At 40.5% G+C, this 57,671-nt stretch carries 52 protein-coding genes (2 of these 52 cut by a window edge); 30 read left to right on the top strand and 22 right to left on the bottom strand.

Annotated features, from left to right (window positions below):
* Both rplS and tyrA read left to right on the top strand, forming a co-directional pair.
* Window positions 1-304, top strand: the 3' portion of a protein-coding gene (gene rplS, locus CWB60_RS05465) for a 50S ribosomal protein L19 (protein ID WP_004587324.1). Its footprint begins 56 nt before the window's first position; 304 of the gene's 360 nt are visible here — the last part of the coding sequence; its start codon lies off the left edge, out of view; the stop codon is at window positions 302-304.
* A gap of 252 nt (window positions 305-556) precedes the next feature.
* Window positions 557-1,690: a bifunctional chorismate mutase/prephenate dehydrogenase gene (gene tyrA, locus CWB60_RS05460; protein ID WP_024031860.1), complete on the top strand. Its 1,134-nt coding sequence runs from the start codon at window positions 557-559 to the stop codon at window positions 1,688-1,690.
* Between the two features lie 104 nt (window positions 1,691-1,794).
* Here tyrA and CWB60_RS05455 read toward each other — a convergent pair whose 3' ends face one another.
* The gene (locus tag CWB60_RS05455; protein WP_054982179.1) at window positions 1,795-2,952 is read right to left on the bottom strand and encodes a chorismate mutase; all 1,158 of its coding nucleotides are present in this window, start codon (window positions 2,950-2,952) and stop codon (window positions 1,795-1,797) included.
* 358 nt (window positions 2,953-3,310) lie between these two features.
* Between CWB60_RS05455 and CWB60_RS05450 the strand changes: the two genes are divergently transcribed.
* Window positions 3,311-6,325 (top strand): bifunctional diguanylate cyclase/phosphodiesterase, encoded by a 3,015-nt coding sequence (locus tag CWB60_RS05450; protein ID WP_171036117.1) that lies wholly within the window; start codon window positions 3,311-3,313, stop codon window positions 6,323-6,325.
* A gap of 12 nt (window positions 6,326-6,337) precedes the next feature.
* On the opposite strand, the gene CWB60_RS05445 is transcribed toward CWB60_RS05450, so the two are convergent.
* A complete protein-coding gene (locus CWB60_RS05445; protein ID WP_024031864.1) occupies window positions 6,338-6,667 on the bottom strand; it encodes an SUI1 family translation initiation factor in 330 nt (109 codons plus the stop codon).
* Window positions 6,668-6,796: 129 nt separating this feature from the next.
* On the opposite strand from CWB60_RS05445, the gene CWB60_RS05440 reads away from it, so the two are divergent.
* From CWB60_RS05440 to CWB60_RS05425, 4 genes are all read left to right on the top strand, one after another.
* Window positions 6,797-7,102, top strand: coding sequence for an STAS domain-containing protein (locus CWB60_RS05440; protein WP_004587319.1), 306 nt, complete (start codon window positions 6,797-6,799; stop codon window positions 7,100-7,102).
* Window positions 7,102-8,751: a fused response regulator/phosphatase gene (locus CWB60_RS05435; protein WP_138577486.1), complete on the top strand. Its 1,650-nt coding sequence runs from the start codon at window positions 7,102-7,104 to the stop codon at window positions 8,749-8,751. The genes CWB60_RS05440 and CWB60_RS05435 overlap by 1 nt, the downstream gene beginning before the upstream one ends.
* Window positions 8,752-8,807: 56 nt before the next feature.
* Window positions 8,808-9,467 (top strand): GAF domain-containing protein, encoded by a 660-nt coding sequence (locus CWB60_RS05430; protein ID WP_138577484.1) that lies wholly within the window; start codon window positions 8,808-8,810, stop codon window positions 9,465-9,467.
* An 80-nt stretch (window positions 9,468-9,547) separates the two neighbouring features.
* A complete protein-coding gene (locus CWB60_RS05425; protein ID WP_004587316.1) occupies window positions 9,548-10,738 on the top strand; it encodes an amino acid aminotransferase in 1,191 nt (396 codons plus the stop codon).
* A 266-nt stretch (window positions 10,739-11,004) separates the two neighbouring features.
* Here the strand turns inward: CWB60_RS05425 and CWB60_RS05415 are convergent, their stop codons facing one another.
* The 9 genes from CWB60_RS05415 to CWB60_RS05375 all read right to left on the bottom strand — a co-directional run bounded on the left by CWB60_RS05415 (window position 11,005) and on the right by CWB60_RS05375 (window position 20,263).
* On the bottom strand, window positions 11,005-11,850 hold the full coding sequence (locus CWB60_RS05415; RefSeq protein WP_138577482.1) for a Tim44 domain-containing protein: 846 nt from the start codon (window positions 11,848-11,850) through the stop codon (window positions 11,005-11,007).
* 160 nt (window positions 11,851-12,010) lie between these two features.
* The gene (locus CWB60_RS05410; protein ID WP_024031868.1) at window positions 12,011-12,763 is read right to left on the bottom strand and encodes a DUF3379 family protein; all 753 of its coding nucleotides are present in this window, start codon (window positions 12,761-12,763) and stop codon (window positions 12,011-12,013) included.
* Entirely contained in the window at window positions 12,763-13,320 is a 558-nt protein-coding gene (locus CWB60_RS05405; RefSeq protein WP_039972214.1) for a sigma-70 family RNA polymerase sigma factor, read from the bottom strand. The genes CWB60_RS05410 and CWB60_RS05405 overlap by 1 nt, the downstream gene beginning before the upstream one ends.
* A 63-nt stretch (window positions 13,321-13,383) precedes the next feature.
* Window positions 13,384-15,048, bottom strand: coding sequence for a BatD family protein (locus tag CWB60_RS05400; protein WP_138577480.1), 1,665 nt, complete (start codon window positions 15,046-15,048; stop codon window positions 13,384-13,386).
* Window positions 15,042-16,943, bottom strand: coding sequence for a vWA domain-containing protein (locus CWB60_RS05395; protein ID WP_138577478.1), 1,902 nt, complete (start codon window positions 16,941-16,943; stop codon window positions 15,042-15,044). The genes CWB60_RS05400 and CWB60_RS05395 overlap by 7 nt, the downstream gene beginning before the upstream one ends.
* Window positions 16,943-17,929, bottom strand: a complete 987-nt coding sequence (locus CWB60_RS05390) for a vWA domain-containing protein (protein ID WP_138577476.1) — start codon at window positions 17,927-17,929, stop codon at window positions 16,943-16,945. Before CWB60_RS05390 ends, CWB60_RS05395 begins: the two co-directional genes overlap by 1 nt.
* Window positions 17,922-18,356, bottom strand: a complete 435-nt coding sequence (locus CWB60_RS05385; RefSeq protein WP_055253030.1) for a DUF4381 domain-containing protein — start codon at window positions 18,354-18,356, stop codon at window positions 17,922-17,924. Before CWB60_RS05385 ends, CWB60_RS05390 begins: the two co-directional genes overlap by 8 nt.
* A 2-nt stretch (window positions 18,357-18,358) precedes the next feature.
* Entirely contained in the window at window positions 18,359-19,303 is a 945-nt protein-coding gene (locus tag CWB60_RS05380; protein WP_054982187.1) for a DUF58 domain-containing protein, read from the bottom strand.
* Between the two features lie 3 nt (window positions 19,304-19,306).
* Complete coding sequence (locus tag CWB60_RS05375) at window positions 19,307-20,263, bottom strand: AAA family ATPase (RefSeq protein WP_004587307.1); 957 nt, start codon at window positions 20,261-20,263, stop codon at window positions 19,307-19,309.
* A gap of 329 nt (window positions 20,264-20,592) precedes the next feature.
* On the opposite strand from CWB60_RS05375, the gene fadI reads away from it, so the two are divergent.
* The 3 genes from fadI (at window position 20,593) to CWB60_RS05360 (ending at window position 24,923) form a co-directional block, all read left to right on the top strand.
* Window positions 20,593-21,903, top strand: a complete 1,311-nt coding sequence (gene fadI / locus CWB60_RS05370) for an acetyl-CoA C-acyltransferase FadI (protein ID WP_024031879.1) — start codon at window positions 20,593-20,595, stop codon at window positions 21,901-21,903.
* Window positions 21,903-24,125, top strand: coding sequence for a fatty acid oxidation complex subunit alpha FadJ (fadJ, locus tag CWB60_RS05365; protein ID WP_055253032.1), 2,223 nt, complete (start codon window positions 21,903-21,905; stop codon window positions 24,123-24,125). The genes fadI and fadJ overlap by 1 nt, the downstream gene beginning before the upstream one ends.
* A 288-nt stretch (window positions 24,126-24,413) precedes the next feature.
* Window positions 24,414-24,923: a GNAT family N-acetyltransferase gene (locus CWB60_RS05360; protein ID WP_138577474.1), complete on the top strand. Its 510-nt coding sequence runs from the start codon at window positions 24,414-24,416 to the stop codon at window positions 24,921-24,923.
* A 37-nt stretch (window positions 24,924-24,960) separates the two neighbouring features.
* Here CWB60_RS05360 and CWB60_RS05355 read toward each other — a convergent pair whose 3' ends face one another.
* The gene (locus CWB60_RS05355) at window positions 24,961-25,347 is read right to left on the bottom strand and encodes an MmcQ/YjbR family DNA-binding protein (protein ID WP_004587303.1); all 387 of its coding nucleotides are present in this window, start codon (window positions 25,345-25,347) and stop codon (window positions 24,961-24,963) included.
* A 194-nt stretch (window positions 25,348-25,541) separates the two neighbouring features.
* Here CWB60_RS05355 and efpL point away from each other — a divergent pair, with 194 nt between their 5' ends.
* Window positions 25,542-26,114: an elongation factor P-like protein EfpL gene (efpL, locus tag CWB60_RS05350; RefSeq protein ID WP_004587302.1), complete on the top strand. Its 573-nt coding sequence runs from the start codon at window positions 25,542-25,544 to the stop codon at window positions 26,112-26,114.
* Between the two features lie 405 nt (window positions 26,115-26,519).
* Here efpL and CWB60_RS05340 read toward each other — a convergent pair whose 3' ends face one another.
* A complete protein-coding gene (locus CWB60_RS05340; RefSeq protein ID WP_138628004.1) occupies window positions 26,520-28,778 on the bottom strand; it encodes a sensor domain-containing protein in 2,259 nt (752 codons plus the stop codon).
* A gap of 55 nt (window positions 28,779-28,833) precedes the next feature.
* The gene (locus CWB60_RS05335; RefSeq protein WP_138577470.1) at window positions 28,834-31,557 is read right to left on the bottom strand and encodes an insulinase family protein; all 2,724 of its coding nucleotides are present in this window, start codon (window positions 31,555-31,557) and stop codon (window positions 28,834-28,836) included.
* A gap of 183 nt (window positions 31,558-31,740) precedes the next feature.
* Between CWB60_RS05335 and sixA the strand changes: the two genes are divergently transcribed.
* Window positions 31,741-32,211, top strand: coding sequence for a phosphohistidine phosphatase SixA (gene sixA / locus CWB60_RS05330; RefSeq protein WP_004587298.1), 471 nt, complete (start codon window positions 31,741-31,743; stop codon window positions 32,209-32,211).
* Window positions 32,212-32,226: 15 nt separating this feature from the next.
* Window positions 32,227-32,577 carry a RidA family protein gene (locus tag CWB60_RS05325; protein ID WP_004587297.1) on the top strand — a complete coding sequence of 117 codons (351 nt, stop codon included), beginning with the start codon at window positions 32,227-32,229 and terminating at the stop codon, window positions 32,575-32,577.
* Window positions 32,578-32,582: 5 nt separating this feature from the next.
* On the opposite strand, the gene CWB60_RS05320 is transcribed toward CWB60_RS05325, so the two are convergent.
* Both CWB60_RS05320 and smrB read right to left on the bottom strand, forming a co-directional pair.
* The gene (locus CWB60_RS05320; RefSeq protein ID WP_138577468.1) at window positions 32,583-33,515 is read right to left on the bottom strand and encodes an AEC family transporter; all 933 of its coding nucleotides are present in this window, start codon (window positions 33,513-33,515) and stop codon (window positions 32,583-32,585) included.
* 15 nt (window positions 33,516-33,530) lie between these two features.
* Window positions 33,531-34,088 (bottom strand): endonuclease SmrB, encoded by a 558-nt coding sequence (gene smrB, locus CWB60_RS05315; protein WP_024031888.1) that lies wholly within the window; start codon window positions 34,086-34,088, stop codon window positions 33,531-33,533.
* A 151-nt stretch (window positions 34,089-34,239) separates the two neighbouring features.
* Here smrB and prmB point away from each other — a divergent pair, with 151 nt between their 5' ends.
* Window positions 34,240-35,175: a 50S ribosomal protein L3 N(5)-glutamine methyltransferase gene (gene prmB / locus CWB60_RS05310; protein ID WP_138577466.1), complete on the top strand. Its 936-nt coding sequence runs from the start codon at window positions 34,240-34,242 to the stop codon at window positions 35,173-35,175.
* A 58-nt stretch (window positions 35,176-35,233) separates the two neighbouring features.
* Window positions 35,234-36,331: a chorismate synthase gene (aroC, locus tag CWB60_RS05305; protein WP_024031890.1), complete on the top strand. Its 1,098-nt coding sequence runs from the start codon at window positions 35,234-35,236 to the stop codon at window positions 36,329-36,331.
* A gap of 49 nt (window positions 36,332-36,380) precedes the next feature.
* Here the strand turns inward: aroC and CWB60_RS05300 are convergent, their stop codons facing one another.
* Together CWB60_RS05300 and CWB60_RS05295 are read right to left on the bottom strand one after the other, a co-directional pair.
* Window positions 36,381-37,526, bottom strand: a complete 1,146-nt coding sequence (locus CWB60_RS05300) for a lipase family protein (protein WP_138577464.1) — start codon at window positions 37,524-37,526, stop codon at window positions 36,381-36,383.
* Window positions 37,523-38,167, bottom strand: coding sequence for a DUF6795 domain-containing protein (locus CWB60_RS05295; RefSeq protein ID WP_138577462.1), 645 nt, complete (start codon window positions 38,165-38,167; stop codon window positions 37,523-37,525). Before CWB60_RS05295 ends, CWB60_RS05300 begins: the two co-directional genes overlap by 4 nt.
* A 333-nt stretch (window positions 38,168-38,500) precedes the next feature.
* Between CWB60_RS05295 and CWB60_RS05290 the strand changes: the two genes are divergently transcribed.
* The 6 genes from CWB60_RS05290 (at window position 38,501) to CWB60_RS05265 (ending at window position 43,411) form a co-directional block, all read left to right on the top strand.
* A complete protein-coding gene (locus CWB60_RS05290) occupies window positions 38,501-38,881 on the top strand; it encodes a DUF4112 domain-containing protein (RefSeq protein ID WP_138577460.1) in 381 nt (126 codons plus the stop codon).
* Window positions 38,882-38,999: 118 nt separating this feature from the next.
* Complete coding sequence (locus tag CWB60_RS05285; RefSeq protein WP_138577458.1) at window positions 39,000-39,647, top strand: glutathione S-transferase family protein; 648 nt, start codon at window positions 39,000-39,002, stop codon at window positions 39,645-39,647.
* A 101-nt stretch (window positions 39,648-39,748) separates the two neighbouring features.
* Window positions 39,749-40,303: an elongation factor P hydroxylase gene (locus CWB60_RS05280; RefSeq protein ID WP_055253038.1), complete on the top strand. Its 555-nt coding sequence runs from the start codon at window positions 39,749-39,751 to the stop codon at window positions 40,301-40,303.
* Complete coding sequence (locus CWB60_RS05275) at window positions 40,293-41,423, top strand: ATP-NAD kinase family protein (RefSeq protein WP_138577456.1); 1,131 nt, start codon at window positions 40,293-40,295, stop codon at window positions 41,421-41,423. The genes CWB60_RS05280 and CWB60_RS05275 overlap by 11 nt, the downstream gene beginning before the upstream one ends.
* A 4-nt stretch (window positions 41,424-41,427) precedes the next feature.
* Window positions 41,428-41,703 carry a YfcL family protein gene (locus CWB60_RS05270; protein ID WP_004587288.1) on the top strand — a complete coding sequence of 92 codons (276 nt, stop codon included), beginning with the start codon at window positions 41,428-41,430 and terminating at the stop codon, window positions 41,701-41,703.
* A gap of 151 nt (window positions 41,704-41,854) precedes the next feature.
* The gene (locus CWB60_RS05265) at window positions 41,855-43,411 is read left to right on the top strand and encodes an AbgT family transporter (RefSeq protein WP_138577454.1); all 1,557 of its coding nucleotides are present in this window, start codon (window positions 41,855-41,857) and stop codon (window positions 43,409-43,411) included.
* An 80-nt stretch (window positions 43,412-43,491) separates the two neighbouring features.
* Here the strand turns inward: CWB60_RS05265 and CWB60_RS05260 are convergent, their stop codons facing one another.
* The 3 genes from CWB60_RS05260 to CWB60_RS05250 form a co-directional block, all read right to left on the bottom strand.
* Window positions 43,492-44,082 (bottom strand): hypothetical protein, encoded by a 591-nt coding sequence (locus CWB60_RS05260; protein ID WP_138577452.1) that lies wholly within the window; start codon window positions 44,080-44,082, stop codon window positions 43,492-43,494.
* Between the two features lie 132 nt (window positions 44,083-44,214).
* Window positions 44,215-46,032: a DEAD/DEAH box helicase gene (locus CWB60_RS05255; protein WP_004587284.1), complete on the bottom strand. Its 1,818-nt coding sequence runs from the start codon at window positions 46,030-46,032 to the stop codon at window positions 44,215-44,217.
* A gap of 162 nt (window positions 46,033-46,194) precedes the next feature.
* Entirely contained in the window at window positions 46,195-46,458 is a 264-nt protein-coding gene (locus tag CWB60_RS05250) for a GrxA family glutaredoxin (protein WP_004587283.1), read from the bottom strand.
* A 264-nt stretch (window positions 46,459-46,722) separates the two neighbouring features.
* On the opposite strand from CWB60_RS05250, the gene CWB60_RS05245 reads away from it, so the two are divergent.
* The 9 genes from CWB60_RS05245 to CWB60_RS05205 all read left to right on the top strand — a co-directional run bounded on the left by CWB60_RS05245 (window position 46,723) and on the right by CWB60_RS05205 (window position 56,481).
* Entirely contained in the window at window positions 46,723-47,751 is a 1,029-nt protein-coding gene (locus CWB60_RS05245; RefSeq protein WP_138577450.1) for a response regulator, read from the top strand.
* A gap of 21 nt (window positions 47,752-47,772) precedes the next feature.
* The gene (locus CWB60_RS05240; protein ID WP_138577448.1) at window positions 47,773-48,369 is read left to right on the top strand and encodes a cysteine hydrolase family protein; all 597 of its coding nucleotides are present in this window, start codon (window positions 47,773-47,775) and stop codon (window positions 48,367-48,369) included.
* A complete protein-coding gene (locus CWB60_RS05235) occupies window positions 48,362-51,181 on the top strand; it encodes a PAS domain-containing hybrid sensor histidine kinase/response regulator (protein WP_138577446.1) in 2,820 nt (939 codons plus the stop codon). Before CWB60_RS05240 ends, CWB60_RS05235 begins: the two co-directional genes overlap by 8 nt.
* A 541-nt stretch (window positions 51,182-51,722) precedes the next feature.
* Window positions 51,723-52,013 (top strand): hypothetical protein, encoded by a 291-nt coding sequence (locus tag CWB60_RS05230; protein ID WP_138577444.1) that lies wholly within the window; start codon window positions 51,723-51,725, stop codon window positions 52,011-52,013.
* A gap of 298 nt (window positions 52,014-52,311) precedes the next feature.
* Complete coding sequence (locus tag CWB60_RS05225; protein ID WP_249318341.1) at window positions 52,312-53,133, top strand: putative bifunctional diguanylate cyclase/phosphodiesterase; 822 nt, start codon at window positions 52,312-52,314, stop codon at window positions 53,131-53,133.
* An 87-nt stretch (window positions 53,134-53,220) separates the two neighbouring features.
* On the top strand, window positions 53,221-53,592 hold the full coding sequence (locus CWB60_RS05220; protein ID WP_138577442.1) for an Hpt domain-containing protein: 372 nt from the start codon (window positions 53,221-53,223) through the stop codon (window positions 53,590-53,592).
* A gap of 11 nt (window positions 53,593-53,603) precedes the next feature.
* Window positions 53,604-54,998: a sigma-54-dependent transcriptional regulator gene (locus tag CWB60_RS05215; protein ID WP_138577440.1), complete on the top strand. Its 1,395-nt coding sequence runs from the start codon at window positions 53,604-53,606 to the stop codon at window positions 54,996-54,998.
* 258 nt (window positions 54,999-55,256) lie between these two features.
* On the top strand, window positions 55,257-55,787 hold the full coding sequence (locus CWB60_RS05210; protein ID WP_054982203.1) for a peroxiredoxin-like family protein: 531 nt from the start codon (window positions 55,257-55,259) through the stop codon (window positions 55,785-55,787).
* 247 nt (window positions 55,788-56,034) lie between these two features.
* Window positions 56,035-56,481 (top strand): Hsp20 family protein, encoded by a 447-nt coding sequence (locus CWB60_RS05205; RefSeq protein ID WP_004585880.1) that lies wholly within the window; start codon window positions 56,035-56,037, stop codon window positions 56,479-56,481.
* A 58-nt stretch (window positions 56,482-56,539) separates the two neighbouring features.
* On the opposite strand, the gene CWB60_RS05200 is transcribed toward CWB60_RS05205, so the two are convergent.
* Window positions 56,540-57,671, bottom strand: partial view of a cryptochrome/photolyase family protein gene (locus tag CWB60_RS05200; RefSeq protein ID WP_138577438.1) — the 3' portion only. Its footprint extends 425 nt past the window's final position; only the last 1,132 of its 1,557 coding nucleotides appear in the window; its start codon lies off the right edge, out of view; the stop codon is at window positions 56,540-56,542.

Raw genomic sequence — 57,671 nt, 5'->3', positions numbered from 1 at the left:
AGACGTACCAGCATTCGGCGCTGGTGATACAGTAGTTGTACAGGTACGTGTAAAAGAAGGTAACAAAGAGCGTCTACAGGCCTTTGAAGGTGTTGTAATCGCTAAGCGTAATCGTGGTCTTCACTCAGCATTCACAGTTCGTAAAATTTCGAGCGGTGAAGGTGTTGAGCGTGTATTCCAAACGCACAGCCCTCTTATTGATAGCGTAACAGTTAAGCGTCGTGGTGCGGTTCGTCGTGCTAAGCTTTACTACCTACGTGAGCGTTCTGGTAAATCTGCACGTATTAGAGAAAAACTTAACTAATACGCGCTGTTTATCAACGCAAAGAAAACGGGTTGCAGCCTCACGGTTGCAACCCGTTTTGGTTTTTAAGCCATTAAATAACATACTACCTCTTCACAAAAGCACCCCTCTGTATTAAGTAATCTTCACTCGCGTTGTTACATTAACCTTTTAACCCATACTTGATCCTGTTAGTATTTAACGTATTGATTAGTTTACTTAAATGTAAATATATATTTACGAAATGAGTTGTTTATAGGTGGAATGAGAAACGTGGCTGAATTAAGTGATTTATCACAATTACGAGATGGCATAGATGAGTGCGATGCGCAATTAGTTGCTTTACTTGCAAAGCGAAATGCAATAACCCAAAAAATTGGTGCTATTAAGCAGCAAAATGGCGCCCCCCTGCATGCCCCTGAAAGAGAAGCTACTTTGCTAGCTGCTCGTCGTGATGAAGCGATTAAACAAGGAGTCAGCCCTGAACTTGTTGAAGACATATTAAGGCGCATGATGCGCGAAGCCTATCAAAACCAACAAGCTAAACTTGCCTGTGCAGCTCCTGATTTATCACCTATTGTAATTGTAGGTGGGCAAGGGGCAATGGGCCAGTTATTTGCTCAGCAGTTTATTCGTTCAGGTTATGAAGTTAAGATTTTAGATAAAGATCAGCAAAACGATGCTAAAGCCATTTTAGCTGGCGCAAAATTAGTGATGATCAGTGTGCCTATCAATGCACTTGAGGCCGTGGTTGCTAAGCTACCTAAACTTGATGATGACTGTTTGCTTGTTGATATTACCTCAGTTAAGCAATCACCCATTAAGGCATTAAAGGCGGCGCATTCTGGGCCCGTTGTTGGCCTGCACCCTATGTTTGGCCCTGATATTTCTCACTGGGTTAAACAAACTGTTGTTGTGTGTGAAGGCCGAGCGCATGATGCTGCAAAAGGCTTACTACAGCAGTTGCAAGTATGGGGTTGCCAACTTGTTGAGCTAGATGCTAAAAAGCATGATGAAGCCATGCAAATTATACAAGTAATGCGCCACTTAACGACCTTTGTTTATGGGCAGTTTTTAGCAAAGCAAAGCCATACGCTTGAGGAACTAAGGAGCTGTTCGTCTCCTATTTATCAGTTAGAGTTGATGATGGTAGGGCGCTTATTTGCACAATCTCCTGAGCTATACTCAGATATAATGTTGGCCCAGTTTGATAATGTTGAGAGTTTATTAGCGCAATACCAAGAGACCTTTGCACAAACTCTTGAAAAGCTAAAAGCGGGAGATAAAGGCGCACTCATCGATGCATTTGCTGATGCTAAAGCGTATTTTTCAGACTCGACCGCGCACTTTTTAACGCAAAGCCGTAGCCTGCTAAATAAAGCAAATGACGCCAAGGTATTAGATTAAAAGGGTTAAAAATGTGTAGTTACTTAAGCTATACGTTGAAAGCATTTTAAATCAGCGATTAAAAAAGGGCCTACTTAGGCCCTTTTTAGTATTTGCGTGTTAGGTTAGGTATTAACACTCACAGCTTGTAAAGACTCACTTTGATAACAGCCTAAAACGCGCACATATTGAGTATGCTCTTTTAGCTCCTCTAAGGCATGTTGTACTTGGCTATCGGCAAGGTTTGCTTCTAAGTCCACATAAAACACTTCTTCCCACGGGTTACCCGGTACAGGACGAGACTCTAGTTTAACTAAGTTTATTTGATGTTGTTTAAACACCATTAACGCATCAGCCAATGAACCTGCTTGTTGTTTAGTGGCCATAATAAGGCTGGTTTTAGTCGGTATTTGTTTAGATACCTGCAGAGGTTTGCGCGCCACCACGATAAAGCGGCTGTGGTTTTCACTTTGATTCGCAAGGTTTGATTTAATCACTTCAAGGCCAACGTTTTTACCTGCCTGCGCTGAGCCAATAGCCGCACTATTTGGCGTATTTAAAGCTGACTGTAGAGCACTTGAGGTTGAATCACAGGTTTCATGTTGTAAATCACCGAGGCCTTGTAAAAAGCGACTACATTGAGCAAATGGCTGAGGATGGGCATAAATTTTAGTTAATTGGCTTAATTCAGTATCTGGGGTGGCAAGTAAGCAGTGCTCTACACTGTGTGTAACTTCACCTACAATTGATACTTGAGCATGTTGTAATAAATCAAATACTTCGTTAATACTGCCCGAGCTGGTGTTTTCTATAGGCAGCAAACCAAAATCTGCTTGGCCATTTTCTACTTTGCCCGTAATTTCATCAAACGAGGTACAGCCAATTTCGACTAACTTGCCAGGGCGGCGGCTAAAGTATTTATGACATGCTAGCTGACTGTACGAGCCTTGCCCGCCTAAGTAAGTAACGCGATGTGTTTCGCTTAATGCATCGGGGTTTAAGTTTTTTTGCAGCATGGCCTGTTGATGCAGCACAGAGTCTTCCAAAATGGTTTGAAAAACGTTATTTACATAATACGCATCTAGACCAAGCGACTTGCCATAACCAATCAGCTTTTCGAGTAAGGCTAGTTCGCGCGCTTCATCACGAATCGGTTTGTTATTCGCAATTTTATACTCAACAACACCGTGGCTAATACGGCGGCGCTTAGCTAATAACACCAATAGATCGGAGTCTATTTCGTTAATGTCGTGTCTGAGCGCGTTTAAAACATCGTTGGTCATTTTGGTTTCCTCATTCCAAAAATAAGTTGCTTAGTGCAACTAAAACAAAAAAGCCTCCCAAGTGGGAGGCTTTGCTATTCGATTGATTTTATCTCACAAACAGTTCAGCCTCTTTTATATAAAGAAGCTAAAAAAAGAAAAAAAAGTGCAAGATAAGATAATTTTCATGCTGTTAATGTATGAGGTGTTACTAGCAAAGTCAACAAGCAAGCCAGTTTAAATAGACATAATGAATAATTATCAGCTCCTAGCTAACATTTAGATAAAATTTACAAATAGTTTATAAATATGAATAGGGATCTGGTATATTTCAGGTATTAGCTAAAAATAACAACAACTAAAATAGTAAGGTTGGCCTGTGGTGTATAGACGCCCTCCATCGCGTTTTGGACTAAATTCTTTAAGTGTAAAGCTGTCGTTGCTTATATCTGCAATTTGTTTAATTGCCGGTGTGTGCGCTGCCGCGCTGATGCTTAAATCTGAAGAGAAACAATTAGTTTTCGAAGAGCATGAAGTACTTAAAAGCTCCACCGAATTACTTATCAGGCAATTTGACGCACTAATCAAAACAAAATCAGCCGTTGCCAAACAGGCTAATAATGTTGTGTCAGAGCAGCTATTTAGTGATAGTTCAGCAATCAATTTATCTAACAAAACCCAGTTACAATTTAATAGCGACGGCACTATACGCAGTGCATCGAGCGACGGCCTTTCAGCCGCATTTCTTCCTCAGCAGCATTATTCTCCTTTTTATAAGCGTTTATTTAATAACTCAGAGTCGTTATGGAAAGTCATTTCACCAACCTTAATTCACGACTTTTTTAATTTTTATATGATCACCAAAGACGATTTCATCCGTGTCTCGCCTCCCAATTGGGCGTTAAACGCACCGGCTGAACTCAGAGGCTCTAATGGTGCAACATTTAAGTATGTACAAAGTGATTTAAACCCCAGCAGAGAACCTGTGTGGTCTAAGGTTTATTACGATAAAGTATGGCATAAATGGGTTATTAGTTTGCTTGTCCCTTTGTATGTTGATAATGAATTTTTAGGGGTGACCGGCAGCGATATAGATTTAAACACGCTGATTTCATTTTTACCTGTGGGCGATAAAGAAAAACATTTACTGGTTTTTGATAAAAAAGGCCAACTGCTTGCTCACCCGAGTCTTAACCCAGCGCTACAAGCAAGTTATGGCAGCAAAGATAAAACAATAACAACAAACGAATTCGTTAATCCGCAATTGCAAGCCATTATAAATGAAGCAATTACCATGAAATTACCAGAGTATGCTAATTCGTTTGTACAAAATGATGAAGCACACATTATTAATATTCGTAAAATTGATAAATTAGACTGGTATATTGGGGTTTATAAAAAACGCTCATCAACGCTCTCTGCTCTGCAAGATTTAAAACTGAAGTTCTTTGGCTTGTTTGTGCTTTATGCGGTCTTGGTTGCCTTATTGTTACACCAAGCGCTGTATCAGCTAGTGCTTCGCAGAATTCACACATTAGTACATGCAGTTACTGGCTTTGGTAAAGGGCAATTACTAACCGAATTCCCGCCAGAGAACAAAGACGAAATAGGCACGCTAAACGGCTCATTTAGAGATATGACCGTAGAAATTCGTAAGCTTATAGATGGGTTAAACCAGCGAATTACAGAAAAAGAAATTGCCGAGAAAGCCGCTAATAGGCTCTCTAAAGCCGTTGCCTTCTCAGGAACCGGTGTGGTGATCACCGATGAAAACTTTGTTATAGAATACGTTAATCCCAAAATGCTTGAGATGACAGGCTACCCAGAGAGCCACTTTAACCGCGCGCCGCTGTTGAATATTATCGCATCTGAGATGGCCATTTTGGTTGAAGATATCAATATCGACCTTCGCAGTAGAAACTACTGGCGTGGTGATACCTTGATTCAGGGCAATGATAAACAGCCTATTTGGGTATCGCTAAGTGTTTCTCCTATTCGCGAAGATGGCGGTGAGATCACCAGTTATGTAGCCTCCGCACAAGATATTTCGTTTGTTAAAGAAAGCCAGCGCAAAATGGAGCAGCTTGCGTACTTTGACACGTTAACGGGCTTAGCAAACCGAACATTTTTTAGAATGCAGCTGCGTAAATCAATGGCTTTGGCTGAGCGCGGCCATTATGCGTTTGCACTTTTTTACTTTGATTTAGATGAATTTAAACGCATTAACGATACGTTAGGCCACGATGCAGGCGATCAGTTACTAATTGAAGTTGCTAACCGCCTTAAAGCACGCTTACGCGCCGAAGATACAATTGCCCGCCTAGGGGGCGACGAATTTGCTGTATTACTCAGTGGTATTGAAAGCCAAGAGCATGCCAGTGATGTCGCAAATACTATTCAAAAAACACTTAATGTGCCTATAAAGCTTGGCAATAACGAAGTAATAGTCAGCGCTAGTATTGGTATTACAATGGCCCCTTACGATAGCCTAGAAGAAGATCAGCTTTTAAAACATGCTGATTTAGCAATGTATGAGGCAAAAGCCAAAGGGCGTAATACTTACCACTTTTATAGCCAAGAGCTGAACGCGGCTGCCAATGAAAGGCTGTTCATTGAAAACGAATTACGCCATGCGATTAAAGAAAAACAGTTTGAGGTTTATTATCAGCCGCAAATAAACTCATTAACTCAGCACGTTGTAGGCTATGAAGCGCTACTACGCTGGTTCCACCCAGTAGAAGGGCTTATATCGCCGACCAAGTTTATTCCTATTGCTGAGGCAACAGGGCTCATTGTAGAACTCGGTGAGTGGGTATTGCAGCAATCGTGCGAGTTTGCCGTGCGTTTAGCGCAAGATGGACGAGATAACAACGTATCTATTAATTTATCGGCACGTCAGTTTAAAGACGCTAATTTAGTGCCCATGCTAAGCAGTATTATTAAACAAACAGGGGTAAGTGCTAAGCGGTTACACTTGGAGCTTACCGAAAGTATGCTAATGGGCAATGTTGAAGCTGCTATTACGCAGTTACACGAACTAAAAGCACTGGGCATTTCAATATCGATTGATGATTTTGGTACTGGCTATTCGTCGCTAAGTTACTTAAAACGATTCCCGGTCGACATATTAAAAATTGACCGCTCGTTTGTAAAAGATATCCCTGCTGATTCTAATGACATGGAAATTACCGCCGCTATTATAGCCATGGCGCAAAAGCTTAAATTAGACGTAGTTGCAGAAGGGGTTGAAACGATTGAACAAGTAGAGTTTTTGCAAAATAATAATTGTTATATTGTGCAAGGGTTTTATTACAGTAAACCGATTGCTGAGAGCGAACTGCTAGCGTTATACAAAAAATTAAACGATGCGCCTAACATTGCTAGTAGCAAATAAAAAGTTGCGGGTTTAGCCACCCGCAATTTTTACTTTAAATTTAAGGGTTTCTAAAATCCCTTTTAGTTTTTCGCGATCATCGCCTTGAACTTCAATAATGCCTTCTTTTACCGCGCCACCTTGGCCCATTTTACTTTTTATGGTTTTAGCTAGCTTTTTTAGATCGTGCGCTTTTGGATCTATACCCACAACCAACATCACACCTTTACCTTTTCGGCCCTTAGTTTGGCGCTCTATGCGGATAAAGCCATCTTTAAATAGTTTTGCAGTGGGTTCTTGCTCAACCTTTGGCTGGCTAATTCGGCCCATATCGGTTGAATATACTAAGCGGTTATCACTCATAATTTACCTAAATAAACGTTTTTATTGATGTATTAAATAATAACAAATTTGCTGGCGAGTGTTTTTATTTTTGCTAAATACTTTTAACAGGTTATATTTAGGTCAAAGGAAATATTATTGGAGTTTATAATGAGTTTAACAAAGAGTTTATCGGTTGATGAAAGTACTTTAACGATACAAATTAAAGGCAAATTTGACTTTAATTTAGTGCAATCATTTCGCCAAGCCTATGCCCAAATTGAGCCTAAAACAAATAAAGTGATTATCGATTTAAGAGAGACCGACTACATGGATAGCTCTGCTCTTGGTATGTTGCTTAACATGAAAAAAACCATTGAAAGCCAGGTACAAACAATAGAGATCAGCAATTGTCAGCCTCAGCTTAAAAAAATACTGCAAATATCACGTTTTGATAAGAAGTTTGATATTAACTAATGACCCACGTACTTATTGTTGACGATCAGGCGCTTAATCGCATCCTGCTCGAAAAAATGCTGCTCGAAGAAAACTATAAAATATCAATTGCGTTTAACGGCCTAGAAGCACTCGAGGTGTTAGAAAAAGAAGCGATTGATATTGTTCTACTCGATGTACTTATGCCGGTAATGGATGGCTTTGAAGCTGCAAAGCTGATAAAGCAGCGATACAACGACGTTTATCTACCCATTATTTTTATTACTTCGCTTGAAGATCAAAGCAGCTTTGAGCGTTGTTTAGAAGTAGGCGGGGATGACTTTATTCAAAAGCCGTTTGAAAAAGTAATTTTAAACGCAAAAATTAAAGCGCACAGCCGTACGCGCGAATTAAGTAAAAAAGCCCATCAACAAAACACCTTACTTGAGTATCATCGCAATCAAATAGAGCGCGAGCACGAAATAATTGAGCACATTTTTAATAATTCGCTCGAAAACCAAGATAAGTTTAAAGACCATTTAGACTTTAGCCTTTCTCCTGCTTCTATGTTTAACGGTGACATGTTTTTAGTCGCGCAAAGCCCAATAGGCAATTTATATTGCATGTTGGGTGATTTTACCGGGCATGGGTTAGCGGCCGCGATTGGAGCATTACCTGCATCACGGGTGTTTTACACTATGGTGCAAAAAGGCATGGCTGTTAACGATATCGCCTCTGAGATCAATATATTACTGCATAATTTACTGCCAGAGCACATGTTCTGCGCGGCGACTATTATTGAGCTCAGTGCCTCGGGCAAAAGTATTTCAGCATGGCTTGGTGGCTTACCAGATGCGTACTTAATAAATACCGATGGTGAAGTAAAGCAAACGCTTGAGTCGCAACATATGGCGCTGGGGATTTTAGACAGCGATGAATTTGAATATGAACTAATTAATTTAGAAGTTGATAAAAACACCCGCTTGGTGCTTTCAACCGATGGCATAATAGAAACTAACAACGACGCCGATATTTTTTATGGTGAGCAGCGCTTTTTAGCAGCACTTAAAAGCAAGCCGATGATCAGCAGTCAGCGTGTTATAGATAATGTAAATACCTTTGCCAATGGCAGTGAGCAATTAGACGACTTAAGCTTAGTGCTGCTTAATTGTTTGCCGCTAACCCCAGAGCCTGAGGCCAAAGAGGCGTATTCTAATTTGGCATTTAACTTTTCACTTAGCTTAAACGCACAGCAAATTAAATGCACAGACCCTGTGTATGATGTTGTTAATGTATTAAGCAGTGTTGAGGGGCTTAGGTCGCATCGCTCAAATATATTTTTATTGCTCTCTGAGGCGTATAACAATGCACTTGATCACGGCGTGTTAGGCCTTGATTCAGACATAAAAAAACAAGACGATGGCTTTTTTAAATACTATGAATTAAGAGAGCAAGCACTGAGTAAAATGAAAGAGGCGATGATTATTATTGATATGCGTTATTGCCCAGATACTTTGTGTTTGTACTTTATTATTTGTGACTCGGGTAGGGGGTTCTCAAGTGACTCCTCTACACGTACCGAACTCAACGCAGAGTTTGGCCGTGGCTTATCGTTACTCGAAGAAGTGGCAGAAAAAGTCACGTATAACGCAAGTGGTAACCAAGTCGAAATGTGTTACAAGTTGCTATAGCTCAGAAAAAATTTCCATGTTATTATCTAAAAAATTTTAGATGTATGGATGGCCAAATGATTTCTTCTTACCTTGATATTGCGCAATTAAATATAGACCCACAATTAATTGCCAAAGAGCTAGAGCAGCTAGAACAGTATATTGCTGCAAGCGCGCTGCCGTCTGTACGTTGGGAATATCAAATTCCTGAACTCGGTGAAGGCGGTGCGTGTAGTTTGTTTGGTTATTTACAAGATGAGCCATTTAAACTTATTGATCACGTGAGCGCGACTTCACAAAACGAGCAAAAACTAGCAAACCTACAAAATATAGTTAATTACATAGAGCAGCAAACACAGGTCGATTGGTATGGTATTTATCAAGCGGTTGACACTGCTCAGGGTCCGCAATTATTAAAGCTGGCGTATCAAGGTGCGCCAAGCCGTCCACTGTTTCCTCTTACTGAAGCATTCGCAGCAGGCAGCAATAATGTACAAGTTGCATTGTCTAAGCGCGGGCGTGTAATTAACAACGTAGAAAACTATTTAGCACAAGGTGGTGAGTACTATACGTGTGACCCTAAAGTGAAAGCTGAAACCTGTTTACCCTTATTTAACGAGCAACATGAATGCGTCGGTATTATAGATGCAGAGGCATTTAGTAACGACTTTTTTGATAGCCGTACACTGGCTGTATTAGTTGCGTGCTGCATTAAAATTCCTCACTTTCTAGTGTAAATATCACTAGCCAAGAAGGTAAGCTTTTATGTTAAGCTTACTACAACAGCCAACCCCTAATTAATGATAAGAGATAGCTAATGTTCTCAGAATTAAAACCATTACCAACAGATCCTATTCTTGGCCTTATGGCAGCCTATAAACAAGATACAAACCCTAACAAGATTGATTTAGGTGTAGGTGTCTATAAAGATGAGCAAGGCAACACACCGGTATTAAAAGCGGTAAAAAAAGCTGAAGCATTTCGTTTAGAAAACGAAACAAGCAAATCTTACATTGGTTTAGCGGGTAACTTAGACTACTGTCAAAAAATGGAAAACCTATTACTAGGTGAGCACCAAGCACTTTTAGCAAACCGCGTACGTACTGCACAAGCACCAGGTGGTACAGGTGCACTTCGCGTTGCCGCTGAATTTGTTAAGCGTTGCAATAAAGACGCAACAGTGTGGGTAACTACGCCAACATGGGCAAACCACATTAGCTTGTTTGAAGCTGCGGGCTTAAACGTTAAAGAATACCCGTACTACGATTACGAAAACAAAGATTTATTGTTCGACGACATGATAAACACCCTTAAGCAAGTACCAAAAGGGGATATTGTGCTACTTCATGCTTGTTGTCATAACCCAAGTGGTATGGACTTAAACGAGACACAGTGGAACACAGTTGCTCAGCTTGCAAAAGAAGTTGGCTTTACACCACTTATTGATATTGCTTACCAAGGCTTTGGCTCGTCACTTGAAGAAGATGCACGTGGACTGCGCATTTTAGCTGATGCAGTAGAAGAGCTAATTATTTGTTCATCATGTTCTAAAAACTTTGGCTTATACCGTGAGCGTATTGGTGCGTGTTCAATTATTGCAAAAGACACTGCAACCGCTGATATTTCAAATTCAGTGCTATTAAGCGTTGTTCGTAGTATTTATTCAATGCCTCCAGCGCACGGTGCTGACATTGTAAACACTATTTTAAGCAGCACAGAGCTTACACAAATGTGGCACAGTGAGCTTGATGAAATGCGTAATCGTATTAATGGTTTACGTAGCTTAATTAAAGAAAGCTTAGCAGCAAAAGAGATAGAGCAAGACTTTTCGTTTATTGAACGTCAACACGGTATGTTTTCTTTCTTAGGCATTAATAAAGAGCAAATTGCGCGCCTACAAAAAGAATACGGTATTTACATTGTTGGTTCTAGCCGCGTAAATGTTGCGGGTATTAGTGATACTAATATTGAGTATTTCGCAAACGCCGTTGCTGACGTTTGTAAATAATACTACTACATAACAGTAATAAAAAACCGCCCAGCCTAAACTTTAGGCTGGGCGGTTTTTTTTAGCTGTTATTTATACCAATTAGCTAATACCAATCCGCAATGATACTTAATTATTTTGCGGGGCTAAACGTGTCGCTACCTGCGTTAAAAAGCTCTCATTTAGAACACCTAAATAGCGATTTTTTTGCCGAGCTATCAACACGTTTATCCTCCCTCAAAGTAGATCACTTAATTAAGCGAATTGGTATAACTATAATTACAGCACTATTCGCTTTCGATTAAGTCTTCTACGCCTACAATCAGCCACGGTGCATCGGAGGTGGTAGCACGCTGAAGGTGCCAAATCTCTAAAATAGGCTCTTCTTTTTTGTCGTCTAAGTCGCGGTATTTGCCTTTAAATTGCACACTTACTTGCCACGAATTTGCTGTTGTTTCAGCGCGCACAAGCTCGGCATCAATAAACATCACCTCAGTCGCTACCCGTTCAATCGCTTCGCGCTCAGCTTTAAACTCTTGAGCTAACGATGGGCTTAAATACTCAGCCATCGTGGCGTAATCTGCATTATTCCACGCAGTTTGCATAGTGTGATAGTGGCTACGCGCGCCTTGTAAAAAGCCATTTACGTCAAAATTAGGGGGTAAATTGAAAGGTACTTGCTCAGTGTGTGCGCTTTGCTGGGTAAAACCACTGCTGGCAGGTTGCTCTGCGGCAGTTTGCTTAAAAGCAGAGTGCCCCGTAGCGTGTGTACCGGCTAATTGCGGGGAGTGGCGAGCGCGCATAAACCCCGTAATAAGTTTAAACAAAATAAAGACAACGCCTGCTAATAAAATAATTTCTAATAGCTGCATGCCCTCAAAGTTATCTCCTAGCATAGCGGCAATTAAACCGCCGGCTAACAATCCGCCTAATACGCCGGCCATAATGCCTTTTTTACTGCTTTTTGTCTTGGCTGCAGGTGCTGTGGTATCGGCTTTTTGCTTTTGTGTGGTTTGTTGTGTTGCTGGGGTTGTACCGCGTTTACTACTACCAAACTTTTTGCGTGCGTGTGCATCAAAACTTGCTGTACACAGTAGTGCAAGTAATGAAAATATAACGATGATGTTCTTCATGTAATTCCCTAAGTTAAACTGAGCGGTGAGTATAATTAACTTTTCAGTAAAAATTAATAATTACATTTAAAATCAATTGTTTTGGATGAAAAATGAGCGCTGAATAGGCACAAAAAAACCGCTCAGTGTTACTCAGCGGTTTTTAGTCGTTAAGCGCTAGTTACAGCCAGCGAATGGCATTGGTAACCCGTTCGTTGTACACATTAATTGGCGCGCCGGTATTAGCCACTAAAATAGTATCGGCTTTGTCGCCTCGATTAATATGACCTGCAAAGCGCGCATCATGAAAATCATCTTCGCCAAACCCAAACGACTTATTCTCAGAAGGAACAATAAAGACCGTCATTGGGCCAAAGTCCGACTCAAAAATTAAGTGCAGACCTTTTTCACCTTTAAAGTCGCAAAACATCGCATAAGTAATTTTACCTGGCAGCTCTTCTATATGAGCGCCTAGCAGTGCAAGCTTATCGTTAACGCTTTGTAGGCTAATAGCATTGGTTTTTTCAAGGGCGGTAATTTCATGGTAAACATGGGTTAAAGCATGTTCGCCTGCTTCATGAGCAATGTGTTGCTCTGTGCTAAAAAAGAATGCGCCAATAGCTACAAAAAAAGACGCGGCTAGGGCTAAGTGAACACGGTCAAACTTAAAACGTGAGCGTGCATCTACAACGTTATCCCCAGTTGCTTGCTCTTCTTGCATTGCTTTTTCTTTTAACGAGGTGTTTAAAAGAATACGCTCAGCAAGATTGTCAGGCACAGGCACATCTAACGCATCTTGAATTTGTTTATCAAAGTCTTTCATATCGCTTATAAAGTTTTGTCGCTCAGAGCTCTCTTTAGCAAACTCTAAAAGCTCCTTATCTAAATCGTTTGGCTGCGCAATAGTGCGTCGACGAAACTCAAGTTCATCCATTATTTTGATGCCCCTTTAAGTTGTTCATCATCACGGCTTAAAGCCTCTTTAAGTTGGTTTCTGGCACGGTATAAACGAGTCATAACCGTGTTTTTATTTAAATCGAGAATCTCTGCTATTTCTTCACCAGAGCACCCCATAACAACTTGCAGAAGTAAGGGTTCTCTGTATTCATCAGATAGCAGCGCAATTTGGCGTTGGATAACCGTTTGCTCCATTTCATCATCTAACGAATGGCTGGTTTCATCGACAAGTGTATCGTTTTCTACATCGCTGTAGTCAAACTGCTTGCGCTCAAAGCGACGTGCATTTTCTCTACGCAAAATAGTCAGCAGCCAAGGCTTGGCGGCTTTTTGATCCAATAATGAGTCAAGCGAGCGCCAAGCACGTAAAAACGTTTCTTGTACTAGGTCATCTGCAATATGTGGGTCACGGCATAACCAATAAGCAAAGCGATAAAGCTCCTTATTATATACATGGACCAAGGCTTCATAGCGCTTTTGTTTCTCTGCCATATCAACTAAGACCTGATTATTTGATTTTTTCTTTCCAAGCATAAGTACTTTTTTAATTAAAATTTATTATTTAATGCATGAAAAGACCTAAATTTATCAAACTAGTTAATAAAGGTCTTTTAATACAGCTTGTTGCGACTTTGTACGTTGAACTTGGTGCTGCTCAATTATGTTAATAATAGCATTAAGATCGACATCTGCACTGCTATTTGCATAAAGAGCTGACTGTAAACGGTTAACCTGCGTCGCCAGTTCATCATTTTTGATGTTGTGTATTAACGTATCTATCGCAGCCACTTTTTTGCCCGTAAGCTTAATCGCTACCGCATTTAGTTCGCTATAAAATGCATTGAGATTATTTGATTTAGCTGCATTTTTAAGCGCGTTTAATGAAAGCGGTGGGGCTTTATTTACAGATACACTGTTATTTTTTGGCTCATTATTAGTTGAACGGCTTAACCAATAAAAAATTGCAGTGATTATCCAAAAAATATACCCAAGCACGGCAATAATAATTAACCAAAGCGGAATAACACTTTGCGGCGCGGCTATTGTTGTATTGGGCTGCTGTGTATTACTTACTTTGTTAGCAGGCAAAGTTGGCTCACCTGTATTAAGGTTGTCGTTTGCAATAGCACCTGGGTTTATAGCATTGGCGCTAGGAGTTACCGTTATAGTGCGCTCAGGCAATGTAGCGTAACTAATGCGGTTTATTTTGGTGTTATACCAAGGCAGTGTTATTTCTGGGAGGGTGTAGGTGCCCGCTTTTTGTGGTAATAACGCAAATGACGCTGTTTGCTGAGATACAACCCGTCCGTTTCTTACGGCATTGTTTGTTTCTACATCATCGGGGTAACTGCGAATCCCCGCAATGGTTTTCATATCAATTTCGGGCAGTTGCTCTTTAGTAACCCCTAACGCGGTTAAGGTAATAGTGCGTGTAATAGGCGTGCCAACTTCTACTGTATTTTCATCAGGCTGCCACTGCTCATCAATATTAACTAACTCACTTGGTAGCCATGCGCCTTTATAGTTTGCCGGAATAGGTTTTATCTCAAGTTGCTGATCATCTCCTAAAGCCGACACTTCTAATTGGCGGTAATTTTGCTGTACACGGCCTTGAAACGTAGGACCAACAATGGTGTATACACCACTTTTTTGCGGTTGTAGTAAGTATTCTCGGGTGATCACTAAATAACGTTTACCATCTACAAGCTCATAGCTTTCGGTTTGTTTACCTAATTGAGTAAGCTGTGCATCTTGCATACTGGGCGTACTTAGGCTGCCATCAAGCAGCTCTTTTGCTAGGTAGAGTTTAATCGTATATACGCCAGCTTCTTGAACAAACAACGAGTCACTTGAGAGCGATGTTTTTAAAAAAATATCGTTATTTTTATCAGCATCGGCAGCGCGCTTTGCCACTTTTAATTTTATTGGCTGCGAGCTTAAACCGGCCACGTTAAATGCCGGAATGGTGTATTCACCTTCATTACGGGTCATTAACTTAACAGACCAGGTTGTTTGCTTATTAATGCTGCCATTTATAATGTTGGTGCGCGTACTTAAACTTGTTGGCCCAACTACAAAGTCTTTAAGTAACACCGAGGTGTCGGGTTGCTCGCTTTTTATTGTGTCGTCAACTGAAATGTTAAGCATAAAAAATTCGCCAGCAAGGACTGGGTTTTTATCTACACTTGCCTCTAATTTGGTGGCGGCCCATGATGGCATCGCACTTAATAGCAATAAACAGCAAAATAATCGCATTACCATGATTTTTCTACTCCTGTAGGGCGACGTTGATATTGTCTTTTTTGGGCTTCTAATTGCATTTTATTCCGTAATAAAATTGCCGGATCGTCCGGTACTTTTCTTAATAACTGGTTAAGCTGCTGGGCTTTTTCTTTCTCTTCGTTGGTGAGCTCACGCGTTTGTGCTTGCGCGGCTTGTTGTTGAGCATTTTGCTTTTGCTCATCTGTTAACGTTTGCTGCTGCGCTGTTTGCGGCTGAGTATTTTCAGCCTGTTCTTCGTTTGTTTGCTCAGGCTGTTTTTGCTCTTGATTAGCTTGTGGCTGAGTTTGTAGTTCTGGCTCATTTTGTTTATCTGATTGTGAACCCGACTCAGCACTTTGTTGGTCTTGCTCAGTGTCAGACTCATCACCTGGCTCACCTTGCTGCTCTTGTGATTGCTCGCCTTGACTTTGCTCTGATTGAGAATCGCTATTTTCACCTTGTTGGTTTTGATCTGATTGCTGATTGTTTTGTTGCTCACTTTGATCAGATTGTTGCTGGTTATCTTGCGAATCACCCTCTTGCTGTTGCTGCTGTTGCTCGAGCAACTGCTCAACCAAAGCTTGGTTATCAGCGGCTTCGCTAAAGTTAGGTTGTAGCGTTTGTGCTTGTCTGTAAGCATCTATGGCTTGTTCTAGCTGTCCTGATTTGGCAAGCGCGTTGGCATAGTTATAAAAACCAGTGGCTGATTTATCTTTACTAAAGGCCTCTAGTGCGGCATTAAAATTACCTTGTTGGTACAATGCAGCCCCTTTTAAGCTGCTTGAGTCGGCATTGGCGGCCCGTTCAAAATCTTTATTTTTATAAGCATCTAGCGCTTGCTGATCAGTGTTTTTTAAAAAAGAGGGGAGCTCTAATGCACTTGCCTGTTGGGTTGGCAAAACGCTGAGTACTAAAAAGGCCCCTACAAATGCTGCACTTCTAAATAAATAAAGGCCTAAGGGCAGTAAAATAAGTAACCCATATATACCTGCGTCTATGCGCCACAGGGCATGGCTTTGTTTTTCATCTTTTAATAACTCACTATTGGCACTTGGTGCAAAAGTGGCTATGTCACTGCTGCTTGGTTGGTAAAGGGCAAACTTTCCTCCACTGCGGGTCGCTAGGCTTTTTAAGCGGCTTATGTTAATGGTGGGGATGACTATTTGACCGTAGCTGTCTTTTAAAAAACCGCCTTCAGGTAATTTAATTGGTGCGCCTTGCTCTGTGCCTACGCCATAAATATTTAGCCGATAAGAAGAATTACTGGTAAAGCTAGTAATATCGCTTTGCTCTTCTTGGTCTATGCCATCGGTGACTAATATTATATCGCCATCAATATAGCCTGCTTGTGTTAAAAGCTCTTTTGCCATATCAAGGCCAGCTAAAACATTAGAGCCTTTGTCGGGCATAATGTCGGGGCTTAAACTCGGAATTAAATTAGTAAGCGTAGTGGCATCGTTTGTAAGTGGCGAAATAGTAAATGCACTGCCGGCATAGGCAACTAAAGCGGTGTCGCCTTCTTTAAATAGCTCAATCATATCGAGTGCTTTAAAGCGTGATTGCATTAAACGATTTGGTGCTATATCGGTACTGTACATTGAGTACGACATATCCATTACAATCACACGGGCACTTTTACTTTGAAATACAGGAACCTGTTTTTCTTCAAAGCTAGGGCCTGCACTAAAAATAATAGCTAAACAGCAAAATACAGCGACCAGCCAAAGTGGTTGGCTGGCTTTAGTGTTTGACTCGTTCATAATAAACGGCGCCAAATGAGGGGCAATTAGGTTATCTGCGCTTTGTTTTTTATGTTTAATAAAGGCTATAAAAAACAACGCAAGTGCAGGTATTAAAAGCCACAAAACAGCGGGACGAATAAATGTAAAGTCCATTAGTTAGGCTCCTTTAATGCACGTAAGGTGCTTAACATTACTTTTAAACTAATGAGTAAAATAGCAATAAGTAGTGGGTAGTAAAACAATGAGCTTTGCGGGCGAAATGTTTGCTCATCTGCGCTAATTGGCTCTAACTTATCAAGCTCCGCGTAAATTTGCTGAAGGCCAGCTACATCTTTGGCTCTAAAATATAACCCACCGGTTTGTTCGGCAATGCCTTTTAACAAGCTTTCATCTAAGCTGCCCCCACTCATACCACCCATATTAAATAGGCTAAATCCACGGGGGTTATCTGAGCCAACACCTATGGTATATACTTTTATGCCTTCCTCGCGGGCAAGGAGTAGGGCATCTTCAGGTTTTAAATTACCTGCGGTGTTTTGGCCATCGGTTAATAGCACCACAATACGGTTACTTTTATCTTTGTTGGCAAAACGCTTTACCGATAAACCTAGCGCATCGCCAATAGCAGTGGCACGCCCAACTAAGCCTATTTGAGACTCGCTGAGCATTTTACTTACGGTTTTAACATCGCGAGTCAGTGGCGTTTGTAAAAATGCGGTGTCGCCAAATAATATCAGGCCTAACCTGTCACCTTGGCGCTGCTCTATAAAGTCACTCAATACCGCTTTTACCATAGTGAGGCGATCAACATATTGGCCGTTGTAAGCCATGTCTTGTTCGGTCATTGAGCCAGATAAATCGACCGCAAGCATTATATCGCGCCCTTCGTTTGGTAATGAAATGGGGTCGTCTAACCATGTCGGGTTGGCTGCAGCAGTGACCAGTAATAGCCAAAGTAGCCATTCAAAAATAGTTAGTTTACGTGCGCTTTTTTCAAGGCTTTGGCTGGCTAAGTTATGTTTGGCAAAGCTTGGAATACGTAACCGGGTATGTGCGTTACTGGCAGCAGGTTTTAATAATAAAAGTAATAAGGGCAGAGGTAGTAATAAAAACAACCATGGCCAGCTAAATTCAAACATGTACTGGCTCCTTTAGTTTAAATTGCTTTATGCCTTGGCGTAATTTTTCGTTAAGCGCGTCATTGGTTTGCTGCGCATTATACAGGCTTAAAAGCTCATGCTCGGTAAAGCTTAAACCGGTTAAGGTATTAAGTGTGTTACACCAGTTAGCAGTTGATTGCGTTGCTAGGCGTTTATCGTAATACTCTATTACTAAGCGCTTTAAAATAATATGAAGTGTTTGCGCGCTTTGCTCGTTGTGGCTTAAATCGATTGCGTAGCGCTTAGGCTTTTTAAATTTATAATTTTTGTAAAACCAAAAAGCAGCTGCACAGATTGCTATGAACAGCAGGGTAATAATAACCCACCAAGCAGGGGCGAGTGGCCACCAACTAACTTGGCTTGGCGCTATTATATCGTGCAGGCCATCGAGTGGATTGGTTTGCATGGTTATTTTCTCACTAATTGCAGCTCAAGCGGGCTCGCTGCATTGAATGATATTAAGTTAAGACCCGATTTAGTTAAGCGATTTAGGCGTGTGCTAAATGCTTGCTCGGCGTTTTTTGCAAAGCGTTCTCTAAAGCTTTTATCCATAAGCGGTAGCGCAAAATCTTGGCCGTTGGCATTAACCGTGACAGTGTTTTTAAACGCGGGGAGCGTATGTTCAAACGGATCACTTATATGACAGCCTATCAGCTCACAGTGGCGGCTTAATATTTCTAATTGTTTAAAGCTTGCATCATCTAAGGCATTAAAGTCAGAGACTAAATACACTAAGCTGCCAGGTTTAGCTAAGTGGTTAAGGCGTTTTAAATTATCGCTAAAGTTATTGGTTGCTTGTTTATCTATATTGTTAAGTGCTTGCTGGTGGCTGTCGCATAGGTTATGACACAGCTTTAATACCGCTTTTTCGCGGGCGCTGGGCTTTAGTTCTAAATGCGAGTGTTGATTAAACACAATACCGCCAATTCTATCTCCGCGTTGACACGCCGACCACGCCACTAGCGCGCTAATGTGCGCAGCCTGTACCGACTTAAGCAGCAGCTTTGAGCCAAATAGCATAGAGTTTGAAAAATCAGTAAATACAAAAACTGGGCGCTCTTTTTCTTCTTGAAAAAGCTTTGTATGGGTTTCGCCGGTACGCGCTGTTACTCGCCAGTCAATAGAGCGAATGTCATCACCTTGCTGGTAATGACGCACTTCGGCAAACTCCATGCCTCGGCCTTTATGGGGCGCAAGGTATTGCCCAGTTAAACTGTTTTTAATTTTAACTTTAGGTGCCAGCTCTAATAACTGTGCTTTAGCTTTGTAATACAGCAGTTCTTTTAGCGCTAAATTTACACCGTGGCTGTGGCTTTCTTTTAGCCACGCTTTTGAGTCTAATTGTGTTTGCATAACTTAGGGTACGGCTACAAGTTCAACAATGCGGCTTATAACCTGATCTTTAGTAATGCCATCAGCCTGTGCTTCGTAGCTTAAAATAATACGATGGCGCAGTACATTATGTACAACGGCTTGAATGTCATCGGGTGCTACAAAATCGCGGCCATGTAACCAAGCGTGGGCACGGGCACATTTATCAAGTGCAATGGTAGCACGCGGGCTTGCGCCAAACTCAATCCAACGGCCAAGTTGCTCATCAAACTTAGCCCCTTCACGAGTGGCAATAATAAGCTGTACTAAATATTGCTCAAGCGGCTCGGCTAAATACAAGCCTAAAATAGCTTGGCGAGCGGCAAATAAATCGCTTTGGGTAATTTGTTGCATAACCGCTTGTTGTTCATTAAGTGCTTCACCACGGGTTAATCGCAGTATGTCTAGCTCGTGCTCTGCACCTGGGTAATCAATGCTTAAATGTAATAAAAAGCGGTCTAATTGTGCCTCTGGCAGCGGGTAAGTCCCTTCTTGCTCCAGCGGGTTTTGGGTAGCCATTACCATAAACAAATCGCTTAGCGGGTAGGTGTTTTTGCCTACCGTTACTTGGCGTTCTGCCATGGCTTCTAGTAGTGCTGATTGTACTTTTGCTGGGGCACGGTTTATTTCATCGGCTAAAATAAGATTATGAAATAAAGGGCCTTTCTCAAACACAAACTCGCTGGTTTGTTGGCGGTAAATATCGGTGCCGGTTACATCGGCAGGTAATAAGTCGGGCGTAAACTGCACGCGCTGGAACGAGCCTTCAATACCTTTAGCAAGGGCGTTAACAGCTCGGGTTTTTGCAAGCCCTGGCGGGCCTTCTACTAATAGATGGCCATCAGCTAAAATGGCAATAAGGAGTGCTTGAGTAAGCTCTGGCTGGCCAATAATTTGTGTATCTAAGTACGTTTTTAATTGTTTGAATGCGTTAGCTGCCATAATAAATAGACTTCCTCGTCAGCTGGGTTTGTACCTAATTTATTTTAGGTGATTAATACTGACCTAGTTATAAGGTTTATAAGTGAGTAACTCAAGAGTTAGACTGTATTTTTAAAAATAGTTCGTTATTTTTTAACGGTTTTTAGCGTACCACAAAACTTTGTAAAAACGCGTAAAAAAGCCTATTGTGGTAGTCAATATTAAGCACTATGTATATATCTACCTTTAGTGCTTTTGTATAAATTTGTGTTTATCTATTGGCTTTAGCACACGGGTTGTTTAGAATCGAGGAAAACAAACAGGTCAGACCTGTCAGCGGGAGAGCATAAATGTCTGAGCAAAACATACTAAAAACACCAAAAGGCGACCGTATTGCCATCGTTAGCGGCTTACGTACTCCTTTTGCAAAACAAGCAACAGCGTTTCACCATGTACCAGCCCTTGATATGGGTAAGTTGGTGGTTAACGAAATGCTTGAACGATTAAATTTCGACAAGTCAGAAATCGATCAACTTGTATTTGGTCAAGTAGTACAAATGCCAGAAGCGCCAAATATTGCACGTGAAATTGTTTTAGGTACGGGTATGCCAGTAGGCGTAGACGCGTATTCAGTATCGCGTGCGTGTGCTACCAGCTTTCAGGCCATTGCTAATGTAGCTGAATCTATTATGGCAGGCTCTGTAAATGTAGGTATTGCCGGTGGCGCCGATTCATCTTCAGTATTACCTATTGGCGTAAGTAAAAAATTGGCAGGTAGCTTAGTTGATTTAAACAAAGCACGTACCTTAGGCCAGCGTTTACAAATATTCTCAAAACTGCGTTTAAAAGATTTATTACCAGTACCGCCTGCGGTTGCTGAGTACTCAACAGGGCTTTCAATGGGCCAAACTGCTGAGCAAATGGCTAAAACACATAACATAAGCCGTGAAGATCAAGATGCACTAGCGCATCGCTCGCATTCACTTGCAACCCAAGCATGGGCCGATGGCAAGTTAAAAGATGAAGTAATGACGGCACACTTACCGCCATATAAAAGCTTTATTGAAGAAGATAATAACATTCGTAAAAATTCTACAGTTGAAGGCTACGCTAAGCTTAAACCGGTATTTGATCGCCAACATGGCTCGGTTACCGCTGCTAATGCAACACCATTAACCGATGGTGCAGCTGCCGTACTGATGATGAGCGAAAGCAAAGCAAAAGCACTAGGCTACGAAATTTTAGGTTATGTACGTAGCTTTGCGTTTTCGGCAATTGGTGTAGAAAAAGACATGCTAATGGGCCCAGCGCATTCAACGCCTATCGCACTTGATAGAGCAGGAATTACACTTGCTGATTTAGATTTAATTGAAATGCACGAAGCCTTTGCATCGCAAACACTTGCCAATATGAAAATGTTTGCATCTGATAAGTTTGCGCAAGAGCAACTTGGTCGGAGCAAAGCAATTGGCGAAATTAACATGGATAAGTTTAACGTTAACGGCGGCTCACTGGCATATGGTCACCCATTTGCTGCAACCGGTGCTCGCTTAATTACGCAAAGCTTACACGAGCTTAAACGTCGTGGTGGCGGTTTAGCATTAACAACAGCGTGTGCTGCTGGTGGTTTAGGTGCAGCCTTTGTATTGGAGAGCGCGTAATGACAGATTCAGTATTTAATTTAACGGTAGATGAAAACAAAATTGCCGTAGTAACCATTGATGTGCCGGGTGAGAAAATGAACACCCTGCGCGATTCATTCGCTGATGACTTAAAAGCTTTACTTGAACAAGCGAAACAAGAGTCAGTAAAGGGGATGGTATTTATTAGTGGTAAAAGCGATAACTTTATCGCGGGCGCTGATGTAAAAATGCTTGATAGCGTGCAAAAGCGTGAAGATGCGTTAGCAATTAGTGAACTTTGTCATCAAGCCTTTTTTGATATGACAAAACTACCTTATACAACAGTAAGTGCAATACATGGTGCTGCGCTTGGTGGTGGTTTAGAGTTTGCTTTAGCGTGTGATTACCGCGTAGGCACAGATAGCGATATGACTAAAGTAGGCCTGCCAGAAGTACAACTTGGTTTATTACCAGGTGGCGGCGGTACGCAGCGTTTAACTAAAATTGTAGGCATTCAAAAAGCACTTGAATGGATGCTAACTGGCAAGCAAATTCGCCCTAAGCAGGCTAAAAAAGCAGGCGTATTAGATGATGTAGTACCACAAAGTGTATTGCTAAAAGTAGCTAAAGAATTTGCAGCTAAGAAAAAGCCAGCAGATAAAGAGCCAAAGCTTGATAAAGTAAGTAAATTATTAGAGTCAAACCCGTTTGGCCGCAACTTTATCTTTAAAAAAGCCAAAGAAAACGTCCTTAAAAAAACCGGCGGACATTACCCTGCGCCACTTGCGATTATTAAAGCTGTACGTGCAAGTGTAGAGCTTGATAAATTAAAAGCATACAAAACAGAAGCTGAAAGCTTTGCAACACTTGTAATGAGTGATGAATCTAAAGCGCTTCGCGGTATTTTCTTTGCAACCACTGAAATGAAAAAAGAGTGGCGCAACGACGATGCGCCAGCAATCAGTAAAACAGCTGTTTTAGGTGGCGGCCTAATGGGGGCTGGTATTGCGCATGTAAGCGCAGTAAAAGCCAAAGTACCTGTACGTATTAAAGATGTAGCAGAGCAGGGCATTAGTAATGCCATGAACTACACCTACAAAATTTTAGATAAGCGCCTTAAACGCCGCATTATGTCTAAAGCTGATATGCAGTTAACAATGAACCGTATTACCGGTACTACCGACTACAGTGGCTTTAAACACATTGATTTAGTAGTAGAAGCTGTTTTTGAAGATTTAGCCTTAAAGCAAGGTATGGTTGCCGATATAGAGCAGCAATGCCAAAGCAATACTATTTTTGCAAGTAACACGTCATCACTGCCTATTTCACAAATTGCAGCACAGGCACAGCGCCCTGAAAACGTGATTGGCCTGCATTACTTCTCGCCAGTTGAAAAAATGCCATTAGTGGAGATTATTCCGCACGAAGGAACTTCACAAGAGACTATAGCGCGCGTAGTTAACTTTGCACGTAAGCAAGGTAAAACGCCCATTGTGGTAAAAGACATGGCAGGTTTTTACGTAAACCGTATTTTAGCGCCTTATGTAAATGAAGCAGCTAATTTAATGCTTGCCGGTGAGCCAATTGAAAAAATTGATGCAGCCCTTGTAGAGTTTGGTTTCCCAGTTGGGCCGCTTGCTTTACTTGATGAAGTAGGGATTGATATAGGCTCTAAAATAGCCCCAATTCTTGAAAAAGAATTAGGCGAGCGTTTTAAAGCGCCTGATGCATTTTCTCGTATGATTGATTCAAAACGCCTAGGCCGTAAAACGGGTCGTGGTTTTTATGAGTACGATAAAAAGAGCAAAAAAGTTGACGAGTCAGTGTATGAGCTATTAGGTGTAACCCCTGCACCGCGTTTAAATAAAAGCGAAATTGCTAAGCGTTGTGTATCACAAATGCTTAACGAAGCCGTGCGTTGTTTAGACGATGGCATTATTGCCAGCCCACGTGATGGCGACATTGGCGCTATATTTGGTATTGGCTTCCCACCGTTTTTAGGTGGACCGTTTAGCTATATGGATAAATTGGGCGCCAGCAAGGTTAGCTCTGAAATGTCTACATTAGCTAATAGCAATGCAAATTTTGCCCCATGCGACACGTTAGTAAGTATGGCTGAATCAGGCGCTAAGTTTTATCAAACGCAGCCTGTTGCAGATGAGCCAAGCCCAGCACCTGTTGCTGAACAAGCTATAGAAGCAGAACCTGCTGATGAGCAACCTCAAGAAGAGAGCGTTGACTCACCAAAGCAAGACTCGTAAAACAGCTTGATTAAAAAAAACCGCATTATATGCGGTTTTTTTATATCTGCTATTTGTAAATATAGAATTCTAGGGCGCAATAATAGCAACCCGCAATAATACTTAATCATTCTGCGGGGCTAAACGTATCGCTACCTGTGTTAAAAACGTGCATTTATAAAACCTAAATTGCCAGTTTTTATTTAGTTATCGACAGGTTTTTACCCTCAAATAAGACTTATAATTAAGTGGCTTGCTATAAAGTATGTTAGCTTAATTTGCAGCTAAGCAGATAAGAGGTAAACCATCATGCAGTTGTTTACAGCACGATTGGCAATGCGCCCACTTCAAAGCAGTGATTGGCCATTATTTTTGCAGTTACATCAAAATCCTACCGTGATCCGTTATTGCTACGATATGCCCAGCGAAGCGTTTGTACGCAGCCGCTTTGAACAACGTTTAAAAAGTTGGGATAGCACTTCTACTCATCCACTTTGCCTTGTGGTATTTGATAAGCGTTCAAATGAGCCCATGGGTGTAACGGGGTTTACATACGAACTTGAGCAAGCTGAGCTAGGCTATTTGTTTTTACCCGCGTATTTTAATCAAGGCTTTGCCAGTGAGTCATTGCGTGCCGTGATTGAGTGGGCATGGCAACAATGCGGTATTACACAGTTTAAAGCCGTGGTTACAAAGGGGAATGTAGGGTCTGAAAAGGTATTACAAAAGTGTGGATTAACGTTAACTGGTATTAATACGCAAGCGCACACTATTAATAATACACGTTATGACGATTTGATATACACATTAAAATTGTAGCAAATAGGGCTAGCAAGCTAGCCCGTGATGGTGGTTTCTATAGATGTGCTTCAATTGCTTTACGGTCTTTTTCTGGCATATTCTCAACAACTAATTTGAACGAATTATCGATCATTCTTTCAATTTCGCCTTGTGGAATAGAGCCATCTAATATCACCGTATTCCAAAGCCGCTTGTTCATATGATAGCCAGGGATCACCGCAGGAAAAATATCACGCAATTTAAGTGCTTCATCGGGATCGCACTTTAAATTAAGCCACCAAATAGGATCTCCATCATCATTTACGTCTCCATCATTACCTAAGGCAAGGGTGGCAAACATTTTATGATTTACTTTATAAACATCAACCTCTTGAGCAAATGGTTTTGTCACTTGCACCAAGGGCTTCTTTACTAAATACTCATGTACTGTGTTTTGGTCCATGATCCAATCCTTGAAGTCATACTCGGTAGAGATACCATAGCAGTTTTTTTCGCTTTTGATTATAGGTATTTAGTTTTAAATTAAAAATTTGCAAGTCTATATCAGATGCAGCCCCAAATTAATGTATTTTTAGTTGAACAATACCCAGTTCGTGGTATGTTTCTGGCAATCAAAAAAATAATAGGAAAACCCCCATGCCAAAGGCGAGTGAAGTTAAAAAAGGAACCGCGATTGAGTTTAATAATCGCGTGTTGGTAGTTAAAGATATTGTACGTTCAGTTCCACAAGGCCGTGCAGGCGGTAGTTTGTACCGTATGCGTTTATACGATGTAGTAACAGGTGCAAAAGTAGACGAAACCTTCAAAGACAGCGACATGCTAACCCTAGCAGATTTAACTCGCCGCGAAGCAATGCTTTCGTACATTGATGGCGATGAATACGTGTTTATGGATAATGAAGACTACACGCCGTATAACTTAAATAAAGAGGCGATAGCAGAAGAAATTCAATTCGTTAACGAAGAAACGCAAGGCGTACACGTTATTGTAATTGATGGCTCGCCTGTAGGTTTAGATTTGCCATCAAGCGTAGAGCTGGTTGTTGAAGAAACAGACCCTTCAATCAAAGGTGCTTCTGCCAGTGCACGCTCTAAGCCTGCACGCCTGAGCACGGGTTTAACCATTTCGGTGCCTGAGCATATATCTACGGGCGACCGTATCCGTATTAATACGGTTGAGCACAAATTTATGGGCCGCGCTGAAAAGTAACCCAAGCTATACAATAAAGCTGGCGCTATGCCGGCTTTTTTTATGGCTAAATTTCTAAACTAGGTAATAGTAATCTGCATCAATACTTAATTTATATGCGCTGATAGCTAAAATGGCGACTCATTGACTTATCAAGCCTGCTGCTTTAAAAGTGTGTTATTTGCCGTTAAAATGCGCAGCGTTGTTTTGAGCTCAGTTGGGGTGATGTTTGCTTTTCGTTTTTATTAACGCTCTATGTGCTTTGGCCATTTACATTCAAGCGCTTAAAAAAGGTATGCCAATTAAACGGTGGATTTTATTAGGGGCGCTAATAGGCCCTGGCGCATGGTGCTTATTTGGTTTGCATTACAGGCGTGCTTTTATACGCAACGTAGGCGCTGGTGCGTGTATATGGCGCCCGTAACATTACCTTATTTGCGCTAAATGTTTATTAGCACTAATAAGGCTTGGCGTAGAGTTGCTTTGTTGCTGTTTCAAAAAGGCCGTAAACTCATCTTTTGAAAGCGGTTTTGAATAGAAGTAGCCTTGTACGGTTTCACAATTTAGCGTTTTGAGTATGTCAATTTGGCTTGCTTGCTCCACACCTTCAGCAACCATATGTAAATCGAGGTTTTGCGCAATCGTCACGATAGAGTCAACCATGTTGCGGCCTCGTTCGGTTTTCATGTCATCAATAAATGCTTTGTCTACTTTTAAGGTATTCAGCGGAAATTGTTTTAAGTACGCTAAAGATGAATAACCTGTACCAAAATCGTCCATGGCTAAATGAATACCACGCGCACTTAGCGAGCGCATAATTGCAATGGCTTCTTGTGGGTCGTCCATTACCGTGCCCTCGGTAATTTCCAGCTCTAAAAAGTAAGAAGGTAGCTCGTTTTTTTGCAATATCACGTCAATACGGGTCGTTAAATCTGGCAAGCTAAACTGCTTAGCCGATAAGTTAACTGCAACGCGGCCGCTAAATAGCCCATCGTCTAGCCATTGTTTTACATCGCGACACGCTTTGTTTAAAACCACTTCACCAATTTCTATTATTTGCCCGGTTTCCTCAGCAATAGGAATAAATACACCGGGGCTAATAACGCCTTTTTTAGGGGTTATAAAGCGCACTAATGCTTCCATTCCGGTAAGTTTACCTGTGCGAATATTCATTTTTGGTTGGTAATACACTTCAAAATGGTTTTCTTTTAGACCAAAGCGCATTAGGTTTTCTATTTGTAAACGTTTAACCGCTTGGCGGTTCATGGTGTCGTTAAAAAACAGGTAACTATTGCCTTTCTTTTTAGCATGATACATGGCGGTATCAGCGTTTTTTAACAGCAGCTCTGGAGTACTGCCATCTTCAGGGAATAACACTATGCCTACGCTTGAGGTAATAGCGAGCTCGTGGCCTGCCATTTTAAATGGGGTCGCAATTGCAGCTAAAAATTGCTTTGCCATGCGAGTAATAACATGGATATCATTAGTATCTGCCATAACTAAGGCAAATTCATCACCCCCTAAGCGGTAAAAAACATCATTCTCACGGGTTAATTTATTTAATCGCATAGCCAGTTTTGCTAACAGGCTGTCGCCTAGCTGGTGGCCTAATGAATCATTAATCTTTTTAAAATTATCTAAATCAAATACCAAAAGGGCATGGTGGGTATTTTGTTTTACTAGCTTTTGTAGGTCGGTAAAAAATAAATTTCTGTTAGGTAAACTGGTCGTACGGTCTCTATTTGATAAATTATGCAGTTGCGATTGTGCATTTTTACGTTCGGTTAAATCTGAATAAACCACTACATAGTTTGTTATTTGGTGTTGATCGTTTTTTATCTCATCAATAGAAATCTCTATGGGCAGTAACACTCGCTCACTATTGCGCAGTTTTACCTCTTGTTGAATTCGCTCCCGCTCTCGTACTATATTTTTAACGTTTTCTGTGTAGCTTTTATCGTAACCAGGTAAATTAAAAGGCTTTTTGAGATATTGCTCTCTAACGCCACCAAAAAGCGTTAAAAAGCTGGGGTTAATATCAACTAAGTTAAAGTTTTTATCATATATAGCAAGTGCATCAGTGAGTGATTCTACACACTTAGCAAATAAATTGAGGCGCTCTTGTGTTGATTTTAACACTGAAATATCGCGCACTGTGCCGGTCATTCTCAGTGGCGCTAAGTTGGCATCTTTTTCTATTATTTTTCCGCGGTCTAATACCCAGTGCCAGTGGCCAAAGGTGTCTTTAATGCGGTAAGTGGCTTCAAAAAAAGCAGACTTTTGAGCAAAGTGTTTTTTTAATAAATGCTCTACTGAGGCAATATCGTGTGGGTGGATCAAGCTTTTATTTGGCGGAAACCCCATTAACGTTGTTGAATCCATCATGTATTTATCGTTAATACGAATAACTTCGCCAGTTTTTATATTCCAATCCCAAAGCGTATCGCCACTGCCTTCAACCGTGCTTTTTAAGCGCTTTTCCGAGAGGCTGTGCTGTAACCGAGAGCGCTTTAATTTATAAATTACAAATAATAGGTATGGCAAAGCCAGCGCAAGTAGGGCACTGGCAATAATTAAAACGGTGTTGGTATTTATATTAAAGGCGTGTTCAAAGGCAACCGCTGCGGGTGCTAGGCTTAGCAGCAACCAGTAAAAACCACATTTTATTGTTGTTATTTTTATCATTTGTTTTATTACTACTAATTAACAAATGATAATTTAAATCATGCCACTTGCAGAGTCAAAGAGATTGCGAGCAAAGCGGCATTTTTTGCGATTTATTTACTTTTGCGCTACTTAATAACTCATACCTTGGCCTATCTTTAGAAAAAGTAGCTATGGCATAACTTTTCATTTCTTCTAGGCTGAGGGCGTGCAGTGCCTCTAGCAGGCGTTTTTGCATATGAAAGTCATGATCTTTATTGCCTATTGCAAGCCAAAAGCGCTGTGAGCGTAACCGTAAGTTTTTATCTTTTTCAGCAATATGAGTTGTCAAACCTTGTTTATGCTGCTGCCATGTTGTTTCATCCAGGGAGTCTAGGTTAGCAATAAACTGGCTTACAAAATGATTATGCCTGTGCAGTAGAGTCTGAGCTTCAAATTTTGGTGATTGAATATAAAAAGCAATACCGGCGCGGGTGTTAAATGGTGCATAGCCAGAGCCAACTAAGTAACCTAGCTGTTGTGTGGTTCTCAGCTCGTTAAAATAGTCTTGGTTAATTATATGATTAAGTGCCATTAATTTAACTTTTTCATCCACTTCTGCAGTTTGTGCTTGGTAGTAAATGACCATGGCGTTATCACTGCATGGCAGTTCAAGTTCGCAGCGAGTCACTTGGTCTATCTCGTGCAGCGGGCGTGTTAAATCTTCAATAGCCGTGGCGTTTTTTAAATGCTCTGCCACTTTTTTATGAAATACCTTCGCGTCTGTTTGTTGCCAATTACCGTGTAAAAACGACTCAACATGTAAGGCTTTAAAAAAATCGGCTCTAAATTCGTTAAATTGCTGAAAACATGTATTTTTAAGTGCAGTGGCTAACTCGTCGGGTTGTGGGTTCCATGGCATTATTTTGGCACCTAACACGCTAAATAATTCACTCACGGGCTTATTTTGGTTGCTGTTGCGCCAGTGCCTTACCAATTGCTTTTTGTATTCGGCAAAGCGGCGTGCGCAAATATCAACATTAAACAGCGCATCAAGTAATTGTTCCACCAACTCTAGCTGACTAGTCGATAGCCCAGCGGTGTGCAACGTAAGCCCGCCTTGGTGAGAGGTTAAATGATAACTTAAACCTGCCAATTCTGCGGGGTAAAACTGCTCGCCAACACTGTCCATAAATAAATCACTAAAAAGGCGCGTTAATGCCATGTGCTTTACATCTTTTACTGCAAAGTGCGAGTCCATTGCTAAATAAAAATGACCTTTGGCCACTCTAAAGGTGTTGTCTTGTTTAAACCAAAAGTCAAACCCTGGCTCTTTAACTAACAGTAAAGGCTTGGTTTGGGGTTTTTCGACTTCGTATAACACCACTTCTTTTGTTAAATAGGGGTTTGCTGTGGGCAACAGCATAGTGCTCAGCGGTTTATTTATATGCGCAAGCGACTCCAGCCAATGCGGCGAAATTGGCTCAACTTTGTAAGGGGTGTTGTACCACGCGGTGGTGTGCTCAGCCTCTACGCCTGGATGAATAAGTACCAAGCGCATATTATGCGGGGTAAGCCATTGCATCGCCATTTCGTGAGTGGCTTTATTAAAGCCCTCCATTAAGTAATCGCCTTGCACATAGTTAGCTTCGTCGTAGTGCTGCATATTAATGCTTAGGTTACTTACCCAATCTATTAAGCGCGATTTTTCTTGGTTATCAAACGCAATTTGTAACAGGTTTTTTTTATCTTGATACAGGCGCGGTAGTTTGTCGGTGTTATCGTTGATTAGGCAAATATACTCAAACACAATTTCTATTATGTCTTCAAAGTATTCAATGCCTTCATCGGTAAGCGCCATGCTAATGTTAAAATCTTTAAAGTTACTGCCATTTATACCGCCGCCGGCAGAAAGTGCGTTAATCCACCCTTGCTCTTTTAAAATTGAGTACAACGAGCCTGCGCCTTCGTAGCCGAGTAAATGGGCTATAAAGCTGACGGTTTTGTGGCGATAAAAGTCATCGATATTTGGCATAGCAAAACTAATAATGAGTTTTTGCATGTGCTTGTGTGGTTCAATGTGCAGTACTTTGCCAATATCTTGCGCGCGATATAATGGCTCCTCAATAGGGGCTTTAAGCGCACCTTTATGGCCATTAATGCCACTAAAATAACGATGCGTCCACTGCGCAAGTGTATCAAGCGGTTCGTTGGCACAAATTACCAGTGTCATCCACTGCGCTTGATAGTGCTTATTAAAAAAATCTCTTAACTCGTCACTTATGCAGCGCTCTCTATCGGCGAGGGTATGTAAATTACCCACCGAAAATTTAGCAAAGGGGTGGGCTGGGTTTACGGTTTCTTTATGAGCCTGATAAATACGACGCCCATCATCTTTTATTTTTAATTTAAACTCAGCCTCTATGGCATTACGTTCTTTTTCGGTTTCCGCTGGGTTTAATAATGGGGCAATAAAAAAACGGCTAAATTGCGCAAGTGCTTTTTCAATGGCTTGGTTATTAATATCAAAGTAATAGCAGGTGTGCTCAGTGCCGGTCCAGGCGTTGGTGTTACCGCCCGATTGAGACACAAAATTATTAAAGCTTCCAGAATCAGGGTATTGGTCGGTACCTAAAAAAAGCATATGCTCTAAAAAGTGTGCAAGGCCTTGCCTGTCAAGGGGGTCATCAAAATGGCCAGCGTTAACCGCCATAGAAGCAGCGGCTTTAGTTGAATCTTTATCTTGCACTAATAATACTTTTAGCCCATTGTCGAGTGTAATGGCGCGGTATGCTCTGTTATCATTGCGGCTGATATTCAAATGATGCTCCTGAAACTAGACGTTTACTTGTTAACAACAGATGATAGCTTCAGGACAGCGAAAAAATAGCGAAAAGATTTACCTGAATATCATGAGAGAATTATTCTTTGGAATAATAGTTAATATAGCGGACAAATGGGCAAACTGGCTACTGTTTTATATTCATTAATCGGTTGATTTTTTATGAAAACAATCTTAATTATGCGCCACGGCGAAGCGACACCGATGCAAGCTAACGACGCAGCAAGAAACCTAACTCCGAAAGGCCATGCAGAAGCAGAAAAAATGGGCTTATGGCTACACAAACACTTTTCTGTTGATGCGTTATTGGTAAGTCCTTACTCGCGCGCGCAGCAAACGGCTAAAGAAGTTGAAAAAAACAATGTATTTAAATTTAGTGAAACCTGTAGCGACATAATCCCCGAGGGAAAGCCACAAATAGCAGCTGATTATTTAGAAACACTTATTGCCATGCATCCTCAGTGTAATACCTGGTTAGTGGTCGCCCATATGCCTATTGTGAGCTATATAGTTGATCAGCTCAGCCCGGGTAATATGCCTATTTTTAACACCGCAGCAGTTGCTGTAATTCAGTATGACGAAACATCACAGCGCAGTGAATATGTAAATATTAACGCGCCTGCCAACATATAGAGAAAAGAGATAACAATGAGTATAGAACGCCTTGAAACGGGTGCGCGCATGAGCCGTATAGTTAAACATAATGGAACCGTTTATTTATGCGGACAAGTATGCAGCGATGCAGAGCAAAACATTACAGAGCAAACGCAAACTATGCTCGACAAAGTAGAGGCCTTACTTGAGCAGGCGGGGAGTTCTAAAAAACATATGCTAAGCGCAACTATTTACGTTAAGAGCATGGAATATTTTGCCGATATGAATGCTGTATGGGATGCGTGGGTGCCAGAAGGTTATGCACCAGCACGCGCCTGTGTTGAAGCTAAAATGGCGCGCGATGCGCTATTGGTCGAAATTTCGGTAGTGGCCGCACTTAAATAAGCGTTTTATAAAAGCACAGCAAGCCAAAACGAAAAGCTTACTACACTAAGCACCGTTGAAAGCACCACTGCACCGGCGAGCGTAACTTGATGCGTATTTAATTGGCTTGCAATTAAATACGCATTAACGCCAACAGGCGAGGCGCTTAGCAATACCAGTACGTTACGAATTTGCGTATCTAGTACAAACACCCACGTAGCTGCTACGCACACAGCAGCAGGCAAAATCAGTATTTTTAACAGTGAAGAAATAAGGGCCGGCTGCCAATTTGCTGCCACTTTATAAAACACCAAATTAGCGCCTAACACAAATAAAGCACATGCAATAGCAGGGCTGGCGATTAGCTTTAAGGCATTGGCTAAATTAGCAAATAATGTAATTCCCGACACATTTAAAAGTAATCCACAGCCAATACTTAACACTATAGGGTTAAGGACCATGTTTTTAGCAAATTTTGCCCACGAGAAGTCAGCTGTGTTTCCTTTCGCGCCTATTAAATAAGTTAACGCAAAAAGCAGCGTGCTATGAAATGTGATGATCATAAAGGCGATAGCAATCATGTCTTTGCCAAGTGAAGCAATAACAATGGGTATACCCACTAACACCATATTTGAATAACTACCGGCAAGACCAAACACACTATGCTGTTGATAATTTCCAGCATTGGCTTGTTTAATTAAATAGTACCTATCAATAAGTATGCCCAAAGCAAATACCGCTAATACAGGAATATAAAAGCTTAAAAATGCTTCGAGGCTAATACTTTGATGCAAATTTATTTGCGACATATTGAGCATTAAAAAGGCGGGTAAGCTCACATAAAAAGTAAATTTACTTAAGCCGGCAATATGCTGCTGATTAAAAAACTTAAAATAACAACAGGTGTAGCCCAGTGCGACAATAAAAATTAAGGGAAAAATAATCGAAAAAATTTGCACGTATTCTTCCTTTAATTAGCGTCTAAACTCATCGCTTTGCGGTAAATCAATTAAAATCAGCACGGCACCGCGCCCGCCATATTCTAGCGGTGCTTGGTGCATGGCAATTACATCGGGGTGCTGTACCAAATACTGCGGTACTTTGTGTTTTAAAACACGCTCGCCAATGCCATGCACTATGCACGCGCAGTAATAATGCTGTTTTTTGCACTCGTGAATAAGTCCCGCGAGTTCATCTTTTGCACGTTCTTTATTAAGCCCGTGCAGATCGAGTGTTAAATCGGGTGCAAAGTCGCCGCGTCGTAACTGTTTTGCTAAAAAAGAGTCGTGGCCATTTTGCACGTAATTAATGGTGCTATTTGTGTCTATATCGGGAATATATTCGTCAGAGAAGAAAAATTCAGACTCAACCTGCTTTTTTTGCTGGGCAAATTGCTTCGCTTGTGACACCTTAGGTTTTGTATCAAACCTATGGGTATCTTGTTTAAACACCTTAGCGCCTGTAATTGTTTGGCGAAAAAGGTCAATGTCGTCATTGCTTAGGGACGATTGTGATGAGATGTCTTTTTTCATAAATTTTACCTAAACAAAAAAACGTAAAAACGCAGCGCAAAAGGCGGTACAATATAAAGGTGAGGGGCAATTGTAATTTGCTCAGCACAGTTAGGCAATGCAATCGTCGCAAAGACTCAAAACAGTCAGTTAGCTAAAACAGGTAAAAAATATGAGTGATTTACAAATAGAAGAAGCAACACTTGATGAAGCTGTTGCAGAACTGTCAACGTTACATGACTGGTTACGCTGGACTACAAGCCAATTTGCAAGTAGTGGAATATTTTTTGGACATGGCACAGATAACGCGTGGGATGAAGCTGTTAGCTTATTACTGCCTGCACTAAGTTTACCTATTGATGCCCCCAAAGAGTTAATGCATGCGCGGTTAACAAGCACAGAAAAAAACCGCCTAGCAGGGTTAATCGCAGAGCGTATAAATGACTGCACGCCGGTTCCTTATTTAACAAACATTGCTTGGTTTGCGGGCATGCCATTTTATGTTGATGAGCGTGTGCTTATTCCGCGCTCGCCGTTTGCTGAACTTATTGCTAATAAGTTTTCACCGTGGCTTGAGCAGCCGCAAAGCGTTAACCGTATTTTAGATTTATGCACAGGCTCTGCTTGTATTGCTATTGCGCTTGCTCAAGCGTTTGAAGCGGCACAAGTCGATGCGGTTGATATTTCGTATGAAGCGCTTGAAGTAGCAGATATAAACATAAACGACTATATGCTAAGTGACCGCGTACTGCCTATTCAGTCAGATGTATTTAGTGGAGTGCCAGGGCAAAAGTATGACCTAATAGTAGCCAACCCTCCGTATGTTGATGCTGAGGACATGGCTGATTTACCACGAGAATTTCATCATGAGCCTGAGCTTGGTTTAGCATCTGGGCATGATGGCTTAGACGTTACACGTACTATTTTAGAGCATGCTAGCAATCATCTAACTGATAACGGTTTGTTATTTGTAGAAGTTGGTAACTCTATGGTACATATGGATGCTTTATATCCGGGCGCACCATTTGAGTGGGTTGAGTTTGAGCAAGGCGGCTTAGGTGTATTTGTAATAAGCAAAGCGCAGCTTGATACGTATTTTGCAAAATAAATTTTAGGCCGAGCGTATGCTCGGCAACTTTTGTAGTCATTAGGAATGAGGAAAGTTAATGGCAGGTAATAGCATAGGGCAGTTGTTTAAAGTGTCCACCTTTGGTGAGAGCCACGGCGTTGCCCTAGGCGGTGTTGTAGATGGTACTCCCGCAGGCCTTGAGATCACAGAGGCTGACTTACAAATTGATTTAGACCGTCGTAAACCTGGGCAAAGCCGCTATACAACGCAGCGCCGAGAAGACGATCAAATAAAAATTCTTTCAGGCGTTTTTGAAGGTAAAACCACAGGCACAAGTATTGGTTTACTTATCGAAAATACCGATCAACGCTCAAAAGACTACGGTAAAATTAAAGATGTGTTTCGCCCAGGTCATGGCGATTACACTTACTGGCACAAATACGGCCTGCGCGATTATCGCGGCGGTGGTCGCTCTTCTGCGCGTGAAACCGCAATTCGTGTAGCGGCAGGCGCAATTGCTAAAAAATACTTAAAGCAGTTTCACGGTATTGAAGTAAAAGCATGTTTAAGCCAACTTGGGCCAATAAAAGCCGAAAGTTACGACTGGGATGAAGTTGAAAACAACTTATTCTTTTTCCCTGATGCAAGTAAGCTAGAAGCGCTTGATGAGTACATGCGAGACCTTAAAAAGCAAGGTGACTCAGTGGGCGCTAAAGTAAAAGTAGTGGCTAGCAACGTACCGGTAGGATTAGGCGAGCCTGTATTTGATAGGCTAGATGCTGAAATTGCGCATTCACTAATGAGCATTAATGCCGTTAAAGGTGTAGAAATTGGCGATGGCTTTGATGTGGTAGAGCAAAAAGGCTCAGAGCATCGTGATGAGTTAACCCCAGAAGGCTTTACCTCAAACCACGCGGGTGGCGTACTTGCTGGTATTTCTACAGGGCAAGATATTATTGCCTCTATTGCGCTTAAGCCTACATCAAGTATCACTATTCCAGGTAAAAGCATTAATACTGAAAACGAAGCAGTAGAGATGATAACCAAAGGGCGTCATGATCCGTGCGTTGGTATTCGTGCAATCCCTATTGCTGAGGCAATGATGGCCATTACCTTAATGGACCATTTACTGCGCCAGCGCGGGCAAAACCCACATGTTAACCACGAACATGGACCAATTAACGGCTCTGTTTAAGTCATTTCTGGGAGCGCGGTTAGGTTTTACGAACCGCGCTCATTTTAATTTAAATAAGATCAATTGCCTGTTTTGCTACCATATAAAGCTTTTTGATCATCAAACCGAGCACCCACCTGATGAACTGTTTGCTTAGTTCTTTAACCTCGTAAGTTTTTTTTCCTACAAATGCAAGCATATGACCAATTAAGCCTTTTAACTCTTCAGTTAATTCTACAAATTTGACTACAGAATCAAATAAACATCGAGCAAGCGTATCATAGAAAGTTAGGCCGAGGCCTAAACCCGCTTGGACGGAAATAAAAGCGTATTGTCCTGTTTTCTTTAAAAAAGTTATTAAGCCGTCTGTAATTATTCGTTGCCATTTAAGTGAAAAGGTTACGTTATAACGCGATGAATACTTTAGAACAGTATGATTATGATGTAGGGTCTTCAAAGAATTTTCCATACTTGCATAATCACTGTATGCAGCGACGGTATTGACGTAACCAGGTTCACTTTTTTCCATAGAGTGTGCGGCAAGACTAAAAAAAGATCCTTCATTCATAGCAGTTTGGTATTCATTAGAGGTATGGCTGAATGGCCAGGCAGGTACACAAGGAACAGGGTCGGCGCCATGAGTAACTCGATATTGACCGATATTATTTGCTGCTGAATGTATTGAATTACTTAATACCACCCTAGGCGCACCAAACGTATATAAATTAGTAGGTATACCTTTTTTGCTAGCCCAAATAGCAGTAAGCTGAGCAATTGCACCACCTAAACTGTGCCCTACAATATGCAAAAATTCTGGTTTATGCTTTTTTATATAAGAATTAAACATGGGTTCCATACTAGTGAAGGCTTTCTCGAAGCCTGAATGTACTTCCAAATTTTTAGGACCAAGGGTAGTTGCAACATTTAAGTTAGTTAGCCAATCTGCACAAGATGAGAAAACGGTTCCACGAATGCCAATAATATGGTGGTTTTTGAATTGTGATGAAACACCTTCAGCAGTTAAAGCGAAGCCTGTCGTACGGTTCAAAAGCTGATTTATTAGCCCACCACTAACCCCCTGAATTTGATTGTTAGTCACTTTAAAGTTTCTCACAAAGTCATTATGAAACTCTCCGCTGAAGTCATAACTTTTTCTTATATCATAAACTCTATTCGCGACAGAAGCAGCTGTGCTTGGTGATATTGTTTTATTCATAGTTCAACCTTCTTCCCTGTAAAACGTTCTGTTAAATCATTTAAATCGCCATTATGGATTTCGTACTTTTCTTCACCGTTTTCCATAACCCATGTAGGATTGTAATCTTCATCCCATCTGCAAATGCTTGTTGCAGTTCTATTGAGGTATTTATTGGTGTTATTTTTAAATTCAAATCTGACCAATTGATTAGTTATTTCACACTTTAAAAAATCAAGCTTTTTGGTGAATTCAGGTAACTCTGAAATGCCTGGTTGTGTGGCCCCCCACAAACCAATAACTAAGTTGTTATCTTTACGAATAAAAATCTTCTGATGGACACGGTCTTCGGAAATTAATTTATTCGGGATAGAAGAAAGTATAGTTTTCTTTGATAAATGAAATCGTCCGTCATCTCCTGTCATTACAGAATCAAGTCGTTCAACGCCATCAATATATGTTAATGAACGTATTATTTCTAAATCAGCAATTGGTATGCCATTTTCAGTGACGACGCCGTTGACTTCAGGGCTTAAAAATACTTCTTTCTTTTTTCTGAACCAGCTAAACATATCTTCTCCTTGACTAAGGGCCGGAAAAACAATAGCACAAAAAAGAATCAATAGGATGGCTAATCGAGGTAAATAAATAGATTTATTCATAGGCAATCCTTGCATAATTTTCTTAGATTTTAACTAAGAAAAAAATGTATGTAAAGTGAACTGTACCTGTTTTTATAAGGTGCCTTAATTGCTAATAAAAGTACGCAATTCTTCCTCTAGCACTTTTCTTTTATATAAGTAGTCTTTATAGATTATTAACTCCCGAGGGTACTTTATATTTTGGGCAGATGTTTCCGTATTTATTCTGTAGGCGTACTAATATTTTTTATATTAAATTCATCGTTGAAAGTATTCCATTAGTTTTTAATAATTCATTAAGTATTAATATCCTTAGTGTTTATATATGACAACCTCACATAAAAAGTAGCTATTATGAGTAAAAATATTCAAACTAACCTCTCGCATGCTGAATATGAATCAACATTAAAACGTTTGGAAAAGTTTAGTCATTATACCGATAGCAGCATTGCCATCCCTTTTACTAAATTTAACATAGGGCTAGAGGCGGTGATTGGCTTAATACCCGTAATAGGGGATGCTGCAGGACTTATTTTATCAAGCTATGTGCTAATAGAAGCGCAGCGCTTAGGCGTGAGTAAACGTATAAAGAGTAAAATGATTATTAATATGCTGATTGATTTTGTAGGCGGCTTAGTTCCATTTTTTGGCGATATATTTGATGCTTTTTTTAAAGCCAACACCCGCAATACCCGTTTATTAAAAAAACATTTAAATGCGCAGTTAGATAATTGATAGTAATACTGTTTTTTTAGAGGCTTTAAATTTAGCATTAAGAATAAAAAACAAAGTGTTGTTGGTTGTTTAATCACCTAGTAAGGTAGGGAAGCCTATTCACTTTGGTATATACAAAATGCAATTATTTATCGGTAATAAAAACTATTCTAGCTGGTCATTACGCGCATGGTATTTAATGAGTAAATTTGATGTCCCGTTTGACGAAACCCAGCTTGTGCTCGACACCAGTGACTTTTACGACGAACTAAAACAACACTTCCACGTTCAAAAAGTGCCGGCGTTAATTGATGGTGATTTGCAAGTGTGGGACTCGCTCGCAATTTGTGAATATATTAACGATGCCTATTTATCGGGAGCAGGGTGGCCTAAATATATTACTCAGCGAGCTACAGCGCGCGCATTAAGCGCTGAAATGCATGCCGGCTTTATGGCACTGAGAAACGAAATGCCGATGAATATAAGAGCCACACGTAAAGTAACGCTATCAAGTGCTGCACTAAAAGATATTCAACGTATTGATGAGATATTTTCCCAGCAGCAAGATATGTTTCCTAATGAATGGTTTTTTGGCGACTTTAGTATTGCCGATGCGATGTACGCCCCCATTGTACTTCGTTTAAAAACGTATCAGATTACCTTATCCCCAGCGGCGCAGCAGTATTGTGATTTTGTGATGCGTTGCCCTGTTTTGCAAAAGTGGATAACCCAAGCACTTACAGAAACCGATATAGTGCAGTGCGATGAGGCGGGAGTAGAGGTATAACTCGCTCATCACTTTTACTTTAAAGGTAAAAGCCCGTACAATTCGTCTCGTTTTTAGTGCGCTAATTTTGCGCTGTAACCGAGACGAATTAATCAGTTTTTATGCATCATATAGCCGATCTTATATCTATTTTCGATAGTGTTTTTTATCAAAGCCATAACACTCGCTTAGTAAAAGGCGATGATGAGCCTGTTTATCTACCTGCCAATAATACCCATGGTTTTAATCAAATTGTATTTGCACACGGCTTTTACGCCAGTGCCCTACATGAAATAGCGCATTGGTTAGTGGCTGGCAATAAACGCAGAGAGCTTGAAGATTATGGGTATTGGTACTGCCCAGATGGGCGAGATAAACACCAGCAGGCTGAATTTGAAAACGTAGAAATAAAACCACAAGCCATAGAGTGGCTGCTCAGCACCGCTGCTGGCTTTGATTTTAATGTGTCGGTAGATAACTTGAACGGTGAGCAAACTTGTCGGTTTGACTTTCAGGCGCGAGTACACCAGCAAGTATTAATGTTATTAGAGCAGGGAGTTAACGCACGTACCCATGCATTATTAAAAGCGTTAAGTGATTTTTATAAAACACCGTGGCCGTTAACCGCTCAACAATTTAATTGGCACCACCCTCAGGAGTTACAAAATGCAGTTTAAGTTAGGCTTAATTATTAACCCTGTTGCAGGACTTGGTGGCAGCGTTGCTTTAAAAGGCAGTGATGGCGAAAACACTGCTGCAAAGGCAATTGAGCTGGGTGCGCAAGCCAAAGCTAACAGCCGCACACAGGCTGCCCTAGAAGTACTTGTACCCTATAAAGAGCAGTTAACAATTTATACTGTAAATGGCGATATGGGCGAAAAAGCAGCACGCGCACTAGGCTTTAATGTTGAAGTAATTTATACCGCCAATACCGTAACAAGCGCCGATGATACAGAGGCTAGCGCTAAACTACTTAAAAATTTAGGCGTAGATTTAGTCCTGTTTGCTGGTGGCGATGGTACTGCGCGCAATATTTGTCATGCCATAGAAGATACCGTGCCAGTGCTGGGTATACCTGCTGGCTGTAAAATTCACTCTGGCGTATATGCAATTACACCTAAAGCAGCAGGGCGCGTAGTAGAAATGCTAGTAAAAGGCGAGCTAGTTACACTTGCAGATGCCGATGTAATGGATATTGACGAAGAGGCGTTTAGGCAAGGCACCGTAAAAGCTAAGTGCTACGGTGAAATGCAAATACCAAGCGAAGTACGTTATGTACAAGCGGTTAAAAATGGTGGTAAAGAAACAGATGAATTAGTACTTGCCGACATTGCCGCGCATGTGGTGAGCGAAATGGATGAAGACACCTATTACATTATGGGTAGTGGCTCAACTGTTGAAGCAATAATGCAAGAAATGGGGCTGGATAATACTTTATTAGGCGTAGATTTAATTAAAGATCAAACCCTAGTTGCGCAAGACTTAACTGCTAAACAGCTACTTGAGTACACGCACGGGCAAGCTACTCAATTAGTTATTACATTAATAGGCGGGCAAGGCCATATTTTTGGCCGAGGGAATCAGCAGCTAAGCCCTGAGCTTATTCGCACTATTGGCAAAGAAAACATTATTGTGGTGGCAACTAAAACCAAATTACACGCGTTGAACGGGCGTCCACTTATTTGTGACACCGGCGACAGCGCTTTAGATGATGAATTAACAGGTTACATTAAAGTAACCACCGGCTATAACGACCATATTATGTATGCTGTCGGTTATGAAAACCAGGAGAAGTAACCCAATGAGTTTAGTGAATTATATTGATGCTGCGCAGCAATACTTTGATGATTTAGTAATTAAAGCAACAGATGATGAGCTGTTCGCTGGTGGTTACTTGCGCGGACATTACGACCTTGCAGTAGGTTATGCAGAAGTAGAAGAGCTGACAATTTCTATTGATGAGCTCAACGAAACCGTAGAGCAGAGCTTAGTTAAAGCATACCGCAATGGCGAGCTAAACGAAGAAGATAAAACCTTGGTTGTTAGGCTTTGGGAAGAAGTGAAAGCCCTCGCTTAACCGATGTTTAGTTCACAATTATAAAAACGCGGCGACGATAATGAAGCCGCGTTTTTTTATGCTCTATTTGTGCCCATAATAGATTTATTAGTTAATTTACTGTTACACATTAATGGTATATTGTTACTTAAACCTATTTTGGGAGCTTTAAATGAACAATAATAATCAAGCTGCGGTACCTACAGGGTTAATCGCGCGTTTTTTAAACTTTGTGGAGCGAGTTGGTAATAAACTTCCCGATCCGGCGATTATTTTCTTATTCGCTATGTTACTTATTTGGTTGTGCTCGTGGTTACTGTCGGGGATTAGCTTTGACGCGTTAGACCCACGGACAGGCCAAGCCATTGTTGTAAATAACCTATTAGAGGGCGACTCACTCGCCTCATTTTTATCTTCTATGGTAAAAACCTTTACAGGCTTTGCACCGCTAGGGGTGGTACTGGTTGCCATGTTAGGCGTGGGAGTGGCTGAGCACTCAGGTTATATCAATACAGGCCTTAAGCTAATGCTTAAAGTTACCCCAAGGCAACTGCTAACCCCTTCAGTCATTTTGGTAGCTATTGTAAGCCATACAGCAACCGATGCTGGCTACGTATTAGTGATCCCATTAGCGGGTGTTATTTTCTTTGCCGCAGGGCGACACCCATTAGCGGGTATTGCAGCCGCATTTGCTGGTGTGAGTGGTGGATTTGGCGCTAACTTTATTCCATCAGGAATAGACCCATTACTGCAAAGCTTTACCCAAAGTGCAGCGCAAATTATTAACCCCGATATGTCGATTAACCCGCTTAATAACTGGGCGTTCACTTCTGCCTCGAGTTTATTTATTGTGTTATTAGGCTGGTATATCACTGATAAAATAATAGAGCCTCGGTTAAAAAACACAGCACTTAATGAAGACACCCAAAACTTACCCGCGTTTGATGAAGCTAAAAGTGATGAAAAACGTGCTTTTTTTATAGCCAGTAGCGTAATGATTGCAGGACTTGCTTTACTTGCGTTTGTATCCGCTCCTGCCGATTCAGCAATGCGCAGTGCCGATGGCTCACTAACTAATTTTAGATCGCCCCTGATGCAATCTATCGTGCCTTTAATCTTTTTATTATTTTGGATACCCGGTGCCGTGTATGGTTTTACCGTTGGTACCTTTAAAAACTCAAAAAATATGATAGATGCGATGAGTACCGCGATGAGTGGCATGGCTTATTACATTGTAATGGCGTTCTTTTGTGCGTTGTTTATTGCTGCGTTTTCTAAGTCTAACTTAGGGGCATTAATGGCCATTGAAGGGGCGCAGCTTTTAAAAGCAATGGAGTTGCCCAGCGCCGTAACGGTTGTAGGTATTATATTTTTAACCGGCTTTGTAAACTTGTTCGTAGGCTCAAGCTCTGCAAAATGGGCATTACTGGGGCCTATTTTTGTACCAATGTTAATGCAACTAGGTATATCACCCGATTTAACCCAAGCGGCTTACAGAATCGGAGACTCTAGCTCAAACATTATTACCCCACTTATGCCGTATTTCCCATTGGTTGTGGTGTACTGCCAAAAGTACGTAAAAGATACCGGTATAGGCACGCTCATCGCGCTTATGATCCCTTACTCAATCGCGTTTATGATTGGCTGGAGTATTTTCTTGCTAGGGTATTGGGCACTCGGTATTCCGTTAGGGTTAGATGCGAGTTACGTTTATCCGGCGTTACCTTAACTTAAACCTTAATTTATGAACCTCACTCACTTGAGTGAGGTTTTTATATAAAATTGCTGCAATGTAAAAAGTAGTGTTAATTACCTTTCTAATTCTCTCACTATATAGCCAAACAAACTGGCCTCACCAACAATATACACATAATCGTTTTTGTTATTCATTATTGTAGATTTATCGTCGTACCATCTAAAATCGTGCGTTTTGTTAGTTGTAGGGTCTTTAAAGTATAAACGAGTACAACTATCTTCATAATCAGACCCACATTCTTGTACATCAGTGAGGATATATTCCTTATACCAATAATCGCCTTGCGTGTAGTAAGCCCATAACTCAATGGGGGCAGAGAGTAAAAAATAGAGAGTTGCATAGATTAACAAAGGGAGTAATGGGTAGATGAAGATTAATGATAACTTCATTTTTGTATCTGAAAAGCTATCTTTAAGGTGCTCTCTATAGTCACTGCAACGTCTATATTTTTTGATTACAAGTACATGGAGATAGATAAATGATGCCCCGCAAAAAATAGGAAGCGCTATATAAAAAATAGCCTCATAAATTTTATTTTCGATAAATGGCGGGTCGGTAAAATCCATTAACATAAGCATGCCAATGCTCAGTATTGGAAAGCTTATTATTGCTGCAAAGAGCAAGTTGTCATAATATTTTTTCAATTTTAATTCATCCGTGAATTATAGTTTTTTCTTAGTTTACAGAATTTTTATTTTTTACAAAAGCAGTGGCTTTAAAACAAAAAAACCTTGGCACTTTCGTGGCAAGGTTTTTTATAACGTAAGCTATAAAGCTTAGTTAGATGTGAAGCTCACAGGGCGACGTTCTTTACGAGGACCGCCACGTTTATCACCGCGTTGGTTGTCTTTGTTAAAGCTACGCTTTTTATCACCACTTGGGCGCTCAGCGCGTTCACCACGTGGCTCAGCTGGGCCTTGATCTTGTGTTAGTGTCATACCCATTGGGCGTTTACAAATAAACACTTTTTGGAAGTGATCAAGTACATCTTTAGGCATGTTTTGCGGTAATTGTACCGTACTGTGACTGTCGTGTAGACGAATGTCACCAATAAACTTGCTTGAGATATCAGCTTCGTTAGCAATCGCGCCAACAATGTTTTTAACCTGTACACCGTGCTCACGACCCACTTCGATACGGTAAGTATCCATAGGGCCTGCATCGCGGCTGTTACGCTCGCGAGGTTTACGCTCAGGGCGGTCACCACGTTCGTTACGACGACGGTCATTACGATCGCCACGCTCGTTACGTGTATTACGCTCGTTGCGAGGTTGAATCTTAACTTCTTCAACTTTAATTGGCGATTGTTGCTGTGCTAAACACAGTAATGCACCCGCTAGGTCTTCTAAAGATAAGTCTAGTTTTTGTGCCATGCTAGCAGCAACTTCATTGAAGAACGTAATGTCTTTGTTTTCAAGAGCAAGCGTAAGCTTTTCTTTTAACGCATTAATTCGTTTTTCTTCAACTACTTTAGCTGTAGGTAGCTCAACTTGTGCAATTTCAGACTTAGTATGACGAATGATATTTTTAAGTAAATAACGTTCGTTATGCTTAACAAATAAAATTGCTTTACCAGTACGTCCAGCACGACCTGTACGGCCAATACGGTGAACGTAGGCTTCTGAGTCTTGTGGAATATCGTAGTTGATAACTAAGCTTAAACGGTCTACATCAAGACCACGTGCTGCTACGTCTGTTGCAATAACAACGTTTAGCATACCGCTTTTTAAGCGATCTACCGTGCGCTCACGTGCTTGCTGGTTCATGTCACCATTAAGTGGCGCAGCAGAGAAACCTTCGCGCTCTAGTAACTCAGCAAGTTGCACTGTATCGTTACGTGTACGTACGAAAACAATAGCACCTTCGTATTGCTCTGCTTCTAAGAAACGAACAATGGCTTTGTTTTTATGTACGTGTGCATTCCAAAACACTTGCTCAACAGATGATACAGTTGAGTTACGCGCAGATATATGAACCTGTTCAGGGTTATTCATATATTTGCTGCTGATGTTTTGAATTTGCTTAGGCATGGTCGCAGAGAAAAGACATGTTTGCTTTTCGCGCGGTGTTTTTTCCATGATGTTTTCAACATCATCGATAAAGCCCATACGTAACATTTCATCGGCTTCATCAAGTACAAGTGCTTGTAAAGCATCAAACTTGATAGTGCCACGGTTTATGTGATCGATTAATCGACCCGGAGTAGCAACAATAATTTGTGCGCCACGACGAAGTGCGCTTAATTGAATGCTGTAGCTTTGGCCACCGTACAGTGCTAATACTTCAACACCACGAGTACCTTTTGCATATTGTTCAAATGCCTCAGCAACTTGGATCGCAAGCTCACGTGTTGGTGTGAGTACAAGGATCTGTGGCTGTTTCACAGACGGGTCAATATTGTTTAGTAACGGCAGTGCAAATGCTGCAGTTTTACCTGTACCCGTTTGTGCTAGTCCCAGTACGTCCTTTCTTTCTAGCAATAACGGTATACATTGAGCTTGGATTTCAGATGGTGTCTTGTAACCCAACTCTTCAACTGCCTTTAAAATTGCAGGAGAAAGATTTAGAGATTCAAACGTGACTGGTTCTGACATTAATACGCCTCAACGAATTTAAAGAGGCGCGCATTGTATAGGAAATACGAGGCAATTGCTTGTATAAATTACAACTAATTTGTATGTGGTTGATGTTGGTTGAAATTTAACCAGTTTAAGTTTTTGATTTTTTAAACTGGTTAACAAGCTATATACAAAGCGTTATTTATATAGGCCTAGATTTTCTTTTGCGTAGGCTTCAAATTCAGTAAATCCACCAATGTGGGTTTGATCTACAAAAATTTGTGGCACAGTTGGGCATGGTTTTCCTGCAGACTTTTCTAAATCCGCTTTGCTAATGCCTTCTTTGATAATATCGATGTAACGAAACTTAAAATCATCACGCTCATTTGATAGTTGCTCGGCAACATCTTTAGCACGTACACAAAATGGGCAGCCTTCGCGGCCAAAAATTACTGTAAGCATAATACTCTCCTCAATTTAGTTGGGTTCATATTAAACGATTAATTAATAATTTAAAGCGCAAAAAATCGATTGGTTAATTCTGTTTTACTGTTAACTCGCTTAATTACTCATTTGCCATGCATTTTGAATTGCAATTTGCAAAAGCGCATTTATGTAAAGGATGTGTAATTTTTAAATCTAATGAATTCATCGTATTAGTAAAGGCGCTGCAAGTGGCATGTAAATTGATATTTAACTACAGAGCCATTCTTATTAGGAGCGATGATGAGTAATAACAGCCATGTTTTAGAAATTATTCAAGGGGTAATTGCCCGCTTTTGCAAAGCAGACAACACAAATGTGGCAATTACACTCATCAACAAATTACAGTGTAATTATATTTGTTTACAGGTGTCTCCTGAGCAAATGATTATCCAGTGTGAAGCGTTTATTTTACCTTCGCTAAAAGCCGCTAAAAGCCATTTTTTGCTAACAGTAGAGGCCAATTTACAGGGCATTAATTTAAATTACTGGGTAGATTCGAATCCTGAAATGCACACCATTGATATACACGGTTTACTTGCAACCCGTGAGCCAATTTCATCGGTAGATACAAACAAAGAGTTTATTAGCGCAGCCAATAATAAAGACGACTTAGAGCAAAGCATTCATTATCTAGTTAATTTTAGTGCGCAAAACTATGGTTTAAAACTCGCCGACAGCAACCACACCAACGCTTTAAAAATTGAAGATGCGCGTCACCTATCTGCAGAGCAACTTGCGAGTGATTTTTTAAATAATGGGGCGTCTCAGAGTATAAAAATTTGCGCATTTGATGCGCTCAGTGAGCTGCAAAGCCATCACGCTATTTCTCAACCTGTATTGGCGTGGCCGTTTTTTGATACTGACTTAGTTAATGCGGTTAATAATTTAAATACCCACAGCAAATTATCTGTATTGGTTGCTGATGACAGCTTGCCAAGCCAAGTTGCGACCAAAGTCATGCTTGAAATGCTTGGCTGCGCAGTAACCTGTGCAGAAAATGGCTCAAGTGCCTTACTTATTGCCCAGCAAGAACCTTTCGATTTACTGCTGTTAGATGAGCGTATGCCAGGTATGTTTGGCAGTGATGTAGCTCAGCAGCTCATTAAACAAAACACCCCAAACGATAACACGCCAAAAGTTATTTTAACGGGCATTACTGAGGAGCAACAAATTGCTCAGTTGTTCGAAAAAGGGGTGACGCACTATCTTCAAAAACCGGTAACAAAAGCTGTATTAGAAGAGTTTATTAAGCCTTGGCAAGCTGCCTAAAGGCCCGTTTAGGAGGACGTTATGAACGATTTATCAAAAACAGCTTTGCTGCTCATTGGTTTTCAAAATGATTACTTTTCGCCTGATGGCATTTTATACCAAGTGGTTGAAGAGTCATCAAGAGTAACCGGCGTGGTAAATAACACGTTAGCGCTGCTCGACAAATACATAGATAAATTTGCATTAGTGCTCAGTACGCCTATTCACTTTACACAAGATTATAGCGAGCTTAAAAACCCAATTGGTATTTTAAAAGTGATTGCCGAAGTAGGGGCTTTTAAAGCCGACTCTTATGGTGCTCAAGGCATTAAAGAGTTTAATAAATATGGCAAACGTATTATGCAAATACCCGGTAAACGCGGGTTAAATGCGTTTACTCATACAGAGCTTGCAAATGTGCTTAATAAAAATGGCATCACTAACATTGTTTTAGCAGGCACGGTGACCTCTATTTGCATTGACTCTACGGCGCGTTCTGCGGTAGAGCTTGGCTTTAATGTGACGGTACTTAATGACTGTACATCAAGCAGAACGCCGTTTGAGCAATCATTTTACTGTGAAGAGGTTTTTCCGCTTTATGCCAAGGTGTGCAGCCATACAGAACTAGTAAATGAATGAGGCGCATATGGAAGAAAAAGACGAGCTACAAGTACAAGTTCATTACGCGCTAATAGAGCAGCTTTCTGCAAACACCCGCAGGCAAACTAAGTTACTTGCCTTACTTGATGAGTGTGTATTTGAATGTGATAAACATTTAGTGTTTAGCTACGTGAACGAAGCATGGCTTAATAAGTTGGGTTTTACGCCGGCCATGCTCATAGGTAAAAAAATCACATCGCTGTTAGAGACCAAAGACTCGTTAAAGCTGTCAGCGTATATTGAGTCTATTTTTGAAGGCGTTTTTAGTGCCAGTATAGAGCTGCAAGTAAAAAATAATGACGGCCTTACTAACTGGTTTGAAATGCGCTTGGCCTGCGACGATAGCGGCGGGTTTATTGGCTCGTTACACGACATTCAACGACATAAAGACTACCAATACTTACTCACCCAGCAACAAGAGTACGCTAAGCGACTTTCTTTAGTGGCAAGCCACACCAATAATTTAGTTATAATTACCGACCGATTTGGCAAAATAGAATGGGTTAATAAAAGCTTTGAAACGCTTACTAGTTATAAATGTGAAGAAGTCATCGGGCTTAGCCCTGGCAAACTGTTGCAAGGGCCTAAAACAAGCCTAGAGTCGCGCCAGTTAATGGCTAAAGCGATTAAAAATGCCGAGCCTTTTCAAATAGAAACCGTTAATTATGATAAAAATAAAAACGAATACTGGGTTGCTATTGATGCCACCCCCGTAAAAGATGATTACGGTAATGTTAAGCATTTTATAGCCATAGAAACCAACATTACCCAGCGTGTAAAAGCTGAACAAGCCATGGCTGAAATAGAATATAACTACCACTCTGTGGTCGATAACATCCCTGATATTGTATTGAGGTTAGATGCGCAGGGCGGTTTATTGTTTATGAACAAAGCATGGCAAAATTTTTTCCAAACAGACATAAATAAACACCTTGGCTTACCCATTGCTAATTTTGTAATGGGTGAGGATGTGGAAAAGCTAAACACAGCTCTTACAGGCTACAGTAGTGGCAACCGAGAAGTTAAACGTTTGGATATTAGGTTAACCAACGCGCTTAATGAGCCAAATTGGGTTGAAATGACCCTCACACCAATTACCTCATTTAATGGCACACACTTAACGTCTATAGCGGCGACCGTGGTTGATATTCAAGAACGTGTGATAGCGGAACAAATACTCTTAGATGCTAAGCACCAGGCTGAATCGTTGGCTGAGTCTAAAAGTCGCTTTATGGCTAATATAAGCCATGAAATACGCACACCTTTAAATGCAGTGATTGGCTGTGCAGATATCTTACACGACACTGGGCTTACAACAGATCAAAAACGTTACACCCAAATGATTAAAACAAGTTCAGATGCATTATTGAGTATTTTAGATGACGTGCTGACCTACTCACGCTTTGAAGCGCAAGCAATCTCAATAGATAATCAGCCATTTAGCCTCGATATTTGCTTAGAAGAGGCTATCGATATTGTAAGTGAAAGCGCCGTGCAAAAAGGCCTCGAACTTATTTTTGATCTGCACCCTGATGTTCCTGCGCAGGTGGTGGGCGATCATGGTCGTATAAGGCAAATTGCAATAAATTTACTCTCAAATGCCATTAAGTTTACTCAAAAAGGTTCACTTATAGTGACAGCACAGTGTGTTGAGTTTGAAAATAATAAATTTACGTTGCAGCTTAGTTTTAAAGATACAGGAATAGGCATTGCGCAAAACAAGCTCGAGAGTATGTTTAAGCCGTTTATACAATCGGATAACTCTATCACTCGGGAATATGGCGGCAGTGGCTTAGGTTTAGCCATATGTAAGCAAATATGTGATGCTGCAGGGGGCAGCATTACTGTTAACTCGCAGTTTGGTAAAGGGAGTGAGTTTATTGTGAATTACCCTTTATTAATAGATACAAGCGAGCAGGTGCAAAGAGAAGGCTTTTCTGCCAGAGCCAAAAAGCCCTATGTGTGTGTGATAAGTAAAAACTTGCCATTAAACACGGCGATAGAGCATATGCTTACTCGCCATTCGATAGATTTTTCACGCCTTGAGGACATCGAAAAGCTAGACAGTATCAATACGCCCGACGCTATTGTTACCACTAATAAAGCCGATTTAGACGCAGCGCAACAATTTTTAAAAAGTTATAAGAGCCTAAATAAACCGTGTTTATTACTCATAGACCTACTGGGTAAAAACCAAAAAACAGAGGCGCCGAGCTCTGGTATGTTGATGTTTAATGGGCCTTTTAAGCCTTCGCATTTGCCCAGAGCGATTGCTGCGCTTGAGGAAGAGCTTTTTCATCTTGATATTATTTTTACTAATAAAAAAGAAACCACACTAAACACAGCCACTATTAATGCTCAGCCATTTAAAGGTACGCACGTACTCGTGGTTGAAGACAATAAAAATAACCAAATTGTGATTCAGCAATTTTTAGAGCAGCAAGGGTGCTTAGTTAAAATAGCCAGTAATGGGCAAGAGGCGATTGAAAAAGTTAAAACGCAAACAATAGATTTAATATTTATGGATATTCAAATGCCAATTTTAGACGGTATTTCTGCCACTAAAAAAATCAGAGAGTTAGCTATTGTCACCCCTATTATAGCGTTAACAGCGAATGCGATTCATGGAGATAAAGAGCGTTTTATTAAAGCAGGAATGAATGACTATTTAGCTAAACCAATTATTAGCGAAAAACTCAATTTGCTCTTAAATCAATACTTACCAAAACTTAATGACGCTAAACACTCTAAGTTAGAGCGCATTAACGAAATTTGGTCGTTATTAAAGTAACAAGCAATGCAACCGTGCTTTTAGGTTAATAGTTATAGATGGCCTTAAGGTATTTATGATTAAAGTTTTTAGTTGTTAAGTAAACAAACATAAATAGTGAGTTTAGCAAAAATTTAACCTCAAAAGGTTAAAATTGACTGTTTTCTCAAAAAAAGCGATGGCGATTGAGTAATGCGTAGTCAATTACTTTTACTGCCTAAAAAGCCTTAATATATTAAGCAAAACTGTAAATAATGCTGAAATACTAATCCTTTTTAATTGATTGGGTTGTGTAGGTTGGTTCTTAATGGTTATTTTTAAATTGGTTTGCATTTTGCAAATCAAAATGAAATTGAAATCTCATAATGCAAATATCCGCTCAGCTATTTTTTATTATCCCTATCAAAGTAATTAATTTACCCATTGATTTATAAAGACTTAAATTTTTTATCATCATTAAATTTATTTTGGCATGGCTTTCGCAATATAAACACCAAGTAGAGCGAAGTTATCATTGATATAAATTTGCTAAGTAGTTAAATAAATTTTAAGGGTGTCCATTATGCAAACTAATACTAAAGTTAAACAGCAACCAAAAAAAATGTCTTTTGTTCTTACTCCAGAGTTAATGGTGCTGTCTATTATTATTGTTGCAGCTGTTATTGTTGGTGCAACAGCACTGCGAGGCACCGTTACTATTGAACCTGTTAATAAAGGTAATACCGAGATGTTCACCAATAAATTTAACAATAGTGATTTAGATAATGCCACTATTGAAAGCAACACATTAAACTACGCTCAAAACATAGATGAGCAATCTGCCCAATCAGGCACACAAGGTTTAAACAACTAAACAATACTTCTCCTTTAGTATTTATTTCGGCTGACTCTAAGCAATTAGGTCAGCCTTTTTATTTTTAAAGCCACTTTATACCCAAACCATCGCTTACTCCCGCTCCCACTCTAAATCAGCTTGCGTGTCAGTGTGATTTGCAAAATGCAAATATATATATCAATAACTTTAGACTAACAACCCGACTTTAACTAATTGAATTTTATGCATTTATTTTTGTTTTTGACGGCTCGTTTTGGTCTGTAATTTGCAATTTATGTAACAAGCTTACGGTGAGCCCTTATTTGTGGAGAAATTTATGAATGCTTTTAAAAGTTTAGAGCCTATCAATACGGTCAACATTGCACGCTGGCATGAACTTGAGCAAATTATGGCTCATGCAATGAAAAACCATTGTTTTAATATGGTGTACCAGCCGCTTGTATCTTTAACAAGTGGGCAATTAGTTGGCTTTGAATCATTAGTGCGCTGCGAATCTTCACGCTATGGTGTTGTTGGCCCAGATGAATTTATTCCGCATGTAGAACAGTCAGGTATGATTTTAGATTTAGGTGATTGGATTTTTAAGCAAACCCTAAGCGATTTAAGCCAAATGAGAAAAATAGGTATGAATGATATAACTATTTCATTGAATATTTCGCCGGTACAAATTATTGAAGGGGATGTGTTTTCCAAAGTAATGAGCTTACTTGATAAGTATCAAATAGACCCCGCAGCCATAAAAGTAGAATTAACAGAAACAGCATTAATAAAAAGTCCGCAGCGTATTGCTAAAACATTTGAGCATTTTCATAAAGAAGGGGTAAAAATTTGGCTAGACGATTTTGGAACGGGCTATGCCTCTTTAGGCCTTTTAAGGCAGTTTAGTATTGATGGGCTAAAAATAGATCGCAGCTTTATAAGTGGCATTACAACGAACAATGAAGACTTTACCCTGTGTAGCGCAATTATTGCTATGGCGCAAAGACTCGGGTTAGAAACCATTGCTGAGGGGATTGAACAGCGCGAACAATTACAAATATTAGAGCAGCTAGGGTGTGATGTAGCACAAGGTTACTTACTCGGAAGACCAAGTAGTTTAGCTAATAATACGGCGACATGGGTAAAAATGTACACTTAACTTAATGTTTAGATTTGCAAAATGCGAAAAACGACTTACTCTAAAAGTATAAAAGCTTTGTATCACAATAATAAATAAAGGCCTAATATGCCAATACCTGAAGAATATATTGATAACACCATCACTCAAGCTCATGTGCTAGCGCAATTAGAGCAAGATGTTGGCTCACTCACTTTAGTAAGGCTGGTAAACTTATTTATTAATGAATTAGAAGAAATGCGAGTTCGTCTTAAAAATGCAATTGATGAGCAAGATGAAGATAATATTAAAGATATAATGCACGTACTTAAAAATTCTGCGGCGCTATATGGCGCATTAACTTTGGCAGCCCTTGCCAGTCAATTACATGATTACCCCCCTGTTACCATTGAAGAAAATATTCACGCTGCTCAGATCGTTCAACATAATCTAGAAAAAACCCACGCTGCATACCAAGTTATTGCTAATAATATTACCTAAAAGGCTCTGCCATGAACGATTCTCAAAAAAAATCACTGGTTTATATAGTAGAAGACAGCATTGCAAGCGGGGCTCTTTATGCGAGCCAATTAGAGCAAGCAGGGCACGAATGTAAACACTTTACCGATGGCTACTCTGCCTTGGTAGGTATAAAAGAGATGATGCCTGATGTCATTGTCCAAGATGTTTGTTTGCCCGATATTAGTGGCTTAGAAGTGCTGCAGTTTGTTAAAAAGCAAGAAAAGCCCGCTAACGTAGTCATGATCACCTCAAATAGCTCTATTGATGTTGCAGTAGAGGCAATGCGTTTAGGTGGTTTTGATTTTTTAGAAAAACCGTTTTCAGGCCAGCGCTTAGTGAGCGCCGTAGATAGCGCGCTTTCGCAAAAAGCACCTCCTGCAGTTAAAATTCAAGAACAGAAAGCGCAAAACACTTCCGGGTTTATTGGTGAATCGTTAGCAATGCAAACGGTGTTTAGGCTTTTAGATAGTGCAGCGCGAAGCAAAGCATGTGTTTTTATTACCGGTGAGAGTGGCACAGGTAAAGAGGTGTGCGCGCAAACTTTGCACGACACTAGCCCACGAAGTGAAGGGCCATTTATTGCAATTAACTGTGCTGCTATTCCAGGAGAGTTATTTGAGTCAGAGTTTTTTGGCCATGTAAAAGGGGCCTTTAGCGGAGCGCTAAGTGACAGGAAAGGGGCTGTAGAAGTTGCAAACGGTGGTACTTTATTTTTAGATGAACTGTGTGAAATGGAGCTCAACCTACAAGCTAAGTTATTACGTTTTTTACAAACGGGTGCGTTTAATCGGGTAGGCAGTAGCGAGGTTTTACACAGTAATGTAAGGCTAGTGTGTGCAACAAATAGAAGCCCTGTAGTTGAAGTTGCCGAAGGGCGTTTTAGAGAAGATTTATACTATAGGCTTAATGTTATTCCTGTAAAGTTACCTCCGCTACGCGAACGAGCTGGCGATATAATGTTGCTTGCAATGCATATTTTAAAGCAAAAAAGTGAAAGTAACGCTAAATTATTCCATCGCTTTTCAAAAGAAGTTGAAAACCTTTTTTGCAACTACGATTGGCCCGGTAATATCCGTGAGCTGCAAAATGTTATCGAAAATATCGTTGTTATCAACGAGGGTGACGTAGTTGAGTTAGATATGTTGCCAAGCTCATTTGGTGTTAATTCTGCTATTCCAATCAAAAATACCAGCTCGTCTCAATCTGCAGAGCAAATACAAACTAACTCGCTTATGGGCGTACACGACATAGAGCCCCTGTGGCAAGTTGAAAAAAGGGCAATAGAGTCGGCAATAGCCGTATGCGATGATAACATTCCACTTGCTGCGGCCTATTTAGGCGTAAGCGCCTCGACTATTTACAGAAAAATAAAAGGCTGGAGTTAGCTTTACGCTTCTTGCTCACATCTTCTTGGTGTTTATACTGTGCTAATGCTACTTAAAAAGAGCAAGATGCCTGTTTTATCTAACATTTCATTATTCTGCTTACAGCTTATAATTCTCCTAATCATATTAAACAAGGCTACTTAATAAAAGCGAGTCGCCTGCCATTTCGTTCTCAGTTACATTTTCATGGTTGAAATAAACAAAGATACCCTAAGCTCTATTACTACACCCTAAGTTTAATAGTAAAAGGAGATCATAATGAGTAACGTTAATTTACAGCCAGCGAGTGTAATGCAGCCTTTAGTGGTAAGCGATTTAGATAACAATGACGTGAATTTAGTTGACCGCGTAAGCGACAAACCTTGGAAAATGATAGTGGTGTACAGAGGCCAGCATTGCCCTAAATGTACCGAGCAACTCAATGAGCTTGCAACAATGCATGACGATTTTGCCAGCGCAGGTGTAGAAGTTGTAGCAGTAAGTGGCGATAGCGAAGAGCAGCTTAAAAAGCATCTTGAAAAAATAGACGTAAATTTCCCTCTTTATTACAATTTAACCATTGAGCAAATGACTGATTTAGGCTTATACATTAGTGAACCGCGCAGTGATGCTGAAACAGATCACCCATTTGCTGAGCCTTGTATTATTGTCTTAAACGAAGATAACCAAGTACAGATGCTTGATAAATCAAATAGCCCATTTGTTCGCCCAAGCCTTAAGCAGGTGCTAGGCGGTATTAAATTTTCACGCGAAAACGACTACCCAATTCGCGGTACTTTTATTAAGTAACGTGTATTGAGTAATTTGATGAATATACGAAGAGGGCACTTTTTTGTGCCCTTTTTTATTTTTTTTCACTTTTTTTAATTTAATTACTTGAAAACTATTTTACTGCCCATAAATAGTTTAGTGAGGACGCCTGATGGGTCCCAAAAAATACAGAAGTTATTGAAATTTATATTATTAATTTAATTATGTTGTACTTGTTCAAACGAAAAGTAACAACATTATATCGCTTAAATATGAGGATATTATTATGCGTACAGTAGACTTATCACCACTTTATCGTTCATTCATCGGCTTTGATCATTTAGCATCTTTAATGGATGCGGCAGCTCGTACAGACAAGCAGCCTAGCTTTCCTCCTTATAATATCGAAGCACTAGATAAAGACAAATACAGAATCACTATGGCCGTTGCTGGTTTTAGTGAAAATGAACTCACCATTGAGTCAGAGAACAACACTTTAAAAGTTGCAGGTACTAAACCAAACAAAGATGAAAATGAAGAGCGCAAGTTTATTCATCAAGGTATTGCGGAACGTAACTTTGAGCGTAAGTTTCAACTTGGGGATCATGTAAAAGTACTCGGTGCCGATTTAGCCAACGGTCTGCTTAGCATTGATCTAGAGCGCGAAATCCCAGAAGCACTTAAACCTCGTAAAATTGAAATTGGCGGTGGAAACCTAATCGAAGGTAAATAATCGCTAATAAACATTTTCCCTGATTGTAGCCGCCTCAACTGAGGCGGCTTTTTCGTTCTTATAACTCGTTTATATGTGTTAAATAATAATTTGCTTGGGCTAAGGTCTGCTGTTGAAGTTGAGGTGTTTGTTTATCCCAGTTTCTATAAACCATGCCAATGCGTGGGTTTTTTTCAAGTAATGCGCGGTGTTTATCCATAAATTGCCAATATAAGCTGTTGTAAGGACACGCCTTCTCACCTATTTTTTGCTTAACATCATAATGACAGTTTTTGCAGTAATCGCTCATTTTATTGATGTAATTACCACTGGCTGCATAGGGTTTAGTGGCGATAATAGCATCATCTGCAAATTGGCTCATGCCACGGGTGTTAGGCATTTCAACCCATTCAATGGCATCAATATAAACCCCTAAATACCACTGGTCGACTTCATTAGGGTCGATGCCTGTTAATAAGCAAAAATTACCAATGATCATTAATCTTTGAATATGATGAGCGTATGCGGTGTCTAAGCTCTGCGTTAATGCATGGCTTAAACAGTTCATTTTTACATTACCCTGCCAAAAGTACCCTGGTAACGACTGGTTGGCCTGTAATTGGTTTTTTTGTGCATAGTCGGGCATGTTTGTCCAATATATACAGCGAACATATTCACGCCAACCTAAAATTTGCCTAACAAAGCCCTCTACTTGAGAAATCGAAATTGTGTCGGGGTGAGCATTAAATTCGTCAATTACACGCCTAATAACGTACAGCGGGTGGATTAACTTGGCGTTTAAAGCAAATGATAAACGGCTATGGTACAAGCTGGCGTTATTTGTAACTTGGTCGGTCATTGCATCTTGAAACTGGCCGAAATTTTTTAGCAGGTGGGTACAAAAATACTCTAAACACGTTTTGGCTTGTTTGCGAGTGAGCGGCCATGGCAGCTGCTGAGGATTTATTTCACCAAAGTAATTTACGTTATGTTTTTTAAGTCTGCTAATGATAGAGCTTACATCGTTATTAAATAATTTTGGCGGGGGGATAGCGTTTAAATCTGCTTTTTTAAATTTGTTTCTGTTATTACTATCAAAGTTCCATTGACCTCCTTGCGGTCTACTCCCATCCATAAGAATAGTATATTGCTTGCGCATAGCGCGATAAAAGTGCTCCATAGTCACATGTTTGTTTTTTTCAAACCGCTCG

This window comes from Pseudoalteromonas sp. S327 (genome assembly GCF_005886415.1).
GTDB lineage: Bacteria > Pseudomonadota > Gammaproteobacteria > Enterobacterales > Alteromonadaceae > Pseudoalteromonas > Pseudoalteromonas atlantica.
This window is presented reverse-complemented; position numbering and strand designations above follow the sequence as displayed.

Bases quoted from the DNA above. Each gene is read 5' to 3' on its own strand.
- CWB60_RS05425 (WP_004587316.1), top strand. From the start codon at position 9,548: ATGTTCTCAGAATTAAAACCATTACCAACAGATCCTATTCTTGGCCTT.
- CWB60_RS05270 (WP_004587288.1), top strand. From the start codon at position 41,428: ATGAGTTTAGTGAATTATATTGATGCTGCGCAGCAATACTTTGATGAT.
- sixA (WP_004587298.1), top strand. From the start codon at position 31,741: ATGAAAACAATCTTAATTATGCGCCACGGCGAAGCGACACCGATGCAA.
- CWB60_RS05220 (WP_138577442.1), top strand. From the start codon at position 53,221: ATGCCAATACCTGAAGAATATATTGATAACACCATCACTCAAGCTCAT.
- CWB60_RS05445 (WP_024031864.1), bottom strand. From the start codon at position 6,667: ATGAGTGATAACCGCTTAGTATATTCAACCGATATGGGCCGAATTAGC.
- CWB60_RS05290 (WP_138577460.1), top strand. From the start codon at position 38,501: ATGAGTAAAAATATTCAAACTAACCTCTCGCATGCTGAATATGAATCA.
- CWB60_RS05380 (WP_054982187.1), bottom strand. From the start codon at position 19,303: ATGCAAACACAATTAGACTCAAAAGCGTGGCTAAAAGAAAGCCACAGC.
- CWB60_RS05360 (WP_138577474.1), top strand. From the start codon at position 24,414: ATGCAGTTGTTTACAGCACGATTGGCAATGCGCCCACTTCAAAGCAGT.
- CWB60_RS05405 (WP_039972214.1), bottom strand. From the start codon at position 13,320: ATGCTTGGAAAGAAAAAATCAAATAATCAGGTCTTAGTTGATATGGCA.
- efpL (WP_004587302.1), top strand. From the start codon at position 25,542: ATGCCAAAGGCGAGTGAAGTTAAAAAAGGAACCGCGATTGAGTTTAAT.
- fadJ (WP_055253032.1), top strand. From the start codon at position 21,903: ATGACAGATTCAGTATTTAATTTAACGGTAGATGAAAACAAAATTGCC.
- CWB60_RS05355 (WP_004587303.1), bottom strand. From the start codon at position 25,347: ATGGACCAAAACACAGTACATGAGTATTTAGTAAAGAAGCCCTTGGTG.
- CWB60_RS05205 (WP_004585880.1), top strand. From the start codon at position 56,035: ATGCGTACAGTAGACTTATCACCACTTTATCGTTCATTCATCGGCTTT.
- CWB60_RS05225 (WP_249318341.1), top strand. From the start codon at position 52,312: ATGAATGCTTTTAAAAGTTTAGAGCCTATCAATACGGTCAACATTGCA.
- CWB60_RS05400 (WP_138577480.1), bottom strand. From the start codon at position 15,048: ATGGTAATGCGATTATTTTGCTGTTTATTGCTATTAAGTGCGATGCCA.
- CWB60_RS05390 (WP_138577476.1), bottom strand. From the start codon at position 17,929: ATGTTTGAATTTAGCTGGCCATGGTTGTTTTTATTACTACCTCTGCCC.
- CWB60_RS05440 (WP_004587319.1), top strand. From the start codon at position 6,797: ATGAGTTTAACAAAGAGTTTATCGGTTGATGAAAGTACTTTAACGATA.
- CWB60_RS05215 (WP_138577440.1), top strand. From the start codon at position 53,604: ATGAACGATTCTCAAAAAAAATCACTGGTTTATATAGTAGAAGACAGC.
- prmB (WP_138577466.1), top strand. From the start codon at position 34,240: ATGAGTGATTTACAAATAGAAGAAGCAACACTTGATGAAGCTGTTGCA.
- aroC (WP_024031890.1), top strand. From the start codon at position 35,234: ATGGCAGGTAATAGCATAGGGCAGTTGTTTAAAGTGTCCACCTTTGGT.
- CWB60_RS05435 (WP_138577486.1), top strand. From the start codon at position 7,102: ATGACCCACGTACTTATTGTTGACGATCAGGCGCTTAATCGCATCCTG.
- CWB60_RS05265 (WP_138577454.1), top strand. From the start codon at position 41,855: ATGAACAATAATAATCAAGCTGCGGTACCTACAGGGTTAATCGCGCGT.
- CWB60_RS05240 (WP_138577448.1), top strand. From the start codon at position 47,773: ATGAACGATTTATCAAAAACAGCTTTGCTGCTCATTGGTTTTCAAAAT.
- CWB60_RS05410 (WP_024031868.1), bottom strand. From the start codon at position 12,763: ATGGATGAACTTGAGTTTCGTCGACGCACTATTGCGCAGCCAAACGAT.
- CWB60_RS05325 (WP_004587297.1), top strand. From the start codon at position 32,227: ATGAGTATAGAACGCCTTGAAACGGGTGCGCGCATGAGCCGTATAGTT.
- CWB60_RS05250 (WP_004587283.1), bottom strand. From the start codon at position 46,458: ATGCTTACAGTAATTTTTGGCCGCGAAGGCTGCCCATTTTGTGTACGT.
- CWB60_RS05210 (WP_054982203.1), top strand. From the start codon at position 55,257: ATGAGTAACGTTAATTTACAGCCAGCGAGTGTAATGCAGCCTTTAGTG.
- CWB60_RS05455 (WP_054982179.1), bottom strand. From the start codon at position 2,952: ATGACCAACGATGTTTTAAACGCGCTCAGACACGACATTAACGAAATA.
- CWB60_RS05385 (WP_055253030.1), bottom strand. From the start codon at position 18,356: ATGCAAACCAATCCACTCGATGGCCTGCACGATATAATAGCGCCAAGC.
- CWB60_RS05255 (WP_004587284.1), bottom strand. From the start codon at position 46,032: ATGTCAGAACCAGTCACGTTTGAATCTCTAAATCTTTCTCCTGCAATT.
- CWB60_RS05245 (WP_138577450.1), top strand. From the start codon at position 46,723: ATGAGTAATAACAGCCATGTTTTAGAAATTATTCAAGGGGTAATTGCC.
- CWB60_RS05295 (WP_138577462.1), bottom strand. From the start codon at position 38,167: ATGAATAAATCTATTTATTTACCTCGATTAGCCATCCTATTGATTCTT.
- CWB60_RS05235 (WP_138577446.1), top strand. From the start codon at position 48,362: ATGAATGAGGCGCATATGGAAGAAAAAGACGAGCTACAAGTACAAGTT.
- CWB60_RS05430 (WP_138577484.1), top strand. From the start codon at position 8,808: ATGATTTCTTCTTACCTTGATATTGCGCAATTAAATATAGACCCACAA.
- CWB60_RS05375 (WP_004587307.1), bottom strand. From the start codon at position 20,263: ATGGCAGCTAACGCATTCAAACAATTAAAAACGTACTTAGATACACAA.
- CWB60_RS05395 (WP_138577478.1), bottom strand. From the start codon at position 16,943: ATGGACTTTACATTTATTCGTCCCGCTGTTTTGTGGCTTTTAATACCT.
- CWB60_RS05285 (WP_138577458.1), top strand. From the start codon at position 39,000: ATGCAATTATTTATCGGTAATAAAAACTATTCTAGCTGGTCATTACGC.
- CWB60_RS05340 (WP_138628004.1), bottom strand. From the start codon at position 28,778: ATGATAAAAATAACAACAATAAAATGTGGTTTTTACTGGTTGCTGCTA.
- CWB60_RS05415 (WP_138577482.1), bottom strand. From the start codon at position 11,850: ATGAAGAACATCATCGTTATATTTTCATTACTTGCACTACTGTGTACA.
- CWB60_RS05275 (WP_138577456.1), top strand. From the start codon at position 40,293: ATGCAGTTTAAGTTAGGCTTAATTATTAACCCTGTTGCAGGACTTGGT.
- CWB60_RS05280 (WP_055253038.1), top strand. From the start codon at position 39,749: ATGCATCATATAGCCGATCTTATATCTATTTTCGATAGTGTTTTTTAT.
- smrB (WP_024031888.1), bottom strand. From the start codon at position 34,088: ATGAAAAAAGACATCTCATCACAATCGTCCCTAAGCAATGACGACATT.
- CWB60_RS05230 (WP_138577444.1), top strand. From the start codon at position 51,723: ATGCAAACTAATACTAAAGTTAAACAGCAACCAAAAAAAATGTCTTTT.
- CWB60_RS05300 (WP_138577464.1), bottom strand. From the start codon at position 37,526: ATGAATAAAACAATATCACCAAGCACAGCTGCTTCTGTCGCGAATAGA.
- fadI (WP_024031879.1), top strand. From the start codon at position 20,593: ATGTCTGAGCAAAACATACTAAAAACACCAAAAGGCGACCGTATTGCC.